General features: G+C 72.0%; 57 protein-coding genes and 1 riboswitch (1 of these 58 only partly in view). Of the genes, 28 read left to right on the plus strand and 29 right to left on the minus strand.

Annotation, left to right across the window (positions count from 1 at the left end):
- Positions 1-4 precede the first annotated feature (4 nt).
- Positions 5-1810, plus strand: coding sequence for an FAD-binding dehydrogenase (locus DVK44_RS01905; protein ID WP_114658012.1), 1806 nt, complete (start codon positions 5-7; stop codon positions 1808-1810).
- A 105-nt stretch (positions 1811-1915) separates the two neighbouring features.
- On the opposite strand, the gene DVK44_RS01910 is transcribed toward DVK44_RS01905, so the two are convergent.
- Positions 1916-2128, minus strand: a complete 213-nt coding sequence (locus DVK44_RS01910; RefSeq protein WP_114627035.1) for a DUF6011 domain-containing protein — start codon at positions 2126-2128, stop codon at positions 1916-1918.
- Positions 2129-2251: 123 nt separating this feature from the next.
- Here DVK44_RS01910 and DVK44_RS01915 point away from each other — a divergent pair, with 123 nt between their 5' ends.
- On the plus strand, positions 2252-2740 hold the full coding sequence (locus tag DVK44_RS01915) for a glutathione peroxidase (protein ID WP_114658013.1): 489 nt from the start codon (positions 2252-2254) through the stop codon (positions 2738-2740).
- Positions 2741-2787: 47 nt separating this feature from the next.
- On the opposite strand, the gene DVK44_RS01920 is transcribed toward DVK44_RS01915, so the two are convergent.
- Positions 2788-4032 (minus strand): acyl-CoA dehydrogenase family protein, encoded by a 1245-nt coding sequence (locus DVK44_RS01920; protein ID WP_114658014.1) that lies wholly within the window; start codon positions 4030-4032, stop codon positions 2788-2790.
- A 191-nt stretch (positions 4033-4223) separates the two neighbouring features.
- Here DVK44_RS01920 and DVK44_RS01925 point away from each other — a divergent pair, with 191 nt between their 5' ends.
- Positions 4224-4880 carry a TetR family transcriptional regulator gene (locus DVK44_RS01925; protein ID WP_114658015.1) on the plus strand — a complete coding sequence of 219 codons (657 nt, stop codon included), beginning with the start codon at positions 4224-4226 and terminating at the stop codon, positions 4878-4880.
- A 63-nt stretch (positions 4881-4943) separates the two neighbouring features.
- Here DVK44_RS01925 and def read toward each other — a convergent pair whose 3' ends face one another.
- Positions 4944-5504 (minus strand): peptide deformylase, encoded by a 561-nt coding sequence (def, locus tag DVK44_RS01930; RefSeq protein WP_114664841.1) that lies wholly within the window; start codon positions 5502-5504, stop codon positions 4944-4946.
- Between the two features lie 115 nt (positions 5505-5619).
- On the opposite strand from def, the gene DVK44_RS01935 reads away from it, so the two are divergent.
- From DVK44_RS01935 to DVK44_RS36635, 5 genes are all read left to right on the plus strand, one after another.
- Positions 5620-6858: a Mur ligase family protein gene (locus DVK44_RS01935; RefSeq protein WP_114658016.1), complete on the plus strand. Its 1239-nt coding sequence runs from the start codon at positions 5620-5622 to the stop codon at positions 6856-6858.
- 49 nt (positions 6859-6907) lie between these two features.
- Positions 6908-7636: a type 1 glutamine amidotransferase gene (locus DVK44_RS01940; RefSeq protein WP_114658017.1), complete on the plus strand. Its 729-nt coding sequence runs from the start codon at positions 6908-6910 to the stop codon at positions 7634-7636.
- Between the two features lie 235 nt (positions 7637-7871).
- The gene (locus DVK44_RS01945; RefSeq protein WP_114658018.1) at positions 7872-8897 is read left to right on the plus strand and encodes a 6-phosphofructokinase; all 1026 of its coding nucleotides are present in this window, start codon (positions 7872-7874) and stop codon (positions 8895-8897) included.
- Positions 8898-9039: 142 nt separating this feature from the next.
- Positions 9040-10011, plus strand: a complete 972-nt coding sequence (locus tag DVK44_RS01950) for a cytochrome c oxidase assembly protein (protein WP_114658019.1) — start codon at positions 9040-9042, stop codon at positions 10009-10011.
- Positions 10012-10072: 61 nt separating this feature from the next.
- Positions 10073-10231 (plus strand): hypothetical protein, encoded by a 159-nt coding sequence (locus DVK44_RS36635; protein WP_181957381.1) that lies wholly within the window; start codon positions 10073-10075, stop codon positions 10229-10231.
- Positions 10232-10330: 99 nt separating this feature from the next.
- On the opposite strand, the gene eno is transcribed toward DVK44_RS36635, so the two are convergent.
- Complete coding sequence (gene eno, locus DVK44_RS01955; protein WP_114658020.1) at positions 10331-11647, minus strand: phosphopyruvate hydratase; 1317 nt, start codon at positions 11645-11647, stop codon at positions 10331-10333.
- A 72-nt stretch (positions 11648-11719) separates the two neighbouring features.
- On the opposite strand from eno, the gene DVK44_RS01960 reads away from it, so the two are divergent.
- Complete coding sequence (locus DVK44_RS01960) at positions 11720-12241, plus strand: hypothetical protein (protein ID WP_114658021.1); 522 nt, start codon at positions 11720-11722, stop codon at positions 12239-12241.
- A gap of 22 nt (positions 12242-12263) precedes the next feature.
- Here the strand turns inward: DVK44_RS01960 and DVK44_RS01965 are convergent, their stop codons facing one another.
- The 5 genes from DVK44_RS01965 to DVK44_RS01980 all read right to left on the minus strand — a co-directional run bounded on the left by DVK44_RS01965 (position 12264) and on the right by DVK44_RS01980 (position 14542).
- Positions 12264-12839: an alkaline shock response membrane anchor protein AmaP gene (locus tag DVK44_RS01965; RefSeq protein ID WP_114658022.1), complete on the minus strand. Its 576-nt coding sequence runs from the start codon at positions 12837-12839 to the stop codon at positions 12264-12266.
- Positions 12836-13372, minus strand: a complete 537-nt coding sequence (locus tag DVK44_RS01970) for a DUF6286 domain-containing protein (RefSeq protein WP_114658023.1) — start codon at positions 13370-13372, stop codon at positions 12836-12838. The genes DVK44_RS01965 and DVK44_RS01970 overlap by 4 nt, the downstream gene beginning before the upstream one ends.
- Entirely contained in the window at positions 13369-13788 is a 420-nt protein-coding gene (locus DVK44_RS01975) for an Asp23/Gls24 family envelope stress response protein (RefSeq protein ID WP_114658024.1), read from the minus strand. The genes DVK44_RS01970 and DVK44_RS01975 overlap by 4 nt, the downstream gene beginning before the upstream one ends.
- Positions 13789-13793: 5 nt before the next feature.
- Positions 13794-13970 (minus strand): hypothetical protein, encoded by a 177-nt coding sequence (locus tag DVK44_RS36640; RefSeq protein ID WP_181957382.1) that lies wholly within the window; start codon positions 13968-13970, stop codon positions 13794-13796.
- Positions 13971-14053: 83 nt separating this feature from the next.
- Complete coding sequence (locus DVK44_RS01980; RefSeq protein WP_114658025.1) at positions 14054-14542, minus strand: Asp23/Gls24 family envelope stress response protein; 489 nt, start codon at positions 14540-14542, stop codon at positions 14054-14056.
- A gap of 311 nt (positions 14543-14853) precedes the next feature.
- Between DVK44_RS01980 and DVK44_RS01985 the strand changes: the two genes are divergently transcribed.
- A complete protein-coding gene (locus DVK44_RS01985) occupies positions 14854-15888 on the plus strand; it encodes an NAD-dependent epimerase/dehydratase family protein (RefSeq protein WP_114664842.1) in 1035 nt (344 codons plus the stop codon).
- A gap of 53 nt (positions 15889-15941) precedes the next feature.
- Here DVK44_RS01985 and DVK44_RS01990 read toward each other — a convergent pair whose 3' ends face one another.
- The 8 genes from DVK44_RS01990 to DVK44_RS02025 all read right to left on the minus strand — a co-directional run bounded on the left by DVK44_RS01990 (position 15942) and on the right by DVK44_RS02025 (position 22994).
- Positions 15942-17585 carry an alpha/beta hydrolase gene (locus DVK44_RS01990; RefSeq protein WP_228446952.1) on the minus strand — a complete coding sequence of 548 codons (1644 nt, stop codon included), beginning with the start codon at positions 17583-17585 and terminating at the stop codon, positions 15942-15944.
- Positions 17586-17809: 224 nt separating this feature from the next.
- The gene (locus DVK44_RS01995) at positions 17810-18589 is read right to left on the minus strand and encodes an urease accessory protein UreD (protein ID WP_114658027.1); all 780 of its coding nucleotides are present in this window, start codon (positions 18587-18589) and stop codon (positions 17810-17812) included.
- Positions 18586-19263 (minus strand): urease accessory protein UreG, encoded by a 678-nt coding sequence (gene ureG / locus DVK44_RS02000; RefSeq protein ID WP_114658028.1) that lies wholly within the window; start codon positions 19261-19263, stop codon positions 18586-18588. The genes DVK44_RS01995 and ureG overlap by 4 nt, the downstream gene beginning before the upstream one ends.
- Positions 19264-19306: 43 nt before the next feature.
- The gene (locus DVK44_RS02005; RefSeq protein ID WP_114658029.1) at positions 19307-20029 is read right to left on the minus strand and encodes an urease accessory protein UreF; all 723 of its coding nucleotides are present in this window, start codon (positions 20027-20029) and stop codon (positions 19307-19309) included.
- The gene (locus tag DVK44_RS02010) at positions 20029-21783 is read right to left on the minus strand and encodes an urease subunit alpha (protein ID WP_114658030.1); all 1755 of its coding nucleotides are present in this window, start codon (positions 21781-21783) and stop codon (positions 20029-20031) included. Before DVK44_RS02010 ends, DVK44_RS02005 begins: the two co-directional genes overlap by 1 nt.
- Positions 21776-22087, minus strand: coding sequence for an urease subunit beta (locus DVK44_RS02015; protein WP_114658031.1), 312 nt, complete (start codon positions 22085-22087; stop codon positions 21776-21778). Before DVK44_RS02015 ends, DVK44_RS02010 begins: the two co-directional genes overlap by 8 nt.
- 17 nt (positions 22088-22104) lie before the next feature.
- Positions 22105-22407, minus strand: a complete 303-nt coding sequence (locus tag DVK44_RS02020) for an urease subunit gamma (protein ID WP_114658032.1) — start codon at positions 22405-22407, stop codon at positions 22105-22107.
- A 299-nt stretch (positions 22408-22706) separates the two neighbouring features.
- Positions 22707-22994 (minus strand): type II toxin-antitoxin system Phd/YefM family antitoxin, encoded by a 288-nt coding sequence (locus tag DVK44_RS02025; protein ID WP_114658033.1) that lies wholly within the window; start codon positions 22992-22994, stop codon positions 22707-22709.
- Positions 22995-23162: 168 nt separating this feature from the next.
- On the opposite strand from DVK44_RS02025, the gene DVK44_RS02030 reads away from it, so the two are divergent.
- Positions 23163-23792, plus strand: coding sequence for an ATP-dependent Clp protease proteolytic subunit (locus DVK44_RS02030; protein WP_114658034.1), 630 nt, complete (start codon positions 23163-23165; stop codon positions 23790-23792).
- A gap of 367 nt (positions 23793-24159) precedes the next feature.
- Positions 24160-24351: riboswitch (cyclic di-AMP (ydaO/yuaA leader) on the plus strand.
- Positions 24352-24354: 3 nt separating this feature from the next.
- Positions 24355-24828 (plus strand): C40 family peptidase, encoded by a 474-nt coding sequence (locus DVK44_RS02035; RefSeq protein ID WP_114658035.1) that lies wholly within the window; start codon positions 24355-24357, stop codon positions 24826-24828.
- Positions 24829-24934: 106 nt separating this feature from the next.
- Here the strand turns inward: DVK44_RS02035 and DVK44_RS02040 are convergent, their stop codons facing one another.
- A complete protein-coding gene (locus DVK44_RS02040; RefSeq protein WP_114658036.1) occupies positions 24935-25378 on the minus strand; it encodes an ATP-binding protein in 444 nt (147 codons plus the stop codon).
- A 255-nt stretch (positions 25379-25633) separates the two neighbouring features.
- Between DVK44_RS02040 and DVK44_RS02045 the strand changes: the two genes are divergently transcribed.
- Together DVK44_RS02045 and DVK44_RS02050 are read left to right on the plus strand one after the other, a co-directional pair.
- A complete protein-coding gene (locus DVK44_RS02045) occupies positions 25634-26500 on the plus strand; it encodes a helix-turn-helix domain-containing protein (RefSeq protein ID WP_114658037.1) in 867 nt (288 codons plus the stop codon).
- Between the two features lie 16 nt (positions 26501-26516).
- Positions 26517-26708 (plus strand): DUF397 domain-containing protein, encoded by a 192-nt coding sequence (locus tag DVK44_RS02050; protein ID WP_114658038.1) that lies wholly within the window; start codon positions 26517-26519, stop codon positions 26706-26708.
- Here DVK44_RS02050 and DVK44_RS02055 read toward each other — a convergent pair.
- Positions 26702-27856: an 8-amino-7-oxononanoate synthase gene (locus DVK44_RS02055; RefSeq protein ID WP_114658039.1), complete on the minus strand. Its 1155-nt coding sequence runs from the start codon at positions 27854-27856 to the stop codon at positions 26702-26704. The two genes, DVK44_RS02050 and DVK44_RS02055, sit on opposite strands and share 7 nt — an antisense overlap.
- Positions 27857-28020: 164 nt before the next feature.
- Between DVK44_RS02055 and bioB the strand changes: the two genes are divergently transcribed.
- Genes bioB through bioD form a run of 3 tightly spaced genes read left to right on the plus strand, consistent with a single transcriptional unit; the run spans position 28021 to position 31275 of the window.
- Entirely contained in the window at positions 28021-29232 is a 1212-nt protein-coding gene (gene bioB / locus DVK44_RS02060) for a biotin synthase BioB (RefSeq protein WP_114658040.1), read from the plus strand.
- Positions 29225-30520, plus strand: a complete 1296-nt coding sequence (locus tag DVK44_RS02065) for an adenosylmethionine--8-amino-7-oxononanoate transaminase (RefSeq protein ID WP_114658041.1) — start codon at positions 29225-29227, stop codon at positions 30518-30520. The genes bioB and DVK44_RS02065 overlap by 8 nt, the downstream gene beginning before the upstream one ends.
- A 35-nt stretch (positions 30521-30555) precedes the next feature.
- On the plus strand, positions 30556-31275 hold the full coding sequence (gene bioD, locus DVK44_RS02070) for a dethiobiotin synthase (protein ID WP_114658042.1): 720 nt from the start codon (positions 30556-30558) through the stop codon (positions 31273-31275).
- 359 nt (positions 31276-31634) lie between these two features.
- On the opposite strand, the gene DVK44_RS02075 is transcribed toward bioD, so the two are convergent.
- The 6 genes from DVK44_RS02075 to DVK44_RS02100 form a co-directional block, all read right to left on the minus strand.
- Entirely contained in the window at positions 31635-32999 is a 1365-nt protein-coding gene (locus DVK44_RS02075) for an FAD-dependent oxidoreductase (protein ID WP_114658043.1), read from the minus strand.
- Between the two features lie 215 nt (positions 33000-33214).
- Complete coding sequence (locus DVK44_RS02080) at positions 33215-33922, minus strand: hypothetical protein (protein ID WP_114658044.1); 708 nt, start codon at positions 33920-33922, stop codon at positions 33215-33217.
- 16 nt (positions 33923-33938) lie between these two features.
- The gene (locus DVK44_RS02085; protein ID WP_114658045.1) at positions 33939-34847 is read right to left on the minus strand and encodes a carbohydrate ABC transporter permease; all 909 of its coding nucleotides are present in this window, start codon (positions 34845-34847) and stop codon (positions 33939-33941) included.
- The gene (locus DVK44_RS02090; RefSeq protein WP_114658046.1) at positions 34844-35800 is read right to left on the minus strand and encodes a carbohydrate ABC transporter permease; all 957 of its coding nucleotides are present in this window, start codon (positions 35798-35800) and stop codon (positions 34844-34846) included. Before DVK44_RS02090 ends, DVK44_RS02085 begins: the two co-directional genes overlap by 4 nt.
- Positions 35797-37065 (minus strand): ABC transporter substrate-binding protein, encoded by a 1269-nt coding sequence (locus DVK44_RS02095; protein WP_114658047.1) that lies wholly within the window; start codon positions 37063-37065, stop codon positions 35797-35799. Before DVK44_RS02095 ends, DVK44_RS02090 begins: the two co-directional genes overlap by 4 nt.
- A 69-nt stretch (positions 37066-37134) precedes the next feature.
- Positions 37135-38154: a hydroxyacid dehydrogenase gene (locus tag DVK44_RS02100; RefSeq protein ID WP_114658048.1), complete on the minus strand. Its 1020-nt coding sequence runs from the start codon at positions 38152-38154 to the stop codon at positions 37135-37137.
- A gap of 186 nt (positions 38155-38340) precedes the next feature.
- On the opposite strand from DVK44_RS02100, the gene DVK44_RS02105 reads away from it, so the two are divergent.
- Entirely contained in the window at positions 38341-39450 is a 1110-nt protein-coding gene (locus DVK44_RS02105; RefSeq protein ID WP_114658049.1) for a substrate-binding domain-containing protein, read from the plus strand.
- 28 nt (positions 39451-39478) lie between these two features.
- On the opposite strand, the gene DVK44_RS02110 is transcribed toward DVK44_RS02105, so the two are convergent.
- The 4 genes from DVK44_RS02110 to DVK44_RS02125 form a co-directional block, all read right to left on the minus strand.
- Positions 39479-41440, minus strand: a complete 1962-nt coding sequence (locus tag DVK44_RS02110) for a heparinase II/III family protein (RefSeq protein ID WP_228446953.1) — start codon at positions 41438-41440, stop codon at positions 39479-39481.
- A 104-nt stretch (positions 41441-41544) separates the two neighbouring features.
- Positions 41545-42441, minus strand: coding sequence for a hypothetical protein (locus tag DVK44_RS02115; RefSeq protein WP_228446954.1), 897 nt, complete (start codon positions 42439-42441; stop codon positions 41545-41547).
- Positions 42438-44309 (minus strand): GMC family oxidoreductase, encoded by a 1872-nt coding sequence (locus DVK44_RS02120; RefSeq protein ID WP_114658050.1) that lies wholly within the window; start codon positions 44307-44309, stop codon positions 42438-42440. Before DVK44_RS02120 ends, DVK44_RS02115 begins: the two co-directional genes overlap by 4 nt.
- Positions 44306-44770 (minus strand): hypothetical protein, encoded by a 465-nt coding sequence (locus DVK44_RS02125; RefSeq protein WP_114658051.1) that lies wholly within the window; start codon positions 44768-44770, stop codon positions 44306-44308. The genes DVK44_RS02120 and DVK44_RS02125 overlap by 4 nt, the downstream gene beginning before the upstream one ends.
- Positions 44771-45015: 245 nt before the next feature.
- On the opposite strand from DVK44_RS02125, the gene DVK44_RS02130 reads away from it, so the two are divergent.
- The 10 genes from DVK44_RS02130 to manD form a co-directional block, all read left to right on the plus strand.
- Positions 45016-45450, plus strand: a complete 435-nt coding sequence (locus DVK44_RS02130) for a cold-shock protein (protein ID WP_114658052.1) — start codon at positions 45016-45018, stop codon at positions 45448-45450.
- 165 nt (positions 45451-45615) lie between these two features.
- Positions 45616-46083, plus strand: a complete 468-nt coding sequence (locus DVK44_RS02135; protein ID WP_114658053.1) for a GNAT family N-acetyltransferase — start codon at positions 45616-45618, stop codon at positions 46081-46083.
- Between the two features lie 65 nt (positions 46084-46148).
- A complete protein-coding gene (locus DVK44_RS02140; RefSeq protein WP_114658054.1) occupies positions 46149-47669 on the plus strand; it encodes a hemolysin family protein in 1521 nt (506 codons plus the stop codon).
- Entirely contained in the window at positions 47669-48682 is a 1014-nt protein-coding gene (locus tag DVK44_RS02145) for a hemolysin family protein (protein WP_114664845.1), read from the plus strand. The genes DVK44_RS02140 and DVK44_RS02145 overlap by 1 nt, the downstream gene beginning before the upstream one ends.
- Before the next feature lie 68 nt (positions 48683-48750).
- Complete coding sequence (locus tag DVK44_RS02150) at positions 48751-49560, plus strand: SGNH/GDSL hydrolase family protein (protein WP_114664846.1); 810 nt, start codon at positions 48751-48753, stop codon at positions 49558-49560.
- 59 nt (positions 49561-49619) lie between these two features.
- Positions 49620-51053, plus strand: a complete 1434-nt coding sequence (gene purB / locus DVK44_RS02155; RefSeq protein WP_114658055.1) for an adenylosuccinate lyase — start codon at positions 49620-49622, stop codon at positions 51051-51053.
- 43 nt (positions 51054-51096) lie between these two features.
- Positions 51097-51645 (plus strand): G/U mismatch-specific DNA glycosylase, encoded by a 549-nt coding sequence (gene mug, locus DVK44_RS02160; protein WP_114658056.1) that lies wholly within the window; start codon positions 51097-51099, stop codon positions 51643-51645.
- 142 nt (positions 51646-51787) lie between these two features.
- Positions 51788-52846 carry a LacI family DNA-binding transcriptional regulator gene (locus tag DVK44_RS02165; protein WP_114658057.1) on the plus strand — a complete coding sequence of 353 codons (1059 nt, stop codon included), beginning with the start codon at positions 51788-51790 and terminating at the stop codon, positions 52844-52846.
- Positions 52843-53931 carry a 2-hydroxyacid dehydrogenase gene (locus DVK44_RS02170; protein WP_228446955.1) on the plus strand — a complete coding sequence of 363 codons (1089 nt, stop codon included), beginning with the start codon at positions 52843-52845 and terminating at the stop codon, positions 53929-53931. The genes DVK44_RS02165 and DVK44_RS02170 overlap by 4 nt, the downstream gene beginning before the upstream one ends.
- Positions 53928-55093: the 5' portion of a D-mannonate dehydratase ManD gene (gene manD / locus DVK44_RS02175; protein ID WP_114658058.1), read on the plus strand. It continues 106 nt past the right edge of the window; 1166 of the gene's 1272 nt are visible here — the first part of the coding sequence; its start codon is at positions 53928-53930; its stop codon lies off the right edge, out of view. The genes DVK44_RS02170 and manD overlap by 4 nt, the downstream gene beginning before the upstream one ends.

The following is a 55093-nucleotide window of genomic DNA, read 5'->3' on the forward strand; positions in this document are numbered from 1 at the left end:
TCCGATGGAAAAGCCCGAAGATCCGGCCCTGTTCAGCCGCCGTCGCGCGCTGACGGTGGCCGGTGGTGTGGCCGGCGGCGTGATCGCCGGTGCGAGTGTCCTCTCCCAGGTGACCCCGGCGTTCGCCGCCTCGGCGGCGGCGTCGGACGCGGATGTGATCGTCGTCGGCGGCGGTCTGGCCGGACTCGTCGCGACGGCGGAACTGGCGGACGCCGGGCGCAAGGTGCTGCTGCTGGACCAGGAGCCGGAGACGAATCTGGGCGGGCAGGCGTTCTGGTCGTTCGGCGGGCTCTTCCTCGTCGACTCGGCCGAGCAGCGGCTGATGGGCATCAAGGACACCCGCGAGCTGGCGTGGCAGGACTGGCAGGGCGCGGCCGGCTTCGACCGGGGCACCGGTGAGAAGGGCGGCCAGGACTACTGGGCCTACAAGTGGGCCGAGGCGTATGTGGACTTCGCGGCCGGCGAGAAGCGTTCGTGGCTCTACCAGCAGGGTGTGCGCTGGTTCCCGATCGTGGGCTGGGCCGAGCGGGGCGGCGGTCTGGCGGACGGCCACGGCAACTCCGTACCGCGCTTCCATGTCACCTGGGGCACCGGCCCGGCCGTGATGGAGCCGTTCGAGAAGCGGGTCAGAGCGGCGGCGGCCCGGGGGCTGGTGACGTTCAAGTTCCGGCACCGGGTGGATGAGCTGGTACGGACCGGCGGCGCCGTCACCGGGGTGCGCGGCGCGCTCCTGGAGCCGAGCAACGCCCCGCGCGGGACGCGGAGTTCGCGTACGGTCGTGGGGGACTTCGAGCTGCGCGCGCCGGTGGTGATCGTCACGTCGGGCGGTATCGGCGCCAACCACGACCTGATCCGGCGGAACTGGCCGGCCCGGCTGGGCACACCGCCCGCGGAGATGATCACCGGGGTGCCGGAGTACGTGGACGGCCGGATGCTCGCGATCACCGAGCGCGCGGGCGGCCGTATCGTCAACCCCGACCGGATGTGGCACTACACCGAGGGGCTGCGCAACTACGCCCCGATCTGGAACAAGCACGGCATCCGGATCCTGCCGGGCCCCTCGTCGCTCTGGCTGGACGCCACGGGCAAGCGGTTCGCCGCGCCCGATCTCCCCGGCTACGACACACTCTCCACACTCAAGGCGATCACCGACACCGGGTACGACTACTCGTGGTTCGTGACGACCCAGAAGATCCTGGCGAAGGAGTTCGCGCTGTCGGGCTCCGAGCAGAACCCGGATCTCACCAACAAGAACATCCCGCTGACCCTCGCGCGCATCTGGCAGACGCCGGAGCCGGTCGAGAAGTTCAAGAAGAACGGGGTCGACTTCGTCGTCGCCACCACCCTGGCCGAGCTGGTCGCGGGCATGAACCGGCTGACGGGCGCGGGCCTGATCGATCTGGCCGCTCTCAAGCGGCAGATCGACGCCCGGGACCGGGAGACCGTCAATCCGTATACGAAGGACGCCCAGATCATGGGGATCCGCAACGCGCTGGCCTATCCGGGGGACTTCCTCAGCCGTACCGCGTCGCTGCACAAGATCATGGACCCCGGCGCGGGCCCGCTGATCGCCGTACGGCTGAACATCCTCACCCGCAAGACCCTCGGCGGGCTCCAGACCGATCTGTCGGGCCGGGTGCTGGACGCGGCGGGCGCGCCGGTGCCGGGGCTGTACGCGGCCGGTGAGGTCTCGGGGTTCGGCGGTGGCGGAGTGCACGGCTACCGGTCGCTGGAGGGCACCTTCCTGGGCGGCTGCCTGTTCTCCGGCCGGGCGGCGGGACGCGCCGCTGCCGCGGCCACCGCGACCTGACGCCCCGGGTGGCCACCCCGACCTGACCCGGGGTGGCCACCCGGCCCGCCCCCGGGCGGCGGCGCCGTACGTACGCCGTACTCCGCTCCGTACGCCGTACGGCGCTCAGATGCCGGGGATCGGGTCCTGGTCGGCCTCGCGCCGCCGGGTCCTGATCTCCGGCGCGGGCGGGTGCAGCTTGGCGTCGCAGTCGGGACCGAGGCCGGTACGGCGCGAGGCCGTGCCCCGCAGCGGCCGGCCGCAGAGCCGGCACCGCACCTCGCGGCGGGCGGGGCCGTCGCCGGGCTCGGCCGGGCCTTCGGGTTCGGAGCCGGGCAGCCGGGGCGCGTTCGGGGATGCGTGCACCCCCCACCTCTATCAGCCCGCCCGCCGGCGCGATCACCGGCGGGTCCACAATGAGAGGTGATACGCCGGAAAACGCAGGAACCGAGGAGATCCCCCATGGCTCTGTACGACATTCCGCTGCGCACCCTCACCGGTGAGCCCACGTCCCTGGCCGCCTACGCGGGCAAGGCCGTTCTCGTCGTGAACGTCGCCTCCAAGTGCGGGCTCACCCCGCAGTACGCCGGTCTGGAGCGGCTCCAGAAGAGCTACGGCGACCGGGGCTTCACCGTTCTCGGCGTGCCGTCCAACCAGTTCGCCGGCCAGGAGCCCGGCAGCGCCGAGGAGATCCAGACATTCTGCTCCGCCACGTACGGTGTGAGCTTCCCGCTGCTGGAGAAGACGGACGTGAACGGCGCGGAGCGGCACCCGCTGTACGCGGAGCTGACGAAGGCGGCGGACGCGGAGGGCGCGGCCGGGGACGTGCAGTGGAACTTCGAGAAGTTCCTGCTCTCGCCGCGGGGCGAGGTCGTCGCCCGGATCCGCCCCCGTACGGAGCCGGAGGCCCCGGAGGTCGTCGCGGCGATCGAGGCCCAGCTGCCCGCGTAACCACGGAGCACCGGCCTGCCACACCGGTCGGCGGTCCGGTCAGCGGATCAGCGGATCGGCATGCCCGAGAGGGTACGGGCGATGACCAGGCGCTGGATCTCGCTCGTCCCTTCGAAGATGGTGTAAATGGCGGCGTCGCGGTGCATGCGCTCGACCGGGTACTCACGGGTGAAGCCGTTGCCGCCGAGTATCTGGACGGCCTGGGCGGTGACCTGCTTGGCGGTCTCGCTGGCGTAGAGCTTGGACATCGAGCCCTCCGCCGAGGTGAACGCCTTGCCCGTGGCGGCCATCCACGAGGCGCGCCACACCAGCAGCCGGGAGGCGTCGATCCGGGTGCGCATGTCGGCGAGCTGGAAGGCGATGCCCTGGTTGTCGATGATGGGGCGGCCGAACTGGCTGCGGGTCTTCGCGTAGTCGAGGGCGACCTCGTACGCGGCGCGGGCCGTGCCGACGGCCATGGCGCCGACGGCCGGGCGCGATGCCTCGAAGGTGGCCATGGCGGCGTTCTTGACGCGTTCGCCGCCGTCCGCGCCGGCCGCCGCCGACCGGGCGCGCTCGTGGGCGCGGGCGAGGCGTTCGTCCAGCTTCCGCTTTCCGCCGAGGAGACAGTGGCCGGGTACGCGGACGCCCTCCAGGACGACCTCGGCGGTGTGCGAGGCGCGGATGCCGTGCTTCTTGAACTTCTGGCCCTGGGAGAGTCCGGGGGTGCCGGGCGGGACGATGAAGGAGGCGTGGCCCTTCGAGCCCAGCGCGGGGTCGACGACGGCGACCACGACATGGACGTTGGCTATCCCGCCGTTGGTCGCCCAGGTCTTGGTGCCGTTGAGGACCCACTCGTCCTTGGCCTCGTCGTACACCGCGCGGGTGCGCATGGCGGAGACGTCGGAGCCGGCGTCGGGCTCCGACGAGCAGAAGGCGGCGAGCTTCACATCGTCGGGGGTGCCGTACATCTGCGGGATCCAGGTGCCGATCTGCTCCTCGGTGCCGTTGGCGAGGACGCCGACGGCCGCCAGGCCCGTACCGACGATGGACAGGGCGATGCCGGCGTCACCCCAGAACAGCTCCTCCATGGCCACCGGGATGGAGAGTCCGGTGGGGTCGAAGTACTGCTGGGCGTAGAAGTCGAGCGAGTAGATGCCGACCTTGGCGGCTTCCTGGATGACCGGCCAGGGGGTCTCCTCACGCTCGTCCCACTCGGCGGCGGCCGGACGGATGACGTCCGCGGCGAAGCCGTGCAGCCAGTCGCGCACCTGCTTCTGGTCGTCGTTGAGATCGAGCGTGAACTCGGCCATGTTCCCTCCAGCACTGCGTCGAACAGATTATGTTACTTGCGGTAACAGCAGTCTGTTACTCGCAAGTAGGCGATGTCAACCAGCCACCTTTCGATCAGCATTGACGGCCGGTGGGGTGTTACGTTGCCCGGACGTGGGGCAACGCGGTCGCCGCCACGGGAGGCGGACGTACGGGCGGGGAGAGCGCACCTATGGAGAGCACACAGCAGGCCGAGCAGCAGCGCGCGGCCCGGCAGCGGCGCCGCCAGCTGCTGGAGGCCGCCGACCGGGTGGTGCTCCGCGACGGCCCGCACGCCTCCATGAACGCCATCGCCGCCGAGGCGGGAATCACCAAGCCGATCCTCTACCGGCACTTCGGTGACAAGGGCGGACTGTACCGGGCCCTCGCCAAACGCCATACCGACGCCCTGCTGGACGCGCTGCGGGCCGCGCTCGACGCCCCGGCCGAGCGCCGCGAGCGCGTCGAGGCCACGCTCGACACGTACCTCGCCGCGATCGAGGCCCGGCCCCAGGTGTACCGCTTCCTGATGCACCCCGCGGAGGACACCCAGCCGCCCGAACACGGCCCGGAGCAGGGCTTCGACGTGGGCCGCCACTCGGCCCCGCTGCTGCGCCGGCTGGGCGAGGAGCTGGCCCAGGTCATCGCGGAACGCGTCGACCTCGGCCCGGACACCGAGGGGCTCGCCCGCGTCTGGGGCCATGGCATCGTCGGCATGATGCACGGCGCCGGCGACTGGTGGCTCGGCGAACGCCCCTGCTCGCGGGCCCAGTTGGTGCGCAGCCTGGCGGATCTGCTGTGGGGACGGCTGGCGGCGGTCGACGACCGCGCGGGCGGACCCGGGTTCTGAACGGCCGCCGCCATGTACGGGATCTCAGAGGTGGAGACAGCGGAGGAACGGGACGGGACGGCCCTACGGACCCCACACAGGCCCTTGGCCCGCCCACGGCGCCCGCGCCGCCGTCCGCAGCACTTTGGCGCGCCGCCGGCCCGTCAGCCGGTCGGGGTAGACCAGGCCCGCCAGATGGTCGCTCTCGTGCTGGAGGCAGCGCGCGAAGAAGCCGGTCCCCTCCACCCGTACGGGCGCGCCGTCCCGGGTGACGCCCTCCACCACCGCGTGATCGGCCCGCTCGGTGCCCGCCTCGATGCCCGGCAGCGACAGACAGCCCTCCGGGCCGCGCAGCACGATGCCGTCCGTCACGGCCGGCGCCGGGTTGACGACATGTCCGAGGTGGCGGAGGTCCTCGTCGTCCGGGCAGTCGTACACGAACACCCGCAGCGGCACCCCGATCTGATTGGCCGCGAGGCCGACACCCCCGGCGGCGTACATCGTCGCGTACAGGTCCTCGATCAGTTCCGCGAGGGCGGGACCGAAGTCGGTGACGGGCTCACAAGGGGTGTGCAGAACGGAATCTCCGAGCTTTCTGATGGCTCGTACCCGCCCGGAACTGCCGGGGATCGAACGGTTTCGCATACCGCTCAGGGTACGGTCCACACCAACCCTCGCCTTGTGCCCGGTGCCGCGGTTCGGGCCCCTGGCCGGATCTCGATAGGCTGACCCACGGACCGACGCAAGGAGGATCAAGGCGATGTCAGGCAACACGGACCCGCTGTCCCCGCGGGCCAAGCTGGCCGTGACGGCGGGCAAGGCCGCGGCGGCGGTGTCGCGCGCCGCTGGGCGCGGCAGCGGATCGGTGATCGGCGGGAAGGTGGCGCTCCGGCTCGACCCCGATCTACTGGGGCGGCTGGCGCAGCATCTCGACGTCATCCTCGTGTCGGCGACCAACGGGAAGACCACCACCACACGGCTGATCGCCGAGGCCCTGGGCGCCGCGGGACCCGTCGTGTCGAACGCGCTCGGCGCCAACATGCCGGCCGGGATCACCTCGGCCCTGGCGGGCGGCACCGACGCCAAGTACGGCGTGATCGAGGTCGACGAGAAGTATCTCGCCGGGGTGGCGCGCGACACGACGCCCAAGGCGATCGCGCTGCTCAACCTCTCCCGCGACCAGCTCGACCGCGCCGCGGAGACCCGGATGCTCGCGGAGAAGTGGCGCGAGGGGCTGGCGGGCACGAAGGCCGTCGTCATCGCGAACGCGGACGACCCGCTGATCGTCTGGGCCGCGTCCTCCTCGCCCAACGTGGTGTGGGTCGCGGCCGGCCAGGAGTGGAAGGACGACGCCTGGTCCTGCCCGTCCTGCGGTGGTGTGATGCAGCGCCCGGGCGACGACTGGTTCTGCGGTGAGTGCGGCTTTCGCCGGCCGCCGCCGAGCTGGGCGCTCCACGGCGACCATGTCCTGGACCCGCACGGTTCGGCCTGGCCGATCCACCTCCAGCTGCCGGGCCGCGCCAACAAGGCGAACGCGGCGACGTCCGCCGCCGTCGTGGCGACGTTCGGGGTGCCCCCGCAGGTGGCGCTGGAGCGGATGTACCGGGTGCAGGCGGTGGCCGGGCGGTACGACGTGGTGTCGTTCCTCGGCCGCGATCTGCGGCTGCTGCTCGCGAAGAACCCCGCGGGCTGGCTGGAGACGTTCTCGCTCATCGACCCGCCGCCGACCCCGGTGATCCTCGCGGTCAACGCCCGGGGCGCGGACGGTACGGACACCTCGTGGCTGTGGGACGTCGACTACACCCGGCTGGCGGGCCACCCGATCTTCGTGATCGGCGACCGCAAGCTGGACCTCGCCGTCCGCCTCGAAGTGGCCGGTCTGGACTTCCGGGTCTGCGAGACGGCCGACGAGGCCGTGCAGCTGGCGCCGCCCGGACGGATCGAGGCGATCGCCAACTACACGTCGTTCCAGGATCTGCGCAAGCGAGTGGGCAACTGAGACCGTGCCGGAGAACTGGACCCCTCGGACCTCTGGAGGACGAGCGAGAATGAGTGACAACAGCCTGCGGCTGGTGTGGATCTACCCCGACCTGCTGAGCACGTACGGCGACCAGGGAAACGCCCTGGTCGTGGAGCGCCGCGCCCGGCAGCGCGGTCTGGGTGTCACCCGGGTGGACGTACGGAGCGACCAGCCGGTGCCGACGTCCGGCGACATCTATCTGATCGGCGGCGGTGAGGACCGGCCGCAGCGGCTCGCGGCGGAGCGGCTGCGCCGGGACGGCGGGCTCAGCCGGGCCGTCGCCAACGGCGCGATCGTGTTCTCGGTCTGCGCGGGCTACCAGATCCTGGGCCACGAGTTCATCAACGACCTGGGTGAGCGCGAGGCCGGTCTCGGGCTGCTCGACGTGGTCTCGACCCGCGGCGAGGGCGCGCGGTGTGTCGGTGACGTACTGGCCGACATCGACCCGCAGTTGAACCTGCCGCAGCTCACCGGGTTCGAGAACCACCAGGGCATCACGCATCTGGGCCCGACGGCCCGCGCGTTCGCCCGGACCCGGCTCGGCCGGGGCAACGGCACGGGCGACGGCACGGAGGGCGCGTACAACGGCACCGTCTTCGGCACGTACATGCACGGTCCCGTGATGGCGCGCAACCCGCAGATCGCGGACCTGCTGCTGAAGCTGGCGCTGGACGTCAACGCGCTGCCGCCGACCGACGACCGGTGGTACGAGGCGCTGCGCGCCGAGCGCGTCGCCGCGGCGACCCAGCCGGCCTGACGCACACGCCCCGGCCGGCCCGACGCGGCACGTACACGCGTCCCGGCCGGCCCGGCGCGGCACGCGAATCGTGCACGTCAGAGCGGGGGTGTGACCGTCGGAGCGGGTTTCGTGACGGGTGTCCAGCAGTCGGACGCCGGGTTCGGCCGGAGCGCCGCCCGCCGGTAGGGTGGCGGCGATCTGGCCGGACGACGGTGTCCGGCCGTCGGCCCCCGTTGCAAAGGTAATCCGGGCTATGCGAATTGGTGTGCTCACCTCAGGCGGCGACTGTCCCGGCCTCAACGCCGTGATCAGGTCCGTCGTGCACCGGGCCGTCGTCGACCACGGCGACGAGGTGATCGGCTTCCACGACGGCTGGAAGGGCCTCCTGGAGTGCGACTACCGCAAGCTGGACCTGGACGCCGTCGCCGGCATCCTGGCCCGCGGCGGCACCATTCTGGGCTCCTCCCGGGTACAGCCCGCGCATCTGCGCGACGGTGTGGAGCGGGCCCGGGGCCATGTCGCGGACCTGGGACTCGACGCGATCATCCCGATCGGCGGCGAGGGCACCCTCAAGGCCGCCCATCTGCTCTCCGAGGCCGGGCTGCCCATCGTGGGCGTCCCGAAGACCATCGACAACGACATCGCCTCGACCGATGTCACCTTCGGCTTCGACACGGCCGTCGGGGTCGCCACCGACGCGCTGGACCGGCTGAAGACCACCGCCGAGTCCCACCAGCGGGTGCTGATCGTCGAGGTCATGGGCCGGCACACCGGCTGGATCGCGCTGCACTCCGGCATGGCGGCCGGTGCCCACGCGATCGTGGTGCCCGAGCGGCCCTTCGACATGGACGAGCTGACCGAGCTGGTCGGCCGACGCTTCTCGGCGGGCAAGCGGTTCGCGATCGTGGTGGTCGCGGAGGGCGCGAAGCCGCGCGAGGGCTCGATGGAGTTCGACGTGGGCGGCACGGACGTGTACGGCCACGAGCGCTTCGCGGGTGTGGCGCGGCAGCTCTCCATCGAGCTGGAGGAGCGGCTCGGCAAGGAGGCCAGGCCGGTGATACTCGGCCATGTCCAGCGCGGTGGCACCCCCACGGCGTACGACCGGGTCCTCGCCACCCGCTTCGGCTGGCACGCGGTCGAGGCCGCCCACCGCGGCGAGTTCGGCATGCTGACGGCGCTGCGCGGCACGGACATCGTGATGGTCCCGCTGGGCTCGGCCGTGGAGACGCTCAAGACGGTACCGGCGGAGCGCTACGCCGAGGCGGAGTGCGTGCTCTGATCCCGGACCTTCCGTCCATCCGCCCCCGGTCGCGAGCGCGGCCGGGGGCGGATCTACTCTGGTGCGGCAAGGTGTGGACAACCGGCGCGAATCGGGCCGGGCCGTCCCGCCGACGTCCCCACAGCGCTTCGGGAGTACACGGATGGATCACGGCGGGCACGGCGGCGGCATGACCATGGATCTGCCGCCGTTCACGCTGGGGCGGGGGCTCGCGTACTCTCCCGACCTCTTCTTCCTCGTCGGCTGTGTGCTGGCGCTCGCGCTGTACGGCTGGGGTGTGGTGCGGCTGCGCCGGCGCGGGGACGCGTGGCCGGTGGGGCGGACCGTCGCCTTCGTCCTCGGGGTGCTGACCGTGGCGCTGATGATGTGCACCGCGCTCAACGACTACGGCATGGTCATGTTCAGTGTGCACATGGTCCAGCACATGGTGATCAGCATGGTCTCCCCCATCCTGGTGCTGCTCGGCGCGCCGGTGACACTGGCACTGCGGGCGCTGCCGGTGGCGGGCCGGGACGCCGCCGGGCGCTCCCGCAAGGGTCTCCGTGAGCTGCTGCTCGCGCTGCTGCACAGCCGCTACCTGCGGATCGTCACGCACCCCGCCTTCACACTCCCGCTCTTCATCGCGAGCCTGTACGGGCTGTACTTCACCCCCATCTTCGACTTCCTGATGGGCTCGCGGGCCGGGCACATCGCGATGATGGTGCACTTCCTCGCGGTCGGCCTGGTGTTCTTCTGGCCGATCATGGGGGTGGACCCGGGGCCGCACCGGCCGGGCTATGTGATGCGGATGCTGGAGCTGTTCGCGGGGATGCCGTTCCACGCCTTCTTCGGTATCGCGCTGATGATGGCGAGCGAGCCGATGGTCGCCGCGTACCGCGATCCGCCGTCCTCGCTGGGGATCGACGCGCTGACCGACCAGAACGCGGCGGGCGGGATCGCGTGGGCGTTCAGCGAGATCCCGTCCGTACTGGTCCTGGTCGCGCTCGTCCACCAGTGGTACCGCTCGGAGCAGCGGCAGGCGAAGCGCTCGGACCGGGCGGCGGACCGGGACGGCGACAAGGAGCTGGCGGAGTACAACGCCTATCTGGCCTCGCTCCAGGCCCGGGGGCGGTAGCGCGAACCGTGTGTCCCGGGCGACGATGGGTGTCACGGCCCCGGCCCGGAGGAGGACGCGTATGTCCGGATCCACGAAGACGATGGGCGTGATGACCGTCGCGGCGCTGGTCGCGGTGACGGGTTACACCGCGGCGCTCGGGAGCAATGGCTGGCTCTGGTTCGGCTGGGTGGTGCTGTGCCTCATCACGATCGGCATGGTGGCGGCGCGGGGACACTGAGCGGTACGGGCCGGCGCCGCGCGGTGCCGGCCCGTACGCCCGGGGGCCGGCCGCACGGAACAGCGGGGCGGTGGGTTCCGTACGGCCGGAGATCGTGGGTCACCGCGCGCCGGGCCCCGCCGCCGCCACCGCGTCGGTACGGAGCCCCAGCGCCCGGCGGCCCGCGTAGCGTGCCCGGTCGCCAAGCTCCTCCTCGATCCGGATGAGCTGGTTGTACTTGGCGGTGCGGTCGGAGCGGGAGAGCGAGCCGGTCTTGATCTGGCCGCAGCCGGTCGCGACGGCGAGATCCGCGATGGTCGTGTCCTCGGTCTCGCCCGAACGGTGGGACATGACCACGGTGTATCCGGCGCGGTGGGCGGTGGCGACGGTGGCCAGGGTCTCGGTGAGGGTGCCGATCTGGTTGACCTTCACCAGGACGGAGTTGGCGATGCCGTCGCGGATACCGTCGCGCAGCAGCGCCTCGTTGGTGCAGAAGACATCGTCGCCGGTGAGCTGGCAGCGGTCGCCGAGCCGGGCCATGAGCAGCCGCCAGCCGTCGAGGTCGTCCTCGGCCATGGGGTCCTCGATGGAGGCGACGGGGTAACGGGCGACGAGTCCGGCGAGGTGGTCCACGTGCTGTTCCGGGGTACGGCGCACCCCTTCGCCCGTGTAGTCGTACTCACCGTCGCGGTAGAACTCGGAACTCGCGGGGTCCATGACGAGGGTGAAGTCGCTGCCCGGCCGGTAGCCGGTGCGCTCGATCGCGGCGACGACGAACTCCAACGCCTCGTCTGCGGTGCGCAATTCGGGCGCGAAGCCGCCCTCGTCACCGACGCCCGTGTGATGGCCCGCGGCGCGCAGGTCGCGGCGGAGGGTGTGGAAGACCTCGGAGCCCATCCGGACGGCTTCGGCGAAGCTCGCCGCGCCGACCGGCGCGATCATGAACTCCTGGAAGTCGAGCGGATTGTCCGCGTGTGCCCCGCCGTTGATGATGTTCATCATCGGGACGGGCAGCAGAGCCGCGTCCACACTGCCGACGTACCGGTACAGCGGCAGCCGGTGGGCGGCGGCGGCTGCCTTGGCCACGGCGAGCGAGACACCGAGCAGCGCGTTCGCGCCGAGGCGGGCCTTGTCGGCGGTGCCGTCGAGGCCGATCAGGGCGGTGTCGAGGCCGCCCTGGTCCTCGGCCTCCCTGCCCCGCACGGCGGCGGCGATCTCACCGTTGACGGCGTCGACGGCGCGGCGGACGCCCTTGCCGTGGAAGCGCGCCGGGTCTCCGTCCCGCAGTTCCACCGCCTCGCGCTCCCCCGTGGAGGCGCCGGAGGGGACGGCGGCGCGGCCGAACGAGCCGTCCTCCAGGGCGATATCGACCTCGACGGTCGGGTTGCCCCGGCTGTCGATGATCTCGCGTCCGGTGATGCGGGTGATCGCGGTCATGGTTCTCCCCGAGCGTGCGACGGAGTTGCTTTGTTCATTTACGGAACATACCCCACGCATTAAGCTCGGTCCATGCGTGGAGATGATGACGAGCCGATCTTCGTCCGCTCCAAATGGGGGACGAACCGCTATGTCTACAGCACACGGAATCCGGTGGGCCGCTGGCTGATCTTCGGCACCGTTGTGCTCGTGCTCGGGATGATCTGGCAGCTGTTCGCCGGATCGAGGTGGAGCGAGGGCGAGTTGCGCGCGGGCGTCCACAAGGCGGCCGAGGCGCTGGAGGCGAAGCCGCAGCAGGTGGGGTTCGTCAACACCTACGATTCGCTGATCCGGGAGGCGATCCGGAACAGCGGGGAGGCGCCCTCCTCGGGCGGCGGTTTCAAGGTCACGCCCGTACCGGACGAAAGCGGGAGCGGAAGCGGAGGCGAGAGCGGGACGGACCGGGCCGCCTCCGGGACCTCGGACTTCGAGATCACCTCCGAGGACGTGTCGAGCGTCTACTGCCTGCGCGTGTCACCGCCGGAGCCGGACAAGGTGGCGGACCACGGCGAGATCACGCTCTCCGTGACCGTGGAGGAGAACCGCTGCGGGTAGGGAGTCGGGGGAGCTACCGGACTCAGTGGACGCGGGTCTCCGGGCCCACCGCGGCGAAGCGGAACTCCACCGTGACCGGCAGGGCGTCCAGGTCGAGCGCCCCGCGCAGCCGGGGCAGGCCCTCCGTGTCGAGCCGCGCGCGGACGGCGCCCGTGTCGGCGCCCTCCTCGACGGTGACGACCAGGACGAGCAGCGGATTCCAGCGCGTCCCGGTGAGGGTGGCCCGCGCGGTCCGGACACCGTCGTACGTGGCGACCTCCCCGGCGAAGGGTTCCGTGGCGGTGCGCGCGGCCAGCTCCGTACGGCCGCGGTCGGGGTCCCGTTCCAGGCGCCAGGTACGGGACTTGGGCCGGCGCGCGAGCTGGGCGGCCAGCCAGCGCAGCGCGAGCAGACCGACGAGGGTCGCGGTGGCGGCCGTCACGTACAGCACCCAGGTGGGCGGGGTGCCGGTGCCCGGGACAAGGGGCGCGCGCGGTTCGAGGACGGTCAGGCGGCCGGTGTGGGTGGCACAGACGAAGCCGCCCGCGGCGAGCAGGAGGAGACCGAACAGGGCCAGCAGCGCGCGGTTGAGCCGGGCCGGTCGGTTGAGGCCGGTCATGACGTGCTCCTGGTGGTGCGGAGGGTGACCTTCACGGTGGGGCGGTCGGCCGGGTCGATTCGGTCGAGGCGCTGTTCGAGGGCGGTACGGACGGCGTCGGCGAGCCCTTCGGTGTTCGTACGGTCGGTTCTCACCCGGGCCGCGATCCGGCGGCGGCGCAGTGTCACCCTGACCCGGCTCACCCCGTCGACCCCGGCGGCGGCGGTCCGGAGTGTGCCGCGCAGTCCGCGCCGGGCCGCGCCGGCGTCCTGGGTGCCGGGCGCACCGGCCAGCGGCAGGACGGTCGGCCTGCCGGGGAGCACCGCGGCCCCCACCATGAGCAGCCCGGCCAGGGCCGTGACCGCGCCCGCGACGGCGGGTGCCGGATCGGTCCAGCGGGTGGCGTGGAGCGCGTCGGCGACGGAGTGGTAGCTGATCCACTCGGGCCGTCCGGCGATCATCTGGACGGCGACGACGGCGACGACCGTACAGCCGGCGAGCAGCGCCAGCGCGGTCAGCGCGGCGGGCAGGGCGCGGCGCGGGCGGCGCTTCACCGGACCCTCCCGGCGTCGGCGATGTCGCTGTGCAGCGCGGTGACGGTGATGTCCACGCGGGACACCGTCAGTCCGGTGAACTCACCGACCCGCTCGATGAGATGGGCGCGCGCGGCCTCGGTCGTACCGGCCACGGAGGCCGGGTAGACCACCGAGAGCCGGACGTCGAGCGAGGCGACGCCGCCCTTGACGCGTGCGCTGACGGTGGCGGCGCGGCCGGGCTTCCGGGCGCCGGACGCAACGGACGTGCCGGATCCGCCCGTGGCGCCGGATGTGCCCGTACCGCCTGCCCCCGCGGCCCCGCCCGTCCCGTCGACCTCGGTGACCGCGTGGGCGGCGAGCCGTTCGACCGCGTGCGCGGCGATGGTGGTCACGCCGCGCTCCCCCGCGTGCGGGGGCGTCATGGTGGTGGTCATCGCGATCAGCCCCTGTCGCGGCCGACGAGCTGGGCGAGGTCGATCCGGCCGTCGAGGTGGAGTCCGACGAGCAGTCCGAGGAAGCCGAGGACGAGGACGGTGAGGAAGGCGCCGAACCCGCCGAACGCCGCGGCGAGTCCGAGGACCAGACCGGTCAGCAGGCCGGTGTGGGAACTGCTCATAAAGACTTCTCCAGGGTGAGGGGGTCGATCGGTCGGTCCGGTGGCGGCGGCGGGACGGAGCGTCGGGTGCGTACGGAGTGCGTTCAGCGCACGCGGCCGGCGTCGGTCCGGTCGTCGCTCTCGTCGTCGCCCGGGATGTGCACGTCGCTGACGTTGATGTTGACCTCGACGACCTCCAGGCCCGTCATCTGCTCGACCGCGTCGATCACATTGCGCCGGACGGCGCGGGCCAGGTCGGCGATCGAGACGCCGTACTCGACGAGGATCTGGAGGTCCACGGCCGCCTGGCGCTCGCCGACCTCGACCGAGACGCCCTGGCCGACGCTCGCGGAGGCGCCGGGGATGCGCTCGCGGAGCGCGCCGAAGGCCCGTACGGCGCCGCCGCCCAGCGCGTACACACCGGTCACTTCGCGGGCGGCGAGACCGGCGATCTTCTGGACGACGGTGTCCGCGATCGTGGTCGTGCCCTTCTCGGAGACCAGCGGGCTGCTGCTGGAGGTGGTGGCGGTGTTGTTGGTGGTGTCGTTGGTGTGCGCGGGGGCCTTGCTGTCGGTGGTGACGGCGTTCGCCATGGTGTGCTCCTCGGTCCGTTCGGTGGGCGCCGGGCGCCCCTGCGGTGTGCGGTGTGCCGCGTTACGGTGCGGGAGTTCGCGGTTCCCCGCTCGCTCCCACACCTGATTGACCCTGTGCCCGACGGATCGTCACGCACGAATAAATGTGACCTGCATCACATGACATGAAGGTGTCGGCCGCACTCCGCTCTCCGCGAACGGCAGGTTCCCATGTCCCCGCCGCTGAGAGCGGATTCGCCGACGGCGGAAGGCCCTGGGCCCGGGAGCACCGCGCGCCTAGCGTCGCCCGTATGGACAGAGGCAGGGCAGTGATCATCGGAGCGACGGGACAGATCGGGCGGGTCGCGGTGGCGGCGCTCGCCGAGGACGGCTGGGAGGTGTGCGCGGCCTCGCTCGGGGGCGGCCGGGACGAGCGGTGGCCGGAGGAGGTACGGAGCGTACGGCTGGACCGGGACGACGACGCGGCGCTGGCCGCCGTGGTGGGCGACGGCGCCGAACTGCTGGTGGACATGGTGGCGTTCGGGCGTCAGCACGCCCACCAGATCGTCGGACTGGCGGACCGGATCGGCTCGGCGGTCGTCGCCTCCACCGGCGCGGTGTACGAGGACGACGAGGGGTGCGGCTTCGAGACGAACGGCGAGCCGGGCGGCTCACCGCGCTATCCGGTGCCGATCCCCGAGACCCAGCGGACGGTGGCGCCCGGCGACGCGACGTACGCCCGGGCGAAGGCCCTGGTGGAGCGGGAGTTGCTGGCGGCGGCCGATGTGCTGCCGGTCACGCTGCTGCGGGCGGGCGCGGTGTACGGGCCGTACTGCCGCACGCCGCGCGAGCTGTACTTCGTCCAGCGGGCGCTGGACGGCCGCCGGCGGCGGGTGCTGGCGTACGGCGGCCGGAGCCGCTTCCACCCGGTGCATGTCTCCAATGTGGCCGAGCTGATCAGGCTGGCGGCGCGGCAGCCCGGGACGCGGGTGCTCAACGCGGGGGATCCGCAGGCGCCGACGGTCGCGGAGATCGGTGCGGAGATCGACGCGGTGCTGGGCCGGGAGACCGAGACCGTCCTGGTGGAGGGGCCGCCGTCGGACGGTGTGGTGGGGACGCACCCGTGGGCGATCGAGTTTCCCCTCGTCTTCGATATGACGGCCGCCGAGCGGGAGTTGGGGTACCGGCCGGTCACCGGCTACGCCGAGTCGCTGCCGGCGACGGTCGAGTGGCTCGTCGCGGAGCTGCGCGGGCGGGACTGGCGGGATGTCTTCCCGAAGATGGTCCGCAATTACGGTGCGGACCTGCTGTTCCCGTACGAGGCAGAGGACGCCTGGCTGGAGGCGTACGACCGGGGCGAGGTCTGACGTACGCACGCACCCTGCGATCTGCGTACGTACGTCAGAACCCCGTCACCGGGTTACGGCTTGGGCGTGGCGTGCGGGGCGCACGTCACGTCGTCGCTGTCGAGCGCGCCCGTCAGCAGATACGCCTTGACGCGGTCGTTGACGCACGGGTTGAGGAGGTTGGTGATGCCGTGCGAGCCTGCGTCCCGCTCGGTGATGAGACGGGAGCCCTTGAAGCGCTTGTGCAGTTCGACGGCGCCCGCGTACGGCGTGGCGGCGTCCCGGGTGGACTGGGTGATCAGCACGGGCGGCAGGCCCTTGCCGGTCTTGACCTCGACCGGGGTCCGCTGCTTGACGCCCCAGGTGGCGCAGGGCAGGTTCATCCAGGTGTTGGACCAGGTCAGGAAGGGGTGGTCCCGGTGGATGCGGGTGCTGTCCCGGTCCCAGGTCTTCCAGTCGGTGGGCCACTTGGCGTCGGTGCACTCGACGGCGGTGTAGACGGCGTTGCCGTTCTCCGACTTGATGTTGCCCGCGATGTCGGTGAGGTCCGGCGAACCGGCGTCGATCAGCGGCTGGGTGTCACCCGCGAGGTACTTGCTCCAGAGGGTGGCGGTGGGGATCCACGCGGAGTCGTAGTACGGCGCGCTCTGGAACACACCGAGCAGCTCGTTGGGGCCGACGACCCCGCCGAGCGGCGCCTTCTTGGCGGCGGCGCGCAGGGCGTCCCACTGCTGGGCGACCTTGGCGGCGGTGTCACCGATGTGGAACGTCGCGTCGTTGGCGGCGACCCACTCCATCCAGTCCTGGAACCGGGTCTCGAAGGCGACGTTCTGGTCCATGTTGGACTGGTACCAGATCTTCTCGCGCGACGGGTTGACCACGCTGTCGACGACCATGCGCCGTACGTGCGTCGGGAAGAGCGTGCCGTAGACCGCGCCGAGGTATGTGCCGTACGAGACGCCCACGTAGTTGAGCTTCCGGTCGCCGAGGGCGGCCCGGATGACATCGAGGTCGCGGGCGGTGTTCGGTGTCGTCATGTGCGGCAGCATCTCGCCGCTGCGCTCCTTGCAGCCGGCCGCGTACTCGGCCGCCAGCTTGCGCTGGGCGCGCTTGTCGGCCTCGCTGCCGGGGACCGGGTCGGCCTTGGGCGCCTTGACGAACTCCTGCGGGTCGACACAGGAGATGGGCGCGGAGCGGTTGACGCCGCGCGGGTCGAAGCCCACGAAGTCGTACGCCTTGGCCGCGTCCGCCCAGATCGCGTTCTTGGTGACGACCCGGCGCGGGAAGGCGAGGCCCGAGCCGCCGGGGCCGCCCGGGTTGTAGACCAGCGAGCCCTGGCGCTCGGCCGGGGTGCCGGTGGAGCCGATCCGGTCCACGGCGATCTTGATCTGCTTGCCGTGGGGCTTCGTGTAGTCGAGCGGGACCTTCACCCAGCCGCACTGGATGGGCTTCTCCAGGCCCCAGTCGGCCGGGCAGTCCTGCCAGTCGATGCCCTGCCGCTCGGCCCGGCCGGCGGCGAGCGCCACACCGGCGGCCGCGGCGGCCGTCTCGTGGGCCTCGGCGGCCTGGGCCGCCGCGGTGCGCGCGGCCTCGTGGGCCAGGCCCGTCAGGGCGGCCGTGCGGCCGTCGGCGTTCGCGGCCGGGGCCGCCATCGCGCCGGCGATGAGCGTGCTCGCTATCAGAGTGCCGGCGGCGCCGAGCGCTGTGGAGCGTCTCACGTCGTTCCTCCCCCAAATGTGGTGCGCCGCTGATGGCGGCGCGTTCCAATGATCGCTCGGTGATGACCGGTTGGCGATGATCGGTTTCGGTCGGTTCTCGGATCCTCGCGCCTGTGGGGCGGCCGAGAACAGACCGGGCGAACCATTCTTTACCCAACCCATAACCGTCGGAGCGCGGTACCGCTGAGCGGTTACGGCCGAACGGTACGGCCGAACGGTATCCCTCAGCCGTACGCGTCCGCCGCCGCGTGCCACCGGCCGTGCCGCAGCTCCTCCCGTACCCCGTCCAGTACGTGCCGCAGCCGCAGCGCGTTCGACGCGACCGCCGTGACCAGCACGGCGGGTCCGGCGAGCGGGGTGAGCACGGCGGTCTCGCCCAGCATCCGGGGCGCCAGCGGCTTCTCCTCGAACTCGGGTGCGACACAGAGCAGTTGTCCGACGGCCCGGTGTCCGCCGAGGACCGCCCCGCCGTCCCAGCCGCCGGGCGCGCCGGGGCCGTGGGCGGCTTCCTGGTCGAGCAGCGGGCGTCCCGCGCGGTGGACGGTGAGCCGGCTGAAGAGGGTGCCCGGCTCCTCGCCGTGCCGGCCGAGGATCTGCTCCTCGCGCAGCACCAGCCGGGCGGTGGCGGCGAGTTCGACACGGGTGCGCATACGCAGCTCGCTGCCGTACGCCGAGATCAGCTGCTCCGGCAGCCAGTTCAGCTCGGCGTCCTGGCCGACGGTGAGCCGTACGTCGTAGTGGGCGGGTCCGTCGGCGCCGTCGCGGCGGCCGGGCAGGGCGACGGTCGCGGCGGCGGAGTCCACGGTGAGCCGGGCGCCGTCCCGTACCTCCGCCTCGATGGCGAGCCGGTCCCCGCCGAGGGGCGCGCTCATCGCGCCGACCACGGTGACCCGGCTGCCGGGGCCTTCGGCGCGGGTACGGCGTACCGCCAGCGGGCCCTCGCCGGCCAGCACCGGGAGCCCGGCGCGGGTGGCGACGATCCGGGCGGTCGCGCGGACGCTCACGCCGTCCAGTCGGCGAGCCGGGCGAGCACCCAGCCGGTGACGGGCGCGACCCCGTCCTCGGCCTTCAAGGACGTGAAGACGACGGGCAGTTCGCCGCGCTGCTCCTTGGCGTCGCGGGCCATCCGGCCGAGGTCGGAGCCGACGTACGGCGCGAGGTCGGTCTTGTTGATCACGAGAAGGTCCGCGGTGGTGACGCCGGGGCCGCCCTTGCGCGGGATGTCGTCGCCGCCCGCCACGTCGATGACGAAGATCTGCGCGTCCACGAGCCCCTTGGAGAAGGTGGCGGTGAGATTGTCGCCGCCGGACTCCACGAGGATCAGGTCGAGCGGTCCGACGGCGTCCTCCAGGTCCTCCACGGCTTCGAGGTTGGCGGAGATGTCGTCGCGGATCGCGGTGTGCGGGCAGGCGCCCGTCTCCACGGCCTGGATGCGCTCCGGCGGCAGGACGGCGTGCCGGAGCAGGAAGGCGGCGTCCTCGCGGGTGTAGATGTCGTTGGTGACGACGGCGAGCGAGAGCCGGTCGCGCAGGGCGCGGCAGAGCGCGGCGACGGTCGCGGTCTTGCCGGAGCCGACGGGTCCGCCGAGCCCGACGCGCAGGGCGCGCCGCCGGCCGTCGGGGCGTACGGCGTCGGCGCTGACGGCGGCCGGGCCGGGGTGGCTGTGGTCGAGATGCATGGTGCGGCTCCTGGGCTGCTGGGCTCCGGTGGGGGCTGGGGGGTTACGAGGCGAAGAGCCGGACCGGCCAGGCCGCGTGCGCCTCGGCGGCGATGTCGAGCAGCGGCGCGGAGGCGGCGGGCAGCGCGTCGGTGCCCTCGTACGCGGCCCGCCCGGCCGCTTCGGTGGCGCGGGCGGCGGTCTCGTCCAGCTCGGGGGCGAGCCGGGCGAGTACGGCGGTGGCCTCGAAGGGGTCGAGACCGAGCAGCCGTACGGTGGCGGTGGCCGGGCCGCTGACCGTCTCGTACAGCGCGCAGTACGCCGCGTCCCGGGGCGCGAGCCCGGCGGCGCGGGCGGTGAGGCCGAGGACCACCGGCTGGTGGGCGCCGCGCGGCCGGGCGGCGGCGAGGGCGGTCAGCTCGGCGCTCGGCCAGGTGGCCCGGGCGGCCCGCATCAGCTGGCGGCCGAGCTTGCGCGCGGTGGCGCGGAGGGCGGGCGACGGCGTACGGGCGTCGGCCGCCTCGTCGAGGACGAGCGGGTCGAGCCCGCCGGCCGCCGCGGCGGCGAGCGCCGCCGCGGTGAGGCCGGTGGTGTGCAGCCGGCCCCGGCAGAAGGCCGCGAGGCCGGCGGCGTCCCGGATCCGGCCCGCCTTGACGGCGGGTTCGGCGCCGCCCGAGTGGGCGTGGCCGCCGGCCGGGAAGCGTCCGTCGGCGAGGACGAGCAGGGCGGCGAGCCCGGCGCCACCGCCGCCGTACGCCGCCCCCACTCCCTTTTCCTGACTGTTCATCAGAAGAGGAAGTACCGCTGGGCCAGCGGGAGTTCGGCGGCGGGCGCGGGCTCGACCGGGTCGCCGTCGATCGTCACCGTGAAGGTGTCGGCGTCGACCTCGACGCGGGGCAGCGCGTCGTTCTCCCGCATGTCCGCCTTGGTGAGCCGCCGGGTGCTGCGGATGGGTACGAACTTCTTGGCGAGGCCGAGGCGTTCGGGCAGCGCGTCCTCGATGGCCGCCTCGGAGACGAAGTTGAGGGATCCGGCGGCGGCGGCCCGGCCGAGCGCGCCGAACATCGGCCGCGGCATGACCGGCTGGGGGGTGGGGATGGAGGCGTTGGCGTCGCCCATCTGCGCATAGGCGATCTGGCCGCCCTTGACGACGAGCAGCGGCTTGACGCCGAAGAACGCCGGGTCCCAGAGCACCAGATCCGCGAGCTTGCCGCTCTCCACGGAGCCGATCTCCCCGTCGAGCCCCTGGGCGACGGCGGGGTTGATGGTGTATTTGGCGATGTAGCGGCGGGCCCGGTGGTTGTCCGCGCGGCCGTCGCCCGGCAGGGCGCCCCGGCGCTTCTTCATCACGTGCGCGGTCTGCCAGGTCCGCATGATGACCTCACCGACCCGCCCCATGGCCTGGGCGTCCGAGGAGATGATCGAGATGGCGCCGAGGTCGTGCAGGATGTCCTCGGCCGCGATGGTGGAGGGCCGGATCCGGGACTCCGCGAAGGCGAGATCCTCGGGCACGGACGGGTTGAGGTGGTGGCACACCATCAGCATGTCGAGGTGTTCCTCGATGGTGTTGACGGTGTGCGGCCGGGTCGGGTTGGTGGAGCTGGGCAGGATGTACGGCTCGGAGACGACCGTGATGATGTCCGGCGCGTGGCCGCCGCCCGCGCCCTCGGTGTGGTACGCGTGCAGGGTGCGCCCGGCGACGGCGGCGAGGGTGTCACCGACGAAACCGGCCTCGTTCAGTGTGTCGGTGTGGATGGCGAGCTGGGCGCCGCTCTCCTCGCAGACCCGCAGACAGGCGTCGATGACGGCGGGAGTGGCGCCCCAGTCCTCATGGATCTTGAACCCGAGTGCGCCGTGGCGGAGTTGGGCGTGCATCGCGTCGCGCGACATCGTGTTGCCCTTGCCGAGCAGCCCGATATTGACGGGGAAGGTCTCCAGCGCCTCGAACATCCGGGCGAGGTGCCAGGAGCCCGGGGTGATGGTGGTGGCCTTCGTGCCCTCCGCCGGTCCGGTGCCCCCGCCGACGAGGGTGGTGACACCGGACGACAGGGCCTGGTCGACGATGGTCGGCGAGATGAAGTGGACATGGGCGTCGACGGCGCCCGCGGTGAGGATCCGTCCGTTGCCCGCGATGATCTCGGTCTCGGGCCCGATCACCAGGTCGGGATGGACCCCGTCCATGGTGTCGGGGTTGCCGGCCTTGCCGATGCCGGTGATCCGGCCGTCCCTGATCCCGACATCGGCCTTGACGATGCCCCAGTGGTCGATGATCACGGCGCCGGTGATCACGGTGTCGGGCGCGCCCTCGGCGCGGGTCGTACGGGACTGTCCCATCGACTCGCGGATCACCTTGCCGCCGCCGAACACCGCCTCGTCCCCGGCGAGTCCGGGGCCGCCGGAGCGGTCCTCCTCGATCTCGACGAGCAGGGCGGTGTCCGCGAGCCGGATCCGGTCACCGGTGGTGGGGCCGAAGAGATCGGCGTACCGCGCGCGGGAGAGCGTCAGCGGCGCGGCCGGGAAGCCTTCGGTCGGTTCAGTCATCGAGGGGACCTCCGGTCTCTCCGCGCAGACCCGGCACGACCCGCGCTCCGGCCAGCGGGACAAGGGCGACGGCGACGGGGACGCCCGGCTCGAACCGTACGGACGTACCGGCCGCGATGTGCAGCCGCTTGCCGCGGGCGGCGGCGCGGTCGAACTCCAGACCGGGGTTGGTCTCGGCGAAGTGGTAGTGCGAGCCGACCTGGACGGGCCGGTCGGCGGTGTTGAGCACGGTCAGCGAGGTGACCTCGCGGCCCTCGTTGAGGACGACCGGCTCCTCGGCGTACAGGATCTCTCCGGGAATCATCGGCGCGCGCTCCCCCGTCAGACGATCGGATCGTGGACGGTGACGAGCTTGGTGCCGTCCGGGAAGGTGGCCTCCACCTGCACGTCGTGGATCATCTCGGGGATGCCCTCCATGACGTCGTCACGGCCGAGCACCGCACGCCCCGACACCATGAGTTCGGCGACCGTACGGCCGTCCCTGGCGCCTTCGAGCAGATGCGCGGTGATCAGGGCGACGGCCTCGGGGTGGTTGAGCCGCAGCCCACGCGCCCGGCGCCGGGCGGCCACGTCCGCGGCCACATGGATGAGCAGACGTTCCCGCTCGTGCGGTGTCAGTTGCACGCTTCCACCTCATCGTCCTCCGGATCGGCTCCGGCCCGGTGACGATCCGGGCGCGGCGCGAGCCTAGCCCCATTCAACAGAATGTTGAACAGCGTGGGCGTCGCACGCGTCGCACGTTAGGACGGAAGTTTTTCCAGCACGTTAACTGCCCGCGCGGCCGCCGCCCGGCGTCGGCATGCGCCGGGAACCGGGGTGACGACGGCCGCGCCCGGCCCCTCTCCGCCCGTACGGCGGCAGGTGCGGGCCGCTCTCGTATACGGCGGCGTACGCACGCATACGCGAGGTCATACGCCGGGAAGTCATACGTCGGGCGCGTGCTCGGCCGCGATGCCGAAGCGCCGCCGCTCGCCCGCGCCCCCGGCCGAGGACGGCGCCGAGCCGAGCGCCGAGACGGAGCTGATCACCTGCTCCTCCTCCGGCGCCGTGTCCGCCCCCGCCTCCAGCCGCTCCAGGTCGGCGGCGGAGACCAGCGCGACGAGCGGCTTGCCGTGCCGGGTCACGACGACGCGCTCGCCGCCGTAGACGACGCGATTGATCAGATCGGCTAGCTCTGCCCGGGCTTGCGTCACCGGAATCTCGTAGGCCATGCCCCCAGCCTATTCGGCGCCGTTTCCGCGCCACAGAAAAAGGGCCGGGTGGCCGGAAACAGTCCCTCGCCTCGCCGCGACCCGCACTCCCCGGCCGGCTTCCCGCTATAACGTTCTGTACGTCCTGTACATTTTTACCGGACGGCCGCGCACGAGGAGAGGTCTGCCATGAACCGCCCTTCCGCCCGCCATGTCCTGCCCGAGTTCACCGAGCGGACCACCAACGGGAGCCGGACCCTCGATCCGTACTCCAAGCTCTTCGAGGACCGGATCATCTTTCTCGGCACCCCCGTCGACGAGACCGCGGCCAACGACGTGATCGCCCAGTTCGTCCATCTCGAATACGACGCGCCCGACCGCGACATCCGCGTCTACATCAACTCGCCCGGCGGTTCGATCAGCGCCCTGACCGCGATCTACGACACCATGCAGCTCGTCCGCTGCGAAGTGGAGACGACCTGTCTAGGCCAGGCCGCCTCGACCGCCGCCGTTCTGCTGGCCGCCGGGACGCCGGGCAAGCGGATGGCGCTGCCGGGGGCCCGGTTCGTCCTCCAGCAGCCGGCCACCGAGGAGACGGTCATGGGCCAGCCGTCCGATCTGGCGATCCACGCCGAGGAGTTGCTGCGGCAGCGGGAGCTGCTCGCGTCGATGCTCGTCCGGCACACCGGACAGAGCCCGGAGACGATCGCCGCGAGCATCGACCGCGACACGGTCTTCGACGCTCCCGCGGCGAAAGCGTTCGGACTGATCGATCACGTGATCGAGAGCCGGAAGACCTCGGCGCTCCGGAGCCGATGAACGGGCCAACGTATCCCCGGTCGCAACGGATGTGAGGGGGCGTGAGGCGTTCCCGTACGGACGCGTCCGTACGGGAACGCCTCACCCGTTCAGGGGACGAACCCGCTGGACACAGCCGGGGAGTCGAGTTGCGCAGGGCGCCCGGAGGCGTATGACGCGGCCTCATTTCCCCGCAGGTGCCGACCTCATCGGCGCCCCCGGCTCCGATACGAAAAACCCCTTTGCCACCCCTTTGGGTCAGCCGTGAGGAAGTTCACATATCGTCGTTTCAGCTCGGAAATCCGCTCCTCCTTGGGTCAAGATCCCTGGGACGACAAGCCCCCGCCACCCCCGGCGGGGCGATCCGGGCGGACGCCGAGTCCTGCCGCCGTTCCGGATGTCTGAGTCGACAGGAGTGGATCGGCAGGAGTGGAGGACCCAAGCAGTACGGGACGACGCACGTCGTGGTCGTCCCTTGGGGTGAAGCCGTGGGATCTGTCTCGACAGGGCTCCGCGGCCGGGCAACTTCGCCAGCCCGAACCCGACAGGTCATCCTTCACAGGCGGCTGACGAAGGGTTGCGCATGACTGCGCAGACATATGTCCCGTCCTTGCTTTCCCGGACCGGTGCCGTTTCGGTCCTCACGCTCGCCGCGGTCGGCGGCTCGGTGCTCGCACCGGGCGCCGCGCCCGAGGCCCAGGCGGCCACCCACGCCGTCAAGGCGCTGAAGGTCGCCGCGTCGAAGAAGGGCGCACCGTACAAGTACGGAGCCACCGGACCGTCCCGGTTCGACTGCTCCGGGCTGACGGTCTACTCGTTCAAGAAGGCCGGCAAGAAGCTCCCGCGCACCGCGCAGCAGCAGTACAACAAGACGTCGCACATCTCCTCCGCCAAGCGGCGCAAGGGTGATCTCGTGTTCTTCCACTCGGGGAGCAACGTCTACCACGTGGGCATCTACGCGGGTTCCGGCAAGATCTGGCACTCGCCGAAGACCGGAGCGGTGGTACGGCTGGAGAAGATCTGGTCCAAGAGCGTCTGGTACGGACGCGTGGGCTGAGCGGGGCGGTCGAGCGGCGCCGGCCGTTGAGCGGCGCACCCGGTTGAGCGGTGCGAGCGGTTGAGCCGAGGGGCGGGGCCGGCCAGGGCCCGGCCGGTCCCGTCCCTCAGTTCCGGCAGCTCCGGTCGGCCGGTACGGTCCAGGGCAGCGCGATCCAGACGGTCTTGCCCCCCTCCGCCGTCGGGGTGATGGAGAGCCGCCCGCCGCACTCGGCGGTCAGCGAGCGGATGATCACCATGCCCCGGCCGTTGTCCTGCTGCACGGCCGCCGGCAGCCGTTGCGGCCAGCGCGGATGGCTGTCGGTGACCCCGACGCGCAGCCGCTCCTCGCGCTCCAGCCGGACCTCCACGGTGAACGTGGGCGACTGGCCGAAGGTGTGCTGCACGGCGTTGGTCGCCAGTTCCGAGACGATCAGCCGGACCGTGTCGGCGGTCTCCGCTTCGCCGGGCAGCCCCCACCCGGTCAGCAGATCCTCCACATATCTTCGCGCCGTGGGTACCGACGCGGGATCGCTCGGCAGTGTGATGGATGCTTCCTGATGGTCTGCCATGACGATGCCGTCCCTTTCGCACCGGACCGCACTCCGCCACAGAACGGATGACTGCGCGGACGGCCTCGGACTCCGCTTCGCCGCCAGCCTGCCACCGATCGCACCGCGCCACGGCCCGATCCGCAGAGATCTGCATATATCTGTCGCTCAAAGCGGTGAACTCTGCAACGCGAGACCGTATTCGGGCGCGGAAAAGATACCTTCTCCGCCGTCGCGCACCGGTGCGCGGAAAACGGACGGCGAGAGGATTCGGCCATGCGGCATATTCCACTGGTACGGCGGCGCAAGCTCGGCGAGGAATTGCGGCGGCTGCGCCGGGAGGCGGGGCTGACGAGCGGGGAGACCGCGCGGCTGCTCGGCTGGCACCAGTCGAAGGTGAGCCGGATCGAGACCGGCGTCAGCGGTGTGAAGGCCGGGGATCTGACCGTGCTCTTCGACGCGCTGGGGCTGGGCGATCCCCATCTGCGCTCGCTGCTCAGCTCCCTGGCGGAGCGGACCGGCGGCGGACCCGGCTGGTGGGAGGCGTACGGCGGCGCGATCCCGACGGGATACCGGGACTTCATCAGCCTGGAGTCCCAGGCGAGCACCGCGCACACCCTGGAGACCTCGGTGGTGCCGGGGCTGCTCCAGACGCCCGGCTACGCCCGCGCGGTGACCCGGGCGGCGCTGGACGGGCTGCCGGCGTCGACCGTGGACGCCCTGGTCGAGGTGCGGCTCGCCCGTCAGGCCGTCCTGCGGTCCGCGACACCGCTGCGGCTGCACGCCGTACTCGACGAGGCGGTGCTCCGGCGGCAGGTGGGCGGGCCCGAGGTGATGAGAGAGCAGTTACGACGGCTGGCGGAGCTGGCCCGGCTTCCCCATGTGTGCCTCCAGGTGCTGCCGTTCACTGTCGGCGGCTATGTCGGACTCGCCGGGCCTTTCGTTATTTTCACTTTTCCGAACATCGCTGATCTGGATTTGGTCGTTCTCGACCATTTGACGAATAGCCTCTTTCTGGAGCGGAAAGAAGACCTGGAGGCATACCGCGCCGCGTTCACGACCATGCGCGGACATGCCCTCTCGACAGCGGATTCACTCGATCTCATCGCCGGAATCGGTGCCGGAATCGGCACCGTCCCGTAGGGAGGCAGGACACATCATGGACCGCTCCGCATGGCGGCGCAGCAGCTACAGCACGGGGGCCAACAACTGTGTGGAGTACGCCCGCACCGGGCCGGGCCGGCTCGCCGTGCGCGACTCCAAGGAGGTGCGACGGCCGTCGCTGCCCTTCTCCTCAGGGGCGTGGACGGCCTTCCTGTCGGCCCTGCGCGAGCGCGAGCGCGCTCACTGATCCGGCTCCGGGGCCGCCGCCACGACCGTACGGACCGCCGCGCCGATCTGCCGCTCCGTCAGGTCGGCCCGCGCGGTCAGCCTGATCCGGGACACCCCGTCCGGCACCGAGGGCGGCCGGAAACACCCCACGGCGAGCCCCGCCGTACGGCAGTCGGCCGCCCAGCGTACGGCCGCCTCCGGCGACGGTGCCCGTACGGAGACGACGGCGGCGTCGGGCCGTACGGCGGTCAGGCCCGCGCCGGTCAGCCGCCGGTGCAGCTCGCCCGCGACCTCGCGCGCCCGGTCCGCCCTGGCCGGTTCCCGGCGCAGCAGCCGCAGCGCGGCCAGGGCGCCGCCCACGGCGGCCGGCGCGAGACCGGTGTCGAAGATGAACGTCCGGGCGGCGTTGACGAGATGGTCGATGACCCGGGCCGGGCCGAGGATCGCGCCACCCTGGCTGCCCAGGGACTTGGAGAGCGTGAGGGTGGCCACGACTCCGGCCGCGCCCGCCAGGCCCGCCGCCGCCAGGGTGCCCCGGCCGCCCTCGCCGAGCACGCCCAGCCCGTGCGCGTCGTCGGCGAGCAGCGCCGCGCCGTGCGCGCGGCAGACGGCGGCCAGCTCCGTCAGCGGCGCCGCGTCGCCGTCCACGGAGAACACGGCGTCGCTGACCACCAGCGTCCGGCGCCCCGGGTGCGGGGCGAGCGTCTTGGCGACGGCGTCGGGCGCCGCGTGCGGGACGACGACGGTCTCGGCGCGGGAGAGCCGGCAGCCGTCGACGATCGAGGCGTGGTTGCCCGCGTCGGACAGGAGCAGCCCGTCGCGGGCGGTGAGCGCGGTGAGCGCGGCCAGATTGGCGGCGTATCCGGAGGACAGGACGAGCGCCGACTCGAAGCCGCAGAATTCGGCCAGTTCGCGCTCCAGTTCGGCGTGGAGGGTGGTGCTGCCCGTGACCAGCCGGGAGCCGGTGGCGCCCGCGCCCCAGCGGAGGGCGGCGTCCGCCGCCGCGCCGGTCACCTCGGGGTGGCGGGCCAGGCCCAGATAGTCGTTGCTCGCCAGGTCCAGCAGGTCCTGCTCCGCCGGACGCGGCCGGAGCGTACGGACCAGTCCCGCCCGGGCGCGGTGGCGTGCCTCGTCGTCGGTCCAGTCGAACGGATCCTGCTGCTTCACGGTGCGGGCCTCCGGTGAGCGGTACGGCGGCCTTTTGTAGGCAGCGCACAGACTTTAACCATGGGCTGACCTGGGCAGGGTGTGGTGATGCACACACGTCGATCCGGCGGTGTTGTCGGGATCCTCCTTTCCCCGGGGGTCCCCGGTGGGCAAGGATCTGCACCATGGACCTTCTGAACACACTGGTGGAGAAGGGTCTGCGCCGCGAGCTGCCGACCCGCGAAGAAGCGCTCGCCGTACTGGCGACCTCCGACGACGATCTGCTCGACGTGGTGGCCGCGGCCGGGAAGGTGCGGCGGCAGTGGTTCGGGCGGCGGGTGAAGCTCAACTATCTGGTCAATCTGAAGTCCGGGCTCTGCCCCGAGGACTGCTCGTACTGCTCGCAGCGGCTCGGCTCCAAGGCCGAGATCCTGAAGTACACCTGGCTGAAGCCCGACGAGGCGACGAAGGTCGCGGCGGCCGGGGTGGCGGGCGGGGCGAAGCGGGTGTGTCTGGTCGCGAGCGGCCGGGGTCCGACCGACCGGGACATCGACCGGGTCTCGCGGACCATCGAGGCGATCAAGGAGCAGAACGAGGAGGTAGAGGTCTGCGCCTGCCTCGGACTGCTCTCCGGCGGCCAGGCGGAACGGCTGCGGGCGGCGGGGGCCGACGCGTACAACCACAACCTGAACACGTCCGAGGGGACGTACGGCGACATCACGACGACCCACACCTACGCGGACCGGGTCGAGACCGTACGGCTGGCCAGGGAGGGCGGGCTGTCCCCGTGCTCGGGTCTGATCGCCGGGATGGGGGAGAGCGACGAGGACCTGGTCGATGTGCTCTTCGCCCTGCGGGAGCTGGACCCCGACTCGGTGCCGGTCAACTTCCTGATCCCGATGGAGGGGACGCCGCTCGCCGCCGAGTGGAATCTGACCCCGCAGCGCTGCCTGCGCATCCTGGCGATGGCGCGGTTCGTCTGCCCGGATGTGGAGGTCCGGCTCGCGGGCGGGCGCGAGGTGCATCTGCGCTCGTTGCAGCCGCTCGCGCTGCATCTGGTCAACTCCATCTTCCTGGGCGACTATCTGACCAGTGAGGGCCAGGCGGGCCAGGCGGATCTGGACATGATCGCGGACGCCGGTTTCGAGGTGGAGGGCGCGGGTACGCCGACGCTTCCGGAGCATCGCGCGGGCGGCTGCGGGTCGGTGTGCGGCGACGGGGCGGAGTCCGCGTGCGGGTCCGGGGCCGGGGCCGAGTCGGAGTCCGTGGCGGCCGGGTCCGTACCGGCCGAGAGCGCCGCTGCCGGTGCGACCGCCGCTGATGTGCTGGCTTCCCGTCCCGGTCTGGTGTCCGTTCGCCGCCGGGGTGCGGGCACCGAGCTGGCGCCCAATGCCTGAGCCGGTCCTCGGCACCGGCGAGCTGCTGGATCTGGACCGGGCGCATGTGTGGCATCCGTACGGTCCGATGCCGGGGCGGGTCGATCCGCTGATCGTGGAGTCCGCGGCCGGGGTACGGCTGCGGCTGGCCGAACCCGCCCACGGGCAGGACGAGCTGGTCGACGGCATGGCGTCGTGGTGGTCGGCGATCCACGGCTACCGCCACCCGGTGCTCGACGAGGCGGCGCGCGGCCAGCTGGACCGGATGAGCCATGTGATGTTCGGCGGGCTCACCCACGAGCCCGCCGTACGGCTCGCCGCCCGGCTCGTCGAGATCACCCCGGAGCCTCTGCGCCATGTCTTTCTCGCCGACTCGGGCTCCGTGTCGGTCGAGGTCGCGGTGAAGATGTGCCTCCAGTACTGGCGTTCGCGCGGCCGGCCGGCCAAGCAGCGGCTGCTCACCTGGCGCGGCGGCTACCACGGTGACACCTGGCAGCCCATGTCGGTGTGCGATCCCGAGGGCGGGATGCACGGTCTGTGGGCGGGGGTGCTGCCGCGCCAGATCTTCGCGGACGCGCCGCCCGCCGCGTACGACGAGACGTACGCGGACGGGCTGCGCGCGCTGATCGCCCGGCACGCGGACGAGCTGGCGGCCGTCATCGTGGAGCCGGTGGTGCAGGGCGCGGGCGGGATGCGGTTCCACTCCCCCGCGTATCTGCGGGTGCTGCGCGAGGCGTGCGACGCGCACGGGGTGCTGCTGGTCTTCGACGAGATCGCCACCGGCTTCGGCCGGACCGGCACGCTCTTCGCCGCCGGGCAGGGCGGGGTCTCGCCCGATGTGATGTGTGTGGGCAAGGCGCTGACCGGCGGATATCTCACCATGGCGGCGACGTTGTGCACGGCGGAGGTGGCCGAGGGCATCTCGCGCGGCGAGGTGCCGGTGCTGGCGCACGGGCCGACGTTCATGGGCAATCCGCTGGCGGCGGCGGTCGCGCTCGCCTCGATCGATCTGCTGCTCGGCCAGGACTGGGCGGCGGAGGTCAAGCGGATCGGCGCGGGGCTCGGGGACGGGCTCGCCGAGGCGGCGGAGCTGCCCGGGGTACGGGAGGTACGGACGCTGGGCGCCATCGGGGTCGTCCAGCTGGACCACGACGTGGACATGGCCGCGGCGACGCGGGCGGCGGTGCGCGAGGGGGTGTGGCTGCGGCCGTTCCGCGACCTCGTGTACACGATGCCGCCCTATGTGACGGGCGACGCGGACGTCGCCAGGATCTGCCGCGCGGTGGTCGCGGCGGCGCGGGAGGGCTGACATGCGGGACGAGCTGAGATGCGGGAAGGGCTGACATGCCGGTGATCATCGTCTCCGGGACCGGTACGGAGATCGGCAAGACCGTCGTCACGGCGGCCGTCGCGGCGGCGGCGCTGGCCGGGGGCCGCAGCGTCGCCGTACTGAAGCCGGCGCAGACCGGGCTCGGCCCGGGTGAGCCGGGCGATGTGGCGGAGGCCGCGCGGCTGGCGGGCGCGGTGACCGCGGTGGAGCTGGCCCGCTATCCGGACCCGCTGGCGCCCGCGACGGCGGCCCGGCGGGCCGGTGCCGCGCCCGTACGCCCGCACGAGATCGCCGAGGCGGCCGAGAAGCTGGCGGCGGAGCACGATGTGGTGCTGGTCGAGGGGGCGGGCGGGCTGCTCGTACGGTTCGACGAGCGCGGCGCCACGCTCGCGGACGCGGCCGTGCTGCTGCGCGCGCCGGTCCTCGTGGTCGCGCCCGCCGGGCTGGGCACGCTCAACGCGACCGCGTTGACGACGGAGGCGCTGCGGGCGCGGGCGCTGACACCGCTCGGTGTGGTCATCGGCAGCTGGCCCGACACCCCGGGCCTGGCGGAACGCTGCAATCTGTCGGACCTGCCGGAGGCGGCGGGCGCGCCCCTGCTGGGCGCCGTACCGACGGGCGCGGGCGCCCTGCCCCCGGCCGAGTTCCGCACCCGCGCCGCCTCCTGGCTGGCCCCGGACCTCTTCGGCACCTGGCCAGGCCCCGAACCGGCCGCCACCGGCCTACCGGCCTGAGAACACCCGCCAACTCCCCGCGCGACCGGGGCCCCGGAGACCGCCATCCGTGATCCGCCGTCCCTGCCGGACGGCGAGCGCGGCATGCCGACCTGCTCGCGGCACCCGTGCCGACGAACCCGGCCCACGCGGCAACGGCCCCTGCCCCGGCCGGGACGGCCCTGACGGGTTACGCGCTCGGCACGGGCGACCAACGCCGGCCCTCCGGCCCGGGCGCGGCCGTATGCCGTGGTGACCGGTACGGGCACGGTCGCCGCCGCGACGGTTCCGGTAGGGGCCGGCCTCCCGGGCGGACAAGCAGGGCGGGGCGGCTTCCCGAAGGAAGCCGCCCCGCCCTGGTCCGAGCCGTACGCCCAGTGCTACGCGCCGCTCGCGTCCAGCATTTCGTCGCGTTCGACGATCTTCACGCGCTCGCGGCCCTGCTCCGCGCCGCGGGCCTGTTCGGCGGCGTCGAGGCGGTGCCAGCCCTCCCAGGTGGTGAAGCGGACGTCGCGCTCGCCGAGGAACGCGTCGACGGCCGCCGGGTCGGGCGACGCGGGGGTCTGGAGGCGGCCGTTCGCGTGGTCGTCCAGCAGGCTGGCGACCGTCTCGTTGGCGTCGCCCTTCGTGTGGCCGATGAGGCCGACGGGACCGCGCCGGATCCAGCCGGTGACGTACATGGACTTGAGGTGCTCGCCGGTCTCCTCGATCACCCGGCCGCCCTGGTCCGGGACCGTGCCGGACTCGACGTCCCAGGGCAGCTTGGGGAGCTTGTCGGAGAGGTAGCCCACGGCGCGGTAGACCGCGGTGAGGTCCCAGTCCTTGAAGGTGCCGGTGCCCTTGACGTTGCCCGTGCCGTCGAGCGCGGTGCGCTCGGTGCGCAGGCCGGTGACGGCGCCGTCCTCGCCGAGGATCTCGGTCGGGGACTCGAAGAAGTGCAGGAAGAGCTTGTGCGGCCGGTCGCCGGCATCGCGGATGGCCCAGTTCTCCAGGGTCTTGGCGACCATGTCGGCCTGCTTGTTGCCGCGCCGGGTGGCGATCGAGCCGTCGTCGTAGTCGATGTCCTCGGGGTCGACGATGACCTCGATGTTCGGGGAGTGGTCCAGCTCCCGCAGCTCCATCGGGCTGAACTTCGCCTGCGCCGGGCCGCGGCGGCCGAAGACGTGGACCTCCAGGGCCTTGTTGGCCTTGAGGCCCTCGTACACGTTCGGCGGGATCTCGGTCGGCAGCAGCTCGTCCGCGGTCTTGGCCAGCACGCGCGCCACATCGAGCGCGACGTTGCCGACGCCGAGGACGGCGACCTTCTCCGCGTGCAGCGGCCAGGTCCGCTCGACGTCCGGGTGGCCGTCGTACCAGGAGACGAAGTCGGCCGCGCCGTACGAGCCGTCGAGTTCGACGCCGGGTATGTCGAGCGCGCGGTCGGCCGTCGCGCCCGTGGAGAAGATCACGGCGTCGTAGAAGGCGCGCAGATCGTCCAGGTTGATGTCCCCGGGGTAGTCGACATTGCCGAAGAGCCGGATCTGGGGCTTGTCGAGCACCTGGTGCAGGGCCTTGACGATGCCCTTGATCCGGGGGTGGTCCGGGGCCACGCCGTAGCGGATCAGGCCGAACGGCGCCGGCATCCGCTCGAAGAGGTCGATGGAGACACCGGGCTCGGCGGCCACTGCGGACTTCAGCAGCGCGTCGGCGGCGTAGATCCCGGCCGGGCCGGCTCCGACAATGGCCACCCGCAGAGGGCGAGTCATGATCAGGTTTCCCTTCGAGCGATGGGCAGGGGCTCGCCGGAAGCCTAAACTAAGGCATGCCTAAGCTGGTAGTCGGCCCCTGTCTATGACCTCATAAGGCCGGCTTATGAGCCGGCCGCGGTCGTGCCTGGTCAGCGTAGGGGATGGGGCCGGGGCCGCCGGTCCCGCCCCCCTCTCCGTTCCACCCGCGTTCACGCCGCCGTGACCGCCGCCCCTCACATCTCCGCGGTCGCCGCCGGAGCCGTTGACTCGAACATGACGCAGGAGTTGCGCCAGACCACGAACAGCACACAGCCGGGCACCACCGCCAACCCCAGTAGCGGCGCCTGGTTGACCATCACCAGAGCGACCGCGAGCAGCCCGAGGTTCATCAGCCCGAGCGGCCACCGGCGGACCAGCGCGTACGGCGCCGCCAGGAGCGTGCGCCGCCACGCGCGCGGAGCGTCCTCGTACGCCAGGTAGGCCATCGCCGCGACACCGGAGCCGGCCGCGACGAGTACGGCCACCACGAGCAGCGGCACGAGCACCAGCCCGAGCGCCGAGTCGCGCAGTACGTACACATCGGTCGCGGCCACGGCCATCAGCAGGACGCAGGGCGCCCACAGGAGCAGCGCCCGGCCGGCCAGCCGCCGGTAGGCGCGCACCAGTTCGGCGACCGGGGCCCGCTCGTCCCCGTCGGACCGGCGCAGATAGCCGAAGACGGCGGCGAGCGACGGCCCGGTCCCGAGCGCGAGGATCCCGAAGAACACCGGGTACCGCCACGGCTGGTGGACCAGTTGCAGGGCGGCCAGCAGCGGCAGGTTCGCCGCCACCAGCCCCACGTTGACGACCAGGACCCGGTGGACGAACGACCAGATCAGGTCCCAGGAGCCGTACCCCACATTGAGCCGGGACGGCCGGCCGGTGACGGGTGCGCCGCTCATCTCCTCGCCTCGCTTGTCACTTGATTCCGCTGGTGGCGATTCCCTGCACGAAGTAGCGCTGTCCGAGCAGGAAGATCACCAGGATCGGCAGGACCGACAGCACCGAACCGGTCATGATCATGGCGTACCGGGCGTCGTACATCCCGACGAACTGACGCAGCCCGAGTTGTACGGTCCACAGGTCGTTGTCCGTGAGATAGATGAACGGACCCATGTAGTCGTTCCAGGTGTTGACGAAGGTCAGCAGCGCGAGGCTGGCCAGCGCCGGTTTGGAGAGCGGCAGGATCATCCGGGCCCAGATGCCGTACTCACTGAGCCCGTCCAGCCGCGCCGCCTCGCTGATCTCGTCCGGAATCGTCATATAGAACTGACGCATGAGGAACACCCCGAACGCGCCGAACGCCTGGAGCAGGATCAGCGAGAGATGGGTGTTCACCAGCCCGATCTTCTCCATCATGATGTACTGCGGCACCATGTACGCCTGCCACGGCACCGCGATGGTCGCGATGTAGCCGAGGAAGAGCGCGTCGCGGCCGGGGAACTGCATCTTGGCGAAGCCGTAGGCCGCGAAACTGCCCGTGAGCACCTGGAGCACGGTGATCGTGACGCTGAGGAACAGCGAGTTGCCCAGGTAGGTGAGCAGCGGGATATCGGTCCAGATCTCGGTGAAGTTCTGCCAGCGGAACTCCTCCGGTATCCACTGGATCGGGACGGTGAAGACCGCGTTGTCGGTCTTCACCGACGAAATGAGCATCCATCCGAACGGCAGCAGGATCGCCGCCGCCAGCACGATCAGTCCCGCGTAGAGGAGCACGCGGCCGACGGTCGTGCCCAGCTCCCCCCGGCGGCCGGGCGGGGCCGGGGCCGGGGCGGCCGGTGGCGCCCCGGTCTCCGTGCTGTCCTTCCGCAGCGTGGTCGTGTTCATCGTTCGGACCTCCGCTGGAGCTGGAACTGTACGAGGGTGATACTCAGGACGATCAGGAAGAGCACCAGGGAGATCGCCGACGCGTAGCCGAACCGTCCCTGGGTGATGCCCTGCCGGTAGATGAGCTGCGACAGCACCAGCGTGGAGCGGCCGGGGCCGCCCTCGGTCATGACCTGGACCAGGTCGAAGACCTTGAAGCTGGAGACCGTGAGCATGACCAGGACGAAGAAGGTGGTGGGCCGCAGCCCCGGCAGCGTCACATGCCAGAACCGCTTCCACGCGTTCGCGCCGTCCACCCGCGCCGCCTCGTACAGCTCACCGGGGATGGCCTGGAGCCCGGCGAGATAGAGCACCATGTAGTACCCCATGTCCCGCCACACACTGGTGATGACCAGCGCGGGCATCGACCACTCGGTGGAGGTCGTCCACCCCGGCGGGTTCGCTATGCCGATGAACTTCAGGAACTGGTTGACGGGCCCCAGCTCGGGGCTCAGCAGCATGTTCCAGACGACGGCCACCGCCACCAGCGAGGTGATGTACGGGAAGAAGAACGCCGTGCGGAGGACTCCCACGCCCTTCAGCTTCCGGTTCAGCAGCACGGCGAGGCCGAGGGCCGCCACCAGGGTGAGCGGGATATGGCCGACCGCGTACCAGGTGGTGTTCTCCAGAGCCGTCCAGAAGTTGCCGTCGTCGAACATCCGCCGGAAGTTGTCGAACCCGATCCATTCCGGCGTCGTGTACGAGTTCCAGTTGGTGAAGGCCAGCAGCAGGGTGCCGATCACCGGGATGAGCGTCAGGGCGGCGAAGCCCAGGAAGTTCGGGAGGATGAAGCTCCAGCCGACCAGGGTGTTGCGCCGGCGCCGCTGCTTTCCGGTGGAGCCGGTGGAGCCCGTGGCACCGGTCGGACCGGTGGCTCCGGTGGACCCGGTGGTGGGTTTGGTGGCAGTGGTCACTGGACTTCGGACTTCACGCGCTTGTTCATCTCCTCGATGCCCTTCTCGACGGACCTCTCACCGGTCATCACCAGTTCGTGCTCCTCGTCGAGGATCTGGTTGACGTCGGCGGTCTTGTCACTGACCGGCATCTCCAGATTCACCGCGTCCGGCTTCATGGCCTTGGCGGCCAGCTCGTCGGACGGCATGCCCTTGACCGCGAAGTACGCCTTCTGCACCTCGTCGCCGGTGTACGCGGGGACGACGCCGACCTTGGCGATGGCCGCCGCGCCCTTGGGGCCCGAGGCCCACTCCACGAACTTCTCGGCCGCCGACGGGTTCTTCGCCTTCTTGTTCACGGCGAACGCGGTCGGCGAGCCGAACGTGGTCGTCTTGCCGTCGGCCTTGATCTGCGGCATCGGCGCGATGCCCCAGTCGACGTCCGTGACGCCCTTGGCCTTGTCCTCCAGCAGCGCGGCGGCGAGCCAGCTGCCCATCGGCACCATGCCGACCTTGCCGCTCTCGAAGACCGTCTTGTAGTGGACCTGCTGGCTCTTGGCCGTCCCGAACGGCATCATGGCGCCGGACTTCTGGAGGTCCAGGGCCAGTTCGTACTGGTCCTTGAAGAATCCGTAGTCGCCGCCGAGCTGGTCACCGCCGGTCTGGGCGGCGGCGATCGCCTGGACCGGTGAACGCCAGGTCTGGAAGTGGGTGCCGTAGACCTTGTCCGTGCCCTTGCCCTTGGTGATCTCCTTCGCCAGGGACGCGAAGTCGGCCCAGCTGAGGTTCGACAGATCGGCGCCGGTCGGTTTGACGAGGGCCTTGTTGTAGAAGAGCACCCAGAAGTCGTGCCGGTAGGGCAGCGCGTAGTAGTGGCCGTCCAGCTCGAAGGGGTCCAGACCGGAGTAGGACGCCTTGTCGAGCGCCTCGACCTGGCTGTCCAGGGACTTCAGCTGGCCGCGGGTGGCGTAGCGGGAGTAGTCGGTGACGTTCTTCATCGTCAGGACGTCGGTGGAGTCGCCGCCCGCGAGCATGGTGGTGACCTTGTCGGCGTAGTCGTCGGCGAGGATGTCGACCGGCTGGACGTCGATCTTCGGGTTCTCCGCCTCGAAGCCCTCGATCAGCGCCTTGAACTCGGGGGTCGTGTCGTAGTTCCAGAGCGCGACCTTGACGACCGTACGGCCGTCGGAGGTGGTACCGGAATCGCTGCCTCCGCCTCCGCAGCCGGCGGCGAGCAGGGACACGGCGACGGCGGCCGTCAGGGCTCTTGCTGGGATCTTCCTCATGATGTGCGGCTCCTTCGAGTTGACTGTTCTTGCGGGAGGCGGTGCGGGGCGGAAAACAGGGGCAGGTGCTCAGGCGCTCAGCCCGAGCGCCCAGTTCTCCGCCGTGATCTCCGTCCGCAGGGGCTGCCGGGCGGACCAACGGGCCAGTTCGTCCATCGCGTGGTCGGTGAGACGTCCGATCTCAGAACCGAGCGAGCCTGCTACGTGGGGGGTGATCATCACGCGGGCCAGTCGCCGGAGCGGTGAGCCGGCAGGCAGCGGCTCGGGCTCGGTGACGTCGAGGATGGCGAAGAGGCGGCCCGCCGCACACTCCGCGGCCAGTGCGTCGGAGTCGATGAGACTGCCGCGCGCGGTGTTGATGACGGTCGCGCTGTCGGGCAGCAGCGCCAGCTCCGCCGCGCCGATCAGCTTGCGGGTCTCGGGGAGTTCGGGCGCGTGCAGGGTCAGTACGTCGACCCGCGGGAGCAGTTCGGCCAGATCCACCAGGGTGGCGCCGGCCCTGCTGACCTCGGCCGGGTCGGCGTAGGGGTCCGCGACGAGACAGGTGGTGCCGCCGAGGACCTTGAGCAGTTCGACGACCTTGCGGCCGATCCGGGAGAACCCCACCACCCCGACCGTTCTGCGGAAGTTGGACAGGTCCCCGTAGCCGGTGACCGATCCCCAGCCCTCGTAGGCGCGCAGTTCGTCGGCCGCGAGGAAGGGGGCCTTCTTGCCGGCGAAGATGATGGCGGCCAGGGTGTACTCGGCGACGGGGATCGCGTTGGCGTCGGCGCCGCTGGTCACGCGGATGCCGCGGCGCCACACCTCGTCCCCCACCAGACCGCGCACACTGCCCGCGCAGTGCAGCACCGCTTTGAGGGACGGCGCCGCCGCGAGCCGTTCGCCGGTCAGCCGGGGCGCGCCCCATGACGTCAGCAGTACCTCGACCTCCGCCAGCCGGGCCCGTACCGGGGAGGAGTCGAGATCGTCGGTCCACACCGGATCGCCCAGTTCCACCAGGCCCGCCAAGCGTTCGAGCCGGGCCGCGTCGAAGTGCGCGTCGAAGCTCTGCCTGTCCATGACGACCAGCGCTTGGGGCTTCGTCTGCATCGGGTGTCGAATCCTTCCCATGGGCGCGGGCGATGGCCACGCGCCGACCAGTTCCTTGCCGTATACGGAGTTCCTTGCCGAACACGTTGGAATAGAGATAGTGGTGTGGCGTACGGATTCACTAGAGGTCGTACGTAAACGAAGCGAAACGTTCAGAGTCGAACGGGTAAAAGGTCAGGTGTCCAGATGACGGATGAGCGACTCTTCGCTTTGCAGCGCCGGGAACGGCTGATGGACGAGCTGCGGCGGCACGGTTCCCTGCGGGTCCGGGAGGTGGCGCGGACCCTGGAGGTCAGCGAGCTGACCATCCGGCGCGATATCGCCGCGCTCGCCGCCCGCGGTCTGCTCACCCGCGTGCACGGCGGCGCGACACTGCCGACCGAACTCGATCCGGCCCAGGCGCGCCGGCACCGCCCGGCGGCGACGCCGTTCACCATCGGTATGGTCGTGCCCTCGCTGGACTACTACTGGCCGCAGATCGTCGGCGGGGCGCGGAGCGCGGCGGTCGCGCTGGGCGTCCATATCCAGTTGCGCGGTTCGAGCTACGACCCGGCCGAGGACCGCCGCCAGATCAGCCGGCTGATCGCCGCGCAGCAGGTCCAGGGGCTGCTGCTGGCGCCGAATCTGGAGGGCGAGGGGCTCGACGAGATGGTCGACTGGCTCGTCGGGCTGCCGGTGCCGGCGATCCTGGTCGAGCGGCAGATATCCCGGTGGACGCCGACCCCGCGCCAGTTGGGGTGGGTACGCAGCGATCACGCGATGGGCCTGGAGATGGCGGTGCGGCATCTGCACGAGCACGGCCACCGCAGGATCGGGCTGGTGCTGTCGAAGGGCAGCCCGACCTCGGCCCATCTCGCGCAGGGGTGGCACAAGGCGTGCGCGGAGCTGGATCTGCCGGGCGGGTTCGTGGTGCGGGAGAGCGTCGCCCTCGATGTGCCGGGGCACCGGGAGATCATCAAGGGCATTCTGGACCGGTCCCGTTCGGCCCGGATCACCGCGCTGATCGTGCACAGCGATCCCGACGCGATGTCCATCGCCCAGTACCTCACGGAGCAGGGCCTGAGCGTGCCCGACGACATGGCGATGGTCAGTTACGACGACGAGGTGGCCCATCTCGCGGAGCCGGCGATGACGGCGATCCGCCCGCCCAAGTCGCGGGTGGGCCGGGTGGCGGTCGAGATGATGGTGTCCCGGCTGCGCGAAGGCCGGCGCCACCCGGCGCAGCGCGTTCTGGTCCTGCCGGAGCTGGTCCTCCGTAACTCGTCGGTGCCGAGGGCGGGGGGTGCCCGGCCGTAGGGGTAGGGCAGCGGGGGGCCCGGCCGGGTCAGTGGGCGCGTTCGATCCGGACCCGGAGGGGCGGGTGGGGTGCTCGGCCGGGCGTCCGGGACGGGCCGGTGCGCAGGGTCAGCCTGGTCAGCCGCTCGCCCCAGGAGCGGCGCAGCAGCGGGTCCTCCAGCGGCTGTTCCTCAAGGACGGCGGTCAACAGCGCGGCGTCCCAGGTCAGTTGGAGCGCGCCGCCGCCGGCCGTGGCGACCACGGCCCGGCCTTCGTGGAGCCGGACGTCACCCGCGATCACGTGCGACAGACCGAGCGTGCCGGAGGTGCCGTCGGGTCCGGGGGCCGGTTCGTCCGTGACGACGATGTGCGCGGGGGCGGCGGCGGTGGCCCGTATCAGCGTGACGGTCCGGCGCAGCGCGCCGAGCAGGCCCTCGGGGTAGGCGTGCGCGAGGTCGGCGGACCACTCGGTGGCGGGGCCGCCGGTCTCGGCGCGTACGTCGCGGGCGCGGTACGCGGCCCCCGGGCGCTGGCCGCTGCCGGGCTGGGGGACGTTGTGCCAGGCGCTGCGCAGCGGCCAGGCGTGGTAGCGGCCGGGGCCGAAGCTGGAGGCGGTGTAGGTGGGCTGCCCGATGTCGACGATCACGGGCTCGCCGTCGAGGGCGACCCAGTAGGTGCCGACGTCGAGATGGTTGTGGCGTTCGTCGTTGTGACCGCCCTTGACGGCGAGGGCGAGCCCTTCGGCGGTGCCGGCGCGCTCGCGGGTGACGAGCACCTCCACGCGGGGCAGCCAGACGTCGCGGGGCAGCCAGGCAGCGTTGCCCGCGTTGTCGGGGGAGGTCGCGGTGGCGGCGGTTGCGGTGGCGGCGCGCCAGGTGGGGTCGGTGAGTCCGGCCAGCGCGCGGCCGAGGCCGTCCTCGTGGCTCGCGGTGACGCCCCGCGCCAGGCCGCGGGCCAGCGCGTGGCCGCTGACGGCCGGGTCGCCGAGCCGGGTGCCCCAGCGGAACAGGACATGCCAGGGCTGCTCGTCGGGGAGCCGGGCCGGGGCGTCACCGACGTTGACGTACCACGCTCCGCCGAAGTGCATACGGTACGGGTAGCGCACGACCTCGGCGAGTACGGGCAGGTCGCGGGCGTCGCACTCCGGACCGCCGACGGCGGCGAGCAGATCGAGCGCCTCCAGCAGCCGGCAGGCGCCGAGCCACCAGTAGGCGACGCCCTCGTCCACTCCGCCGTCGTCGGGCAGCACCTGGGCGAAGAGGTCGAGGCCGCGGACCACCAGCCGGACGATGTCGGCGCGTTCCTCCTCGCCTTCCTCGTTCTCCGCGTCGTCGTCGCCGAGCAGGAGGGCGGCGGTCAGCACCGCGCCGTGCACCCACGGGTTCCAGTTGTGGGCGTCGCCGTCGAGGCCGATCCAGTGCCAGTCCCTGATCCGCCGGAAGGGGTCGAGGACGCGCAGACGGACCTCGCGCCGGATCCTGCGCCGCAGCCCGGGGACGCGCTCGTCGAGGCGGGGCCCCAGGACATGGTCGGCCCAGGCCAGCAGCGAGGCGACCTCGGCGGCGCCGAGGTCGAGGAACGGCTCGTCGGGGTCCGGCAGGTTCTCGCCGCGCGCGGTGGTGAAGCGGTCGTGCGGCGCCCAGCACCAGGTGCTCGCCTCGGCGAGCGCCATGAGCGCGTCGGCCGCCGCGTCGAGGTACGGGGCGGCGCCGGGCGGTGCCTGCGCGGGCGCGGACTCCCCGGTCAGCACCGCCGCGAGGACGAACAGCGAGGTACGGTGCCGCAGCGCGCCGGCCTCGCTCTCGTACGCCGTCCGCACCCCGTCCCGGAAGGCGCGCGCCCAGTCGGACGCGCGCAACACCGGTGCCGGACGGGCGAGTTCCGCCTCCGCCGCGGTGAGGAGCGCGGTGCGGGTGCCGGCGTCCACCGTGTCCCAGACCCCTCGGTCGGTCACCGGCGGGACGGGCACGCGCCGGGGCGCGTCCCGCAGCCGCTCGCCGAGCCCCTTCACCTGAGCAATGTTCGCTACCGTTCGAAAATGTTCGTTCACCTGGGTGAGTATGGCGCTTTACCGTGCGCGCGGCGATGTCATATGGGACACGTGCCCCGGGCGGGTCAGCCGGAGCGCGGGACGTAGTAGGGCCGGTTGTGGGCGGCGACGGGGGCCGACTGGTACGTCCACACCCCGGCGGGCGAGGCGCTGCCGACGAGGGCGGTCAGCTCGGCGCCGATGGCGGAGTCCGGGTCGTGGACGGTCAGCTCGACCCGTTCCACCCGCTCCGCCGCGTCCGCCGCGCCGGTCAGCGAGGCGTACTGGTAGGGCTGGTAGACGTTCATGGGACCGGCCAGCGGACGGCCGTCCGGATCGGTGCCGTAGCCGGTGATGGGGGTGTTGTTGACAAGGGTGCGCGGCAGCCCGGTCAGGTCCGCCGAGAAGGAGAACAGCGCCCCGTCCTCGCCCTTGCACGCGACGGTCCAGATGTCGCCGGCCGGGCCGTTGAGGGAGGGGAGGGTCGTCTCGAACCGGGCGGGGTACTTCGGCTCCCCGTACAGCTTCGTACCGGCCTCGATGGCCAGCGGGTTGTCGCACAGCACGTGGAGGCGGGCGATACCGAGCAGCTTGGTCTGGTCGTGGCCGTGGGCGTACTGCTCGTACGAGAGACGGGCGAGACGGTCGGCGCAGGCGGTGGGGTACGCGACGATGCTGTACTCGATCTCCTGGGTGATGCCGCCGCCGTTCGGGTACTGGGCGAAGTACAGCTGGTAGTTGAGGGTGACACAGGCCCGTCCCCCGAACTCGGCCGCGCTCAGGTCCGGATGGTGTTCGGCGAGGGCCTTGCGCACCGGGGCGGGGTCGACCAGATAGTCGAGCCCGATGTTGTGCAGGGCCCCGTAGTGGAAGGGGAGTTGGTACGGGGCGGCGACGGGCGGCAGGGAGAGCGTGTCGGTGTTGTTGTGAGCGGTGTTGTGAGCGGTCTCGCCTGTTGTGTCGTCGGCCGTGTTGTCCGTCATGGTGTGTCCGTCTCCTCGGGGGTGGTGGGGCCGGGGGCCGCCGCGCGGAGTGTGACGCGCGCCCCGGACAGCTCGCGGTGCATCCGTTCGGCGCTGCGCAGGGTGATCGCCGCCATGGTGAGCGTCGGGTTGGACGTACCGAGGGAGGGCATGCTGCCGCAGCCCACCACATAGAGGTTGGGGTGGTCCCAGGCGCGCTGCCAGGAGTCGACGACGGAGTCGGCGGGCCGCTCGCCCATGATGTGGGTGCCCGCGCCGTGGCCCGCGCCGCGGTAGGCGTAGGGCCGGCCGCCGTACTCGAACCAGCCGGGCTGGGACGGGCCCGCCGCGTACGTACTGTGGTCCTCGGCCCCGAGCAGCGCGAAGATCTCGTCGGACACCGCCTTGGCCGCGGCGATGCCCCGCTTCACATGGTCGGACAGGTCATAGGTCAGCACGGGGCGCGGATCGCCCAGCGGGTCGCGGCGGCGCGGATCGAGGGTCACGCGGTTGGCGGGGTCGGCGCTCTGCTCCATCTCGAACTGCAACGCGAACTGCCGCCCGACCCGGTCCCCGACCGCCTGTCGCAGCTCCGCGCCGAAGAGCCCGCCGCGCAGCAGGGCGGCGACCTCGTGGCCGGGCGGGCCCACGGCCCAGGTCCAGCCCCAGTTGCCGATCTCCACCCGGAAGGGGGCGCGCGCGGCGCGGGCGGGACCGAACCGGAAGCCCTCCAGACCGGATGTCGAACCGGGCCCCCGGTAGGGTCCCGTCCGCTGCGGCAGAAGACCCCAGGTGAGCAGGACCGGGTGGTCCATCAGATTCCGGCCCACCTGGTCGCTGGAGTTGGCCAGTCCGGAGGAGAGCAGGAGCCGGGCGTTCTCGATCGCGTGCGCGGCCAGTACGACCAGGGAACCGCGCGCCGTGTGCCGGGTGACGGAGGCGGGCCGGGCGGGGTCGTCGTAGCGTCGGTACTCGACCCCGGTGATACGGCCGGACGGGTCGGCCAGCAGCCGGCCGGCCACCGCGCGGGTGAGGAGGGTGACGCTCGGCCCCCAGCGGCGCTGGGTCCGGCGCGGGGTGTACTTCGCCCCGGTGGGACAGACCGGGATACAGCTGGCGCTGCCCTCGCAGACGGGACCGTGCTCCTCGGTGGCGGCGCTGTTGCGCGCCTGGGGCGTGCCGACGACGCGTAACTCGACATCGCGCGGATACGAGGGATCCGTGATCTTCCGCCCGTCGAGCCGCTCGGCCAGCAACCGGTCCACTTGGCTCGCGGGTAAGGGGCGGTGGGCGAAGGCGTAGCCGTCCGCGAGCGGCAGTCCGACCAGCTCGCGCTGTTCCACCGGGTCGGCGGCGACGCCCAACTCGTGCTCCGCGGCACGGTAGTACGGCTCCAGCTCCTCGTAACCGATCGGCCAGTCCCGGCCGTAGCCGAAGTCCGCGGTACGGAAGTCCTCCGGGTGCATGCGCGGGGCCAGGCCCGTCCACGCCGTACCCGTACCGCCGTTGACCCGGAGATAGCCGCTCGCGTACGGCAGGGGGCCGTCCTGGACGAGGTGCCCCGCGGCCCGGTACCCGCCACCGGTCCGGCCGCCGAGGTCCAGTACGTCGGGCGACGGCACCAGGGGGTTACCGGCGATCGCCGCGCTCGGGACCTTCGCCCGCGCGGACCGGAAGCGTTCCGCGTCGACCGCGGGCGCCCCGTCCGGGCCGTCGTCGTCGCCCAGCCCCGCCTCCAGGACCAGGACACGCCAGCCGCGGTCGCCGAGCTGCCGCGCCACCAGCGATCCGGCGACGCCGGCGCCGACGACGATCACATCGTGGTGCGCGTCGTGATGCGTGCCGTGATGCGTGCCGTGATCCGTTTTATGGTCCCCGCCGTCGGTCACCGGACCCCGCCTCCCGCCGCAGCCGCAGTGGCCGGAGGGGCGGCCCAGGTGCCGTAGCCGGGCCGCCCCGCGCCGGGCGCGTGACCGCCCAAGCCGCGCCAGACCAGCCCACGGGAGTAGGCACGCCCCGACAGCAGCCGGGGCGCCGGACCGCCCTCGTCGGCCGCGAGGCCCGGCCACTCCCCCACGTACCAGAGATGGCACACGGCCCGTGCCAGTTCCGCCAGCGACTCGTCCTCGGCCAGCGCGGCGCGCGCGTCGGCCGCCGGACCGGTCAGTCTGTCCAGCAGCTCGGCGTAGAGGGGCGGTTCGGCACACCGGGTCACGAACTCCCGGTAGCTCTCGGCCATACCGGTCTCCGCGAGTTCGGCGGTGTCGAACCCCGTCAGCACCGCCGAGGCCGCCACGAACCGCTCGGCCGCGCGCCCCGGCCGGCCGGCCTCGTGCCCTGGAAGCGCCATCGCCCCACCCCTTCTCGGGTCATCCCACCGGACCGCCGCCGGACCGCGCCCTTCAGCCCGGCCCGTCAGCCCGCATCCCTACCTCCGTACCGGCCGGTTCATGCGCCGGCGGCTCACTGTGATCGGGGAAAGCCAAATGGTAATATCATGCCCGTTCCAACAATTTTAGAGGGTTTCTCAAGCCGAATGCTTCACAGTCATCACCGACGAAAAAGCTGACGGCCAAGCGGCGTTCGGGAGCAGCTATGGATTTGGGCAGAGTTATTCGGTTCGATCAGGTAAAGGGTTATGGATTCATCGCGCCGGAATCCGGCGACGAGGATATCTTCCTGCACGTCAACGACCTGCTCGACGACAAGCACCTGATCAAGCCCGGGATTTCGGTCATGTTCGAGGTCGAGGAGGGCGACCGGGGGCTCAAGGCATCGGCCGTTCGCATTGCCGAGGACCGGCACGCACCCGCGGCCCGGCCGGCCCGGAGCGGGAATTACACCAAGGCACAGAACAGCGACGAGGAATTCTCGGAGGAACTCTGCGAAGTCATTTCGCAGGAGAAGTACCTCCAGGAGATCACCGAAGTCCTGCTCACCGTCGACCCGAGCCTGACCGGCAAGCAGATTCTCGCGGCCCGTAGCGCGCTGGCCGAGATCGGCAGGAAGTACGGCTGGGTCGAGGACTGACACCGTCGCCCGGCCGCCGGACTCCCGGCGGCCGGGCACAAGCTGCTGGGCACAGGCTGCTGGGCTCAAGCGGCCGGGCACAGCCGGGCACAAGCCGTTTGGGCACAGCCGCCGCGGCGCGGAAATCGCTCGCCGGGCGGGCCGGCGCTCTGCTTGGCTCGTGCGATGAGCGATATCCACATACGTGCCGCCGGCCCCTCGGACATCGGAGCCGTACTGCGGTTCTGGCGTGACGCCGCGGAGGGCACGAGCATCAGCGACGATCACGACGGAATGGCCCGGCTCCTCGCCCGGGATCCCGGGGCGCTGCTTCTCGCGGAGCGGGACGGCCTTCTCACCGGGACCGTGATCGCCGGTTTCGACGGCTGGCGGTGCCATCTCTACCGGCTCGCGGTCCACCCGGACCACCGGCGGCGCGGAATCGGCGGGGCGCTGCTCGCGGCGGCCGAGGAGCGGTTCGCCGGGCTGGGCGGGCGGCGCGCGGACGCGATGGTGCTGGACCGCAACGACCTGGCGCGGCATGCGTGGCGGGCGGCCGGGTACGGACCCGAGGAGCAGTGGACGCGCTGGGTGAAGCCGCTGGGCGCCGGCCCGGGGGTGTCTCCGGGCCCGCGCCCGGCCGGCAACGGCTGACGGCCGCCGTCGCGCGGTCCGCCGTCCGCTGACCGATCATGGGACGGACGGACAGGGGTGAGCCGATGACCGAGGTGCTGCTGCTGCTCGTGGCCGTGGGGCTGGCGCTCGCCTGCGGGGTCTTCGTCGCGGCGGAGTTCTCGCTGACCACGGTCGAGCGCGGGGAGCTGGAACGGGCCGTCGAGCGCGGGGAGCGGGGCGCGGCGGGGGCCCTGAAGGCCGTACGGAGCCTGACGTTCCAGCTGTCGGGCGCGCAGCTCGGCATCACGGTCACCAATCTGGTCGTCGGCATGCTCGCGGAGCCGTCGATCGGCAAGCTGATCCGGGGGCCGGTCGAGGCGGTGGGGCTCTCGCCGCCGGTGGCGTCGTCGGTGGCGCTGATCATCGGGACGGCCCTGTCGACGGTCGTGCTGATGGTCGTGGGCGAGCTGGTCCCGAAGAACTGGGCGATCTCCTCGCCGCTGGCCGTGGCCAAGGTGGTGGCGAACCCGCAGCGGTTCTTCACGGCGGCGTTCCGGCCGTTCATCCGCCATCTCAACAACACCGCCAACCGCATCGTGCGCGCCTTCGGTCTGGAGCCCACGGAGGAACTGGCCTCGGCGCGCGGCCCGCAGGAACTGGCGGCGCTGGCACGGCACTCCGCGAAGGAGGGCGCGCTGGAGCCGGACACGGCCGAGCTGTTCGTCCGGACGCTGAGCCTGTCCGCGCTGACCGCCGAGAACGTGATGACGCCCCGGGTGCGGGTGGTGGCCCTCGATGTAAGGGCGACCGCCGAGGACGTCGCCAACGCCACCCGCGCCACCGGGCTCTCCCGCTTCCCCGTCCACCGGGGCTCGCTGGACTCCGTCGTGGGTGTCGCGCACATCAAGGACGTCCTGGCGGTGCCGGCGGACCGGCGGGCCCGGTACCCGCTCTCCGGGCTGCTGCGCGAGCCGTTGCTGGTGCCCGCGTCGCTGACCGTGGACACCCTGCTGGACCGGCTCTCGGGCCGGGCCAGGATGGCCGTCGTGATCGACGAGTACGGCGGTACGGCGGGGGTCGTGACGCTGGAGGACATCGTCGAGGAGGTCGTCGGGGAGGTACGGGACGAGCACGATCCGCACGAGACGTCCGATCTGGCCCCGATGGGCGAGGACGCGGCCGGGCGGGCGCTCTGGTCGGCGGACGGCGCCGCACGCGCCGATCAGCTGCGGACGGTGGGGCTGCGGATGCCGGAGGGGCCGTACGAGACGCTCGCCGGGCTGGTCGCCACGGAGCTGGGCCGGCTGCCCGTGGAGGGCGACCGGCTGACGGTGGCGGGCTGGCGGCTGGAGGTCGTGGACGCCACGGGCCGGCGGGCGGCGCGGCTGCTGCTGCGCGCGCCGGAACCGCCGCCGGGCGCGGACGGCGGAACGGACGACGGCCCCGACGACGACCGGGACGGCGGCCCGGATTCCCGCCCGGACGCCGGCCGTCGCGGGCTTGGGCGTGGGGGCCGTGACGGGCATGGCGGGGAGCGCGGCGGCGGGCGCGGCCGTGGCGAGCATGGCGGTCGTGGCATGCGCAGGCGTCGTGGCCGTACCGGTTCCTCGGGGGAGACCGGATGATCACCGCGCTCCAGCTGTTCGCCGCGCTGCTGACCCTTGTCGTCAACGCCTTCTTCGTCGGCTCCGAGTTCGCCCTGATCTCCGTACGCCGCAGCCAGGTCGAACCGCGCGCCGAGGCCGGCGACCGGCGCGCGCACAGTGTGCTGTGGGGGCTGGAGCATGTGTCGGCGCTGCTGGCGGCGGCGCAGCTCGGCATCACCCTGTGCACGCTGGTGCTGGGCATCGTCGCCGAGCCCGCCATCGCGCATCTGCTGGAGCCCGTGTTCACCTCGGTCGGCATCCCCTCGGGCCTGGTGCATCCGCTGTCGTTCGTGATCGCCCTCGCCGTGGCGACGTATCTGCACATGCTGCTCGGCGAGATGGTGCCGAAGAACGTCGCGCTGGCCGATCCCGTCCGCGCCGCGCTGCTGCTCGGGCCGCCGCTGGTGGGGCTGGCGCGGGCGCTGCGGCCGGTGATCTTCGCGATCAACGGGCTGGCGAACGCGCTGCTGCGGCTGCTGCGGGTGGAGACCAGGGACGAGGTCGCCGCGACGGCCGCCGACGACGAGCTGGCCCGGATGGTCACGGACGCGGGCCACGCCGGGCTGCTGGACGACCGCGCGGCGGAGCGGCTGCACGACGCCCTGGAGCTGGGGCGCCGGCCGGTGCGCGATGTGGTGCTGCCGCTGGAGCGGGTGGTGACCGTACGGCTGGGGGTGACACCGGCGGCGCTGGAGCGGCTGTCGGTGGAGACGGGCTTCTCGCGCTTCCCCGTGCTGGACCCGACCCGCCGGATCCTCGGCTATCTGCATGTGAAGGACGCCCTGGACGCGGCGCCGCGCGAGGAGCCGTTCCCGGTGGCGTCGATGCGGCCGGTCGCGCGGGTGCGGGACACGACGCCGATGGACGACGTACTGACCGCGATGCGCCGCGGCCGTACGCATCTGGCGGCGGTGGTGGACGACGAGGGGCGGCTGGGCGGGCTGGTGACGATGGAGGACGTCCTGCGCGAGCTGGTGGGCCGGCACGGCTGAGGGGAGCCACCGGGACCCACGGGGTGCCCGCGCGGCGTTCCGTACCGGGCGGTACGATCGGCCGCGCCATGGAGATGAACGCCTCTTACACCAGTCTCGTCGCGGTCGGTGACTCCTTCACGGAGGGCATGTCCGACCTGCTGCCCGACGGCTCGTACCGCGGCTGGGCGGATCTGCTCGCCGCGCGGCTCGCCGCCCGTACCCCCGGCTTCCGGTACGCGAATCTCGCCGTGCGCGGCAAGCTCATCGGCCAGATCGTCGAGGAGCAGGTGGCGCCCGCCGCCGCGATGTCACCCGATGTGATCACACTGGTGGGCGGGCTCAACGACACACTGCGTCCGAAGGTCGACATGGGGCGGGTGCGCGCCCTGCTCGAAGAGGCGGTGGAGCGGCTCGCGCCGGCCTGCGGCCGGCTGGTGCTGATGCGCAGCCCCGGGCGGAACGGTCCGGTGATGGAGCGCTTCCGGCCGCGCATGGAGGAGCTGTTCGGGTACGTGGACGAGCTGGCGGCGCGTCATGGCGCGCTGGTGGTCGATCTGTACGGGGCGCCGGTGCTCGGCGACCCCCGCATGTGGGACGTGGACCGGCTCCATCTCACGGCGGAGGGGCACCGCAGGGTCGCCGAGGCGGTCTGGCAGGCCCTGGGCCTGCCGCCGGAGGAGGACTGGCGCACGGAGCTGCCGCCGGCCGTCCCCGACCGATGGCCGGCCCGGCGACTGGGCGACGCGCGCTTCGCCCGGCGGCATCTGGCGCCATGGGTGGTACGGCGCGTCACGGGACGCTCGTCGGGCGACGGCCGCCCCGCCAAGCGCCCGGAGCTGCTGCCGTACGAGCGGCCGCACGAGGAGCCACACGCCGCCGGGGAATCCATCTCGTAGGAAGCTACGAAAGAGGCCGGGGCGACCGTCTGCGTGAACCGCCAGTAGAATCACCCCACGTGACTGCCAAGCCTCGTATCCCCAATGTCCTTGCCGGCCGCTACGCCTCGGCGGAGCTGGCCGTGCTGTGGTCCCCCGAGCAGAAGGTGCAGCTGGAGCGCCGGCTGTGGCTCGCCGTGCTGCGGGCCCAGCGGGACCTGGGGATCGATGTGCCCGAGGCCGCGCTCGCCGACTACGAGCGGGTGATCGACCAGGTCGACCTGGCGTCTATCGCCGAGCGCGAGAAGGTCACGCGGCACGACGTGAAGGCCCGGATCGAGGAGTTCAACGCCCTCGCCGGCCATGAGCAGGTCCACAAGGGCATGACCTCGCGGGATCTCACGGAGAACGTCGAGCAGCTCCAGATCCGGCTGTCGCTCGAACTGACCCGGGACCGTACAGTCGCGGTGCTGGCCCGGCTCGGCAAGCTCGCGGGCGAGTACGGCGAGCTGGTGATGGCCGGCCGGTCGCACAACGTCGCCGCGCAGGCCACCACGCTCGGCAAGCGGTTCGCGACGGCCGCCGACGAGCTGCTCGTGGCGTACGGACGGCTGGAGGAGCTCCTCGGCCGCTACCCGCTGCGCGGCATCAAGGGCCCGGTCGGCACCGCGCAGGACATGCTCGACCTGCTGGGCGGCGACACCGCGAAGCTCGCCGAGCTGGAGGAGCGGGTGGCGGGCCATCTGGGCTTCGCGCGGGCGTTCACCTCGGTCGGCCAGGTCTATCCGCGCTCGCTCGACTACGACGTGGTGACCGCGCTGGTGCAGCTGGCGGCGGCGCCGTCGTCGGTCGCGAAGACGATCCGGCTGATGGCCGGGCACGAGCTGGTCACCGAGGGCTTCAAGCCCGGCCAGGTCGGGTCCTCCGCGATGCCGCACAAGATGAACACGCGCTCCTGCGAGCGGGTCAACGGCCTCATGGTGATCCTGCGCGGATACGCGTCGATGACCGGCGAGCTGGCGGGCGACCAGTGGAACGAGGGCGATGTCTCGTGCTCGGTGGTGCGCCGGGTCGCGCTGCCCGACGCGTTCTTCGCGCTCGACGGGCTGCTGGAGACGTTCCTGACGGTCCTGGACGAGTTCGGCGCGTTCCCCGCGGTGGTGGCGCGCGAGCTGGACCGTTATCTGCCGTTCCTCGCCACGACGAAGGTCCTGATGGGCGCGGTACGGGCCGGGGTGGGCCGCGAGGCCGCGCACGAGGTCATCAAGGAGCACGCGGTGGCGTCGGCGCTGGCGATGCGCGAGCGGGGCGCCGAGCGCAACGAGCTGCTCGACCGGCTGGCGGCGGACGACCGTATCCCGCTGGACCGCGCGGGCCTGGACGCCCTGATGGCCGACAAGCTCTCCTTCACGGGCGCGGCGGCGGACCAGATCGCGGCCGTCGTCGGCCGGATCGACGAGATCGTCAAGCGGCACCCGGAGGCCGCGGGGTACACCCCGGGCGCGATTCTGTGACCCGCTGGATCCGCGGAACCACCCCCGTCCGGCGGATCGGCGCATGAGGCGCGAAGACCTCGAAGCCGCCCGCGACCGCGTCATCCCCGACGTGGCCGCGGGCGGTCTGCGTGTGCTGTTCTGCGGTATCAACCCCAGCCTGATGTCCGGCGCGACGGGCCATCACTTCGCCCGCCCCGGCAACCGCTTCTGGCCGGTGCTGCATCTCTCCGGCTTCACCCCGCGCCGGCTGCGGCCCAGCGAGCAGGGCGAGCTGCTCACGTACGGCCTGGGCATCACCAATGTCGCCGCGCGGGCGACGGCGCGGGCCGACGAGCTGAGCGACGAGGAGTTCCGGGAGGGCGGCCGGATCCTGACCGAGAAGGTGGCGCGGCTACGGCCCCGGTGGCTCGCGGTGGTCGGGATCACCGCGTACCGCACGGCGTTCGACGACAGAAAGGCCCAGATCGGGCCGCAGGAGCGGACGATCGGGGAGACCCGCGTCTGGGCGCTGCCCAACCCGAGCGGTCTGAACGCGCACTGGACGGCGGCGACGATGGCGGCGGAGTTCGCCCGGCTGCGGGAGGCCGCGGCGGACGGCTTGGCCGGCTGAGACGGCTGAGGACCACCGCGGTTCGGTGGCGGCACCCGCCTTGCCAATTTTGTGGCAAGCGTTGACAAGTTTGCGCAACGGTGACGACCATGCAATATGTCGTTCATCCACCTCGCTCCGTCGAACAAGTAACGGAGCTGCCATGGCCACCACCCTCACCGACGTTGCCAAACGCGCCAACGTCGCCCTCTCCACCGCGTCCCGGGCGTTCAGCGACCCCGACCGGCTCGGGCCGCAGACCTTGCGCAAGGTTCTCGCCGTTGCGCAAGAGCTGGGTTACGAGTCGCCCGTGGCGCGTACTGCCGAGCCCGTCGCCGAGGGCGGGACGGTCACCGTGGCCGTCGTCGTGCCGGACATCGCCAATCCGGTGTTCGGGGCGTTCGTGAAGGCCGCCCAGGGCGCGGGATGGCACCGCAGGCAGACCGTCGTCCTCGCGGACACCGATCTCAGCCCGGACCGGGAGCGCGAGGTGATCACGCATCTGCGGGAGCGGGCGGACGGTCTGATCGTCTGCTCGCCCCGGCTGGAGGCGGACGAGATCCTCGACATCTGCGGCCGCACCCCCGCCGTCCTCGTCAACCGCGAGACATCCGGCGCGGACTGTGTCATCGCGGACGCCGGGCACGGCATGCGGCAGGCCGCCGAGTATCTGGCCGCGCTCGGCCACCGGCGGATCGCCTATGTCCAGGGCATGCAGCGCTCTTGGTCCAACGCGCACCGGGTCGAGCTGATCCGGCGCGAGGCCGAACGGGCCGGTCTTGAGCTGGAGTTGCTCGGCTGGCAGGCCGAGACGGTCGCGGGCGGTACGGCGGCGGCGGCCGGTGTGATGGCCTCGGGCGCGTCCGCCGTGATCACCCACAACGATCTGATGGCGCTCGGTGTGATCGCCGGCGCGCGGGCACTGGGGCTGAGTGTCCCGGCGGACCTCAGTGTCATCGGGGTGGACGACATCCCGTTCGCCGAGGTGTCGCAGCCGTCGCTGACCAGCATCGCCGTACCGATGGCCAAGGCGGGCGCGCTCGGCACGGAGCTGCTCGGGCAGGTCCTGTCGGGCGAGCGCTCCACCCCGCGGCTGCTGCGGCTGCCGACCCAGCTCATCGTGCGCGGGTCCAGCGCCCCGCCCGGTGGCGGCGGCCCGGCCACCCCCCACGCCGCGTGGGGACCCACCGCGGACCGAACCACGAAGGACGACGTCTCATGAGCACCGGCACACCGTCACACGGCACCTCCTCGCCCGGCATACCACCGCACAACACAGCGCCGCACAACACACCGGCGTACGGCACCCCCTCCGCGCCGCCCCTGCGCGTCGTGGTCGCCGACGCCAATCTCGCCCCGCTGCGCGCCGAGTTCGAGGCCGCGCTGCCCGCCGGCACGGCCGTCGTCTGGCCGGACGTACGGGACACCGGCGCGGTCACGGCGGCCCTCGCCGACGCGGACGTCCTCGTCTCCGGACAGTGCACTGCCGCGATGGCCGCCGCAGCGCCGCGCCTGCGGCTGGTCCACGCGGCCGGCGCCGGTACGGAGAAGATCGACACCGCCGCGCTGGCCCCCGGTACCCGGGTCGCCAACACCTTCCACCACGAGAACTCGATGGCGGAGTACGCGATCTCCGCCGCGATCCTGCTGCGCCGGGGCTTCCTGCGCCAGCACACCGCGCTGCGCGAGGGGCTCTGGGACTCCCCCGTGTACTCCCCGGACGCCCCGTGGGTGGACAGCCTGGCCTCGGCGACCGTCGGCTTCGTCGGCTTCGGCCATATCGGCGCGCGCTGCTGGGAGTTGTTCCGGGCGCTCGGCGCGCGGGGCGTCGCCGTCACCCGGCGCGGCGATGTCGACGCGGCGGAGCAGCGGCTGGAGTGGTCGGGGACGGTGGACGACCTCGGCACGCTGCTGGAGACCTCCGACGTGGTCGTCGTGTCGGCACCACTCAGCGAGGCGACGACCGGGCTGATCGGCGCGGCCGAGGTCGCCCGGATGCGACCCGGCTCCGTACTCATCAATGTGGGCCGGGGGCCGGTCGTCGACGAGGACGCGCTCTACCGGGCGCTGCGCGACCGCGCCATCGGCGGCGCCGCGCTCGACGTCTGGTACCGCTACCCGGCGAGCGGGCGGCACGGCGCGCCCGGCAACCACCCCTTCGAAGAGCTGGACAACGTACTGATGACTCCCCACTCCTCCGGGCTCACCCGCGAGACCTTCGCGCGCCGGGCCGCCGACATCGCCGCCAACATCGGCCGGCTGGCCGCGGGCGAAGAGCCGCACAACGTCGTGGCGGTGGCCCGATGACCGGCACCGGCGGCAACAGGACAACGGACAGCGGCCACGACACCGGCAGGGCGAGCGACACGATCGTCGCCGCCGACGTGATCATCACCAGCCCCGGCCGTAACTTCGTCACACTCAAGATCACCACCGCGCAGGGCCTGACCGGCTGGGGCGACGCCACCCTCAACGGCCGTGAGCTGGCCGTCGCCTCGTATCTGCGGGACCATGTCGCGCCGCTGCTCATCGGCCGCGACCCCGCCAGGATCGAGGACACCTGGCAGTACCTCTACCGGGGCGTGTACTGGCGGCGCGGGCCGGTCACCATGACCTCCATCGGCGCGGTGGACATCGCGCTGTGGGACATCAAGGGCAAGACCACCGGACAGCCCGTCTACCAGCTCCTCGGCGGCGCCGTCCGCGACCGGATCCTCACCTACACACACGCCACCGGCTGGGATGTCCCCCAGCTGCTGGACTCCATCGACGCCCGCCGCGAACAGGGCTTCCTCGCCGTCCGCGCGCAGAGCGGCGTACCCGGACTGGACATGGTGTACGGGGTGACCAACGGCGCCGCCGGTTACGAGCCGGCCGGGCGCGGCGCGGCCCCCGTCGAGGAGGTCTGGGACACCGACGCGTATCTCCGGCACGCGCCGAAGGTGCTCGCCGCCGCCCGCGACCACGTGGGCCCCGAGCTGAAGCTGCTGCACGATGTCCATCACCGGCTGACGCCCGGTCAGGCGGCGCGGCTGGGAAAGGAGTTGGAGGGCGTCGGGCTGTTCTGGCTGGAGGACGTCACCCCGGCGGAGAACCAGCAGGTGCTGCGCCACGTACGGCAGCACACCACGGTCCCGCTGGCGATCGGCGAGGTGTTCAACACCGTCTGGGAGTGCCAGTCGCTGATCACCGAGCAGCTCATCGACTTCGTACGGACGTGTGTGACGCACGCGGGCGGCATCAGCCATCTGCGGCGGATCGCGGCGCTCGCCGAGATCTGGCAGATCGCGCTGGGGCCGCACGGGCCGTCGGACGTCTCGCCGGTGGCGCTGGGCGCGTCGCTGCACGTGGGGCTCTCGACACCGAACTTCGCCATCCAGGAGTACATGGGCTACGAGCCGCTGGTGCACGAGGTGTTCCAGCACGGCTGGTCGTACGAGAACGGCTATCTGCACCCCGGTGACCTGCC

This window comes from Streptomyces paludis (assembly GCF_003344965.1).
Lineage (GTDB): Bacteria > Actinomycetota > Actinomycetes > Streptomycetales > Streptomycetaceae > Streptomyces > Streptomyces paludis.

Bases quoted from the DNA above. Each gene is read 5' to 3' on its own strand.
- DVK44_RS01945 (WP_114658018.1), top strand. From the start codon at position 7,872: ATGCGAATTGGTGTGCTCACCTCAGGCGGCGACTGTCCCGGCCTCAAC.
- DVK44_RS02045 (WP_114658037.1), top strand. From the start codon at position 25,634: ATGCGGCATATTCCACTGGTACGGCGGCGCAAGCTCGGCGAGGAATTG.
- DVK44_RS36640 (WP_181957382.1), bottom strand. From the start codon at position 13,970: ATGAGCAGTTCCCACACCGGCCTGCTGACCGGTCTGGTCCTCGGACTC.
- DVK44_RS02105 (WP_114658049.1), top strand. From the start codon at position 38,341: ATGACGGATGAGCGACTCTTCGCTTTGCAGCGCCGGGAACGGCTGATG.
- DVK44_RS02035 (WP_114658035.1), top strand. From the start codon at position 24,355: ATGACTGCGCAGACATATGTCCCGTCCTTGCTTTCCCGGACCGGTGCC.
- DVK44_RS01920 (WP_114658014.1), bottom strand. From the start codon at position 4,032: ATGGCCGAGTTCACGCTCGATCTCAACGACGACCAGAAGCAGGTGCGC.
- DVK44_RS01975 (WP_114658024.1), bottom strand. From the start codon at position 13,788: ATGACCACCACCATGACGCCCCCGCACGCGGGGGAGCGCGGCGTGACC.
- DVK44_RS01950 (WP_114658019.1), top strand. From the start codon at position 9,040: ATGGATCACGGCGGGCACGGCGGCGGCATGACCATGGATCTGCCGCCG.
- DVK44_RS02130 (WP_114658052.1), top strand. From the start codon at position 45,016: ATGGATTTGGGCAGAGTTATTCGGTTCGATCAGGTAAAGGGTTATGGA.
- DVK44_RS02150 (WP_114664846.1), top strand. From the start codon at position 48,751: ATGGAGATGAACGCCTCTTACACCAGTCTCGTCGCGGTCGGTGACTCC.
- DVK44_RS02050 (WP_114658038.1), top strand. From the start codon at position 26,517: ATGGACCGCTCCGCATGGCGGCGCAGCAGCTACAGCACGGGGGCCAAC.
- bioD (WP_114658042.1), top strand. From the start codon at position 30,556: ATGCCGGTGATCATCGTCTCCGGGACCGGTACGGAGATCGGCAAGACC.
- DVK44_RS01915 (WP_114658013.1), top strand. From the start codon at position 2,252: ATGGCTCTGTACGACATTCCGCTGCGCACCCTCACCGGTGAGCCCACG.
- DVK44_RS02125 (WP_114658051.1), bottom strand. From the start codon at position 44,770: ATGGCGCTTCCAGGGCACGAGGCCGGCCGGCCGGGGCGCGCGGCCGAG.
- DVK44_RS02095 (WP_114658047.1), bottom strand. From the start codon at position 37,065: ATGAGGAAGATCCCAGCAAGAGCCCTGACGGCCGCCGTCGCCGTGTCC.
- DVK44_RS02140 (WP_114658054.1), top strand. From the start codon at position 46,149: ATGACCGAGGTGCTGCTGCTGCTCGTGGCCGTGGGGCTGGCGCTCGCC.
- DVK44_RS02005 (WP_114658029.1), bottom strand. From the start codon at position 20,029: ATGAACAGTCAGGAAAAGGGAGTGGGGGCGGCGTACGGCGGCGGTGGC.
- DVK44_RS01940 (WP_114658017.1), top strand. From the start codon at position 6,908: ATGAGTGACAACAGCCTGCGGCTGGTGTGGATCTACCCCGACCTGCTG.
- DVK44_RS02025 (WP_114658033.1), bottom strand. From the start codon at position 22,994: ATGGCCTACGAGATTCCGGTGACGCAAGCCCGGGCAGAGCTAGCCGAT.
- DVK44_RS01965 (WP_114658022.1), bottom strand. From the start codon at position 12,839: ATGACCGGCCTCAACCGACCGGCCCGGCTCAACCGCGCGCTGCTGGCC.
- DVK44_RS01980 (WP_114658025.1), bottom strand. From the start codon at position 14,542: ATGGCGAACGCCGTCACCACCGACAGCAAGGCCCCCGCGCACACCAAC.
- DVK44_RS02115 (WP_228446954.1), bottom strand. From the start codon at position 42,441: ATGACGGACAACACGGCCGACGACACAACAGGCGAGACCGCTCACAAC.
- DVK44_RS01905 (WP_114658012.1), top strand. From the start codon at position 5: ATGGAAAAGCCCGAAGATCCGGCCCTGTTCAGCCGCCGTCGCGCGCTG.
- mug (WP_114658056.1), top strand. From the start codon at position 51,097: ATGAGGCGCGAAGACCTCGAAGCCGCCCGCGACCGCGTCATCCCCGAC.
- DVK44_RS02075 (WP_114658043.1), bottom strand. From the start codon at position 32,999: ATGACTCGCCCTCTGCGGGTGGCCATTGTCGGAGCCGGCCCGGCCGGG.
- DVK44_RS02085 (WP_114658045.1), bottom strand. From the start codon at position 34,847: ATGAACACGACCACGCTGCGGAAGGACAGCACGGAGACCGGGGCGCCA.
- DVK44_RS02165 (WP_114658057.1), top strand. From the start codon at position 51,788: ATGGCCACCACCCTCACCGACGTTGCCAAACGCGCCAACGTCGCCCTC.
- DVK44_RS02135 (WP_114658053.1), top strand. From the start codon at position 45,616: ATGAGCGATATCCACATACGTGCCGCCGGCCCCTCGGACATCGGAGCC.
- DVK44_RS02015 (WP_114658031.1), bottom strand. From the start codon at position 22,087: ATGATTCCCGGAGAGATCCTGTACGCCGAGGAGCCGGTCGTCCTCAAC.
- DVK44_RS02080 (WP_114658044.1), bottom strand. From the start codon at position 33,922: ATGAGCGGCGCACCCGTCACCGGCCGGCCGTCCCGGCTCAATGTGGGG.
- DVK44_RS01925 (WP_114658015.1), top strand. From the start codon at position 4,224: ATGGAGAGCACACAGCAGGCCGAGCAGCAGCGCGCGGCCCGGCAGCGG.
- ureG (WP_114658028.1), bottom strand. From the start codon at position 19,263: ATGCATCTCGACCACAGCCACCCCGGCCCGGCCGCCGTCAGCGCCGAC.
- DVK44_RS02065 (WP_114658041.1), top strand. From the start codon at position 29,225: ATGCCTGAGCCGGTCCTCGGCACCGGCGAGCTGCTGGATCTGGACCGG.
- def (WP_114664841.1), bottom strand. From the start codon at position 5,504: ATGCGAAACCGTTCGATCCCCGGCAGTTCCGGGCGGGTACGAGCCATC.
- DVK44_RS02030 (WP_114658034.1), top strand. From the start codon at position 23,163: ATGAACCGCCCTTCCGCCCGCCATGTCCTGCCCGAGTTCACCGAGCGG.
- DVK44_RS01960 (WP_114658021.1), top strand. From the start codon at position 11,720: ATGCGTGGAGATGATGACGAGCCGATCTTCGTCCGCTCCAAATGGGGG.
- DVK44_RS02100 (WP_114658048.1), bottom strand. From the start codon at position 38,154: ATGCAGACGAAGCCCCAAGCGCTGGTCGTCATGGACAGGCAGAGCTTC.
- eno (WP_114658020.1), bottom strand. From the start codon at position 11,647: ATGACCGCGATCACCCGCATCACCGGACGCGAGATCATCGACAGCCGG.
- bioB (WP_114658040.1), top strand. From the start codon at position 28,021: ATGGACCTTCTGAACACACTGGTGGAGAAGGGTCTGCGCCGCGAGCTG.
- DVK44_RS01935 (WP_114658016.1), top strand. From the start codon at position 5,620: ATGTCAGGCAACACGGACCCGCTGTCCCCGCGGGCCAAGCTGGCCGTG.
- DVK44_RS02010 (WP_114658030.1), bottom strand. From the start codon at position 21,783: ATGACTGAACCGACCGAAGGCTTCCCGGCCGCGCCGCTGACGCTCTCC.
- DVK44_RS02040 (WP_114658036.1), bottom strand. From the start codon at position 25,378: ATGGCAGACCATCAGGAAGCATCCATCACACTGCCGAGCGATCCCGCG.
- DVK44_RS36635 (WP_181957381.1), top strand. From the start codon at position 10,073: ATGTCCGGATCCACGAAGACGATGGGCGTGATGACCGTCGCGGCGCTG.
- DVK44_RS02170 (WP_228446955.1), top strand. From the start codon at position 52,843: ATGAGCACCGGCACACCGTCACACGGCACCTCCTCGCCCGGCATACCA.